The following is a 57,671-nucleotide window of genomic DNA, read 5'->3' on the forward strand; positions in this document are numbered from 1 at the left end:
ATGTTTTACTCTATTGTGAGACACCGAAAGTCGAAGGGTGCAGTAGCGGCTCATTTCCATGAAAGTACTAAAGTTGAAATTCTTTGGACGATCATCCCAATCATTATTCTCATCGCTATGGCCATCCCAGCCACCAAGACCTTGATAGCGATGGAAGACACCTCTCAATCAGAACTCACTGTCAAAATTACAGGCTCGCAATGGAAATGGCATTACAGCTATTTTGGCGAAGATGTTGAGTTTTTTAGTCTTTTGGCGACAAGTGATAAAGAGATTGAAGGAATCGAAGTTAAAGGGGCACATTACTTGTTAGAAGTGGATAATCCGCTCGTACTGCCTATCGATCGTAAAGTCCGTTTCTTGATGACTTCTGATGATGTTATTCACTCATGGTGGGTACCAGCTTTTGCGGTAAAAAAAGATACCATTCCCGGTTTCATCAACGAAGCGTGGACAAAGATCGATGAGCCCGGTGTTTATCGAGGGCAGTGTGCAGAGTTGTGTGGTCGTGCTCATGGTTTCATGCCGATAGTGGTGCATGCAATGGAGGAGGATGACTTTGATGGATGGCTTGTGGAACAGAAAGAATTGGCGATAGCCGCAAAGCAAGCGGCTCAAGATGCACTAGATGCGTCACTTTCCTTAGATGAATTGAACGTCATCGGTGAAGAAGTTTACAAAACCCGTTGCGCAGTTTGTCACCAAGCCAATGGGGAAGGTATTCCCGGCGCATTTCCTGCCATTAAAGGAAGTCCTATTGCACTTGGTGATGTGGGTGTTCATATCGATACCATTGTTTATGGTCGCGGAGGTACCGCAATGCAGGCGTTCGATAATCAGTTAACCGAAAAAGAGATTGCTGCGGTAGTGACTTATCAAAGAAATGCTTGGGGTAATGACACTGGCGATGTGGTTCAGGCTTCAGATGTGAACGCTTATAAGGCGAAGCAAGAAGGTGGATCTGACAACGAACAAAGTGAAACGAACAGTGAACAAGGCTCAACGGATGAGGCACAAAACGATGCTAAGGAGCAGTTATGAGTTCGCCAATCAATAAGCCGGTGAAATCGGCTCCCGCAGAAGGTCAAGCACTGAGTCATTCAGCTGAAGGTTCATTGGACAGCCATGATTTAACTCATGATGATCACGACTCACATGCTGCTCCCAAAGGTTGGACGCGTTGGCTTTACTCAACCAACCACAAAGACATCGGTACACTTTACCTTTGGTTTAGCTTTGCCATGTTCTTAACAGGCGGCGCCATGGCGATGGTGATCCGTGCGGAGTTATTCCAACCGGGGTTACAGCTCGTTGAGCCAGACTTCTTTAATCAGATGACTACCGTTCACGGTTTAATCATGGTGTTTGGTGCCGTGATGCCTGCATTCACAGGTTTGGCTAACTGGATGATCCCAATGATGATTGGCGCTCCAGACATGGCGCTGCCGAGAATGAATAATCTCAGTTTCTGGATTCTACCTTTTGCTTTCTTGATCTTAATTGGTTCTTTGTTTACTGAGGGAGGCGGCCCGAGCTTTGGTTGGACATTTTATGCGCCGCTCTCGACAACTTATGGTCCTGATAGTACGGCGTTGTTTGTATTTTCTGTCCATATTATGGGGATCAGTTCGATCATGGGGGCGATCAACGTCATCGTAACCATAGTGAACATGCGCGCACCGGGTATGACTTGGTTCAAGTTACCAATGTTCGTATGGACATGGTTAATTACCGCTTTCTTGCTGATAGCCGTGATGCCCGTTCTCGCGGGTGCGGTGACTATGGTACTGACTGACAAATACTTTGGAACAAGCTTCTTTGATGCCGCTGGTGGTGGGGACCCGGTGATGTTCCAGCACATATTCTGGTTCTTTGGGCACCCCGAAGTGTACATCATGATCTTGCCGTCGTTTGGTATCGTCTCGGCTATCATCCCAGCCTTTAGTGGCAAGCGCTTGTTTGGTTACCATTCGATGGTGTACGCGACCTGTAGTATCGCCATTTTGTCTTTTTTAGTGTGGGCACACCACATGTTCACAACGGGTATGCCAGTATTTGCCGAACTGTTCTTCATGTATTGCACCATGTTGATAGCGGTGCCGACCGGTGTGAAAGTCTTCAACTGGGTGGCGACTATGTGGCGGGGGGCTTTGACCTTTGAAACACCAATGTTGTTTGCGATTGCCTTTATTGTTCTGTTTACGATTGGTGGGTTATCTGGATTGATGTTGGCAATAGTGCCTGCTGATTTCCAATACCACGATACCTATTTTGTGGTGGCTCACTTTCATTATGTTCTGGTAACAGGTGCTGTGTTCTCGATTATGGCTGCCGCCTATTATTGGCTGCCTAAGTGGACAGGGCATATGTACGACCACAAGCTCAGTCTGTGGCATTTCTGGACGTCGGTAATCTCAGTGAATGTGCTGTTCTTCCCGATGCACTTTTTAGGGTTAGCGGGCATGCCACGTCGTATTCCAGATTACGCTATTCAATTTGCTGACGTTAACCAAGTGGTGTCGATTGGTGGTTTTGCCTTTGGGTTGTCTCAGCTGATCTTCTTATGGTTGGTTATTAAGTGCGTAAGAGGCGGAGAGCCCGCACCAAGCAAGCCTTGGGATAGAGCTGAAGGGCTAGAATGGACAGTTCCAAGCCCTGCGCCTCATCATACCTTTACTCATCCACCTAAAGTTGATTAGAGGGAAGATCCATGAACGACAAACAGAGCAACCGAAATCAAAATGATCAGTTGATTAAACTAGCAACCAAGAAGCGATCAACTAAAAAGCTGACGGGTTATTTGGTGTTGAGTGTGGTTGCGATGTTTGGTTTCGGTTTTGCTTTGGTGCCGCTCTACGATGTGATGTGTGACGCCCTAGGGATCAACGGCAAAACCAATACGGTTTCTGCCGTTCAACCTCAGGGAATGCAGCCCGACTATTCTCGTACGGTACGCGTTGAATTCATGTCCCACATCAAGCCAGATATGCCGTGGCAGTTCTCGCCCGAAGTTCAAGTGTTAGAGGTTCACCCTGGTGAGGTGATTCAGACTAACTACATCGCTAAAAACCTATCCGGTGCCTCATTGGTTGGCCAAGCCGTACCATCGGTTTCTCCAGGCATGGGAGCCACTTACTTTAACAAAATGGAATGTTTTTGTTTCAATCAGCAACCATTGGACGGGCACAAGAGTGCCGAAATGGGATTAATATTTTACATTGAGCCTGACATTCCTGAATCAATACATACGCTTACACTCTCTTATACGCTGTTTAACATCACGAGTCAGGTGAGTGGAGAGGCAAGTAAGCCTGAGCCTAACGTGCTCGCAAGTAACTAGGGATTTACAGAACCAGTATCAACATAAGGAGTTGAGCGATGAGTTCTAAAAAGGAAGTTTATTTCGTTCCACATCAAAGCCACTGGCCATTGGTGGGTGCTGTAGCACTGTTTTTGGTCGCGGTTGGTGCTGGCTTGACGGTGCAAAATATGGGCACCGACGCAGCCGGTGGTGTATTTGGAAAAGCGGTGTTGTTAGTCGGGTTTGCTGTGCTGCTTTACATGCTCGCAGGTTGGTTTAGCAATGTGATCACGGAATCATTGAGTGGTCTTTATTCTGAGCAGATTTCTCGATCTTTTCGACAAGGTATGAGCTGGTTCATTTTCTCTGAAATCATGTTTTTCGGTGCTTTCTTTGGCGCTCTTTTTTACGCTCGTATGATTTCAGTGCCGTGGATTGGTGGCGCAGGCAACAATGCGATGACCCATGAAGTGTTGTGGCCGATGTTTCAGTCGATATGGCCACTAACGACGACGCCTGATGGTGTGACGACACAAGCCATGCCTTGGCAAGGTATCCCGCTTAAAAACACTATTATACTGCTGCTTTCATCTGTGACGCTGCACATGGCACATATCAGTCTTGAACAGAATAAACGTATGGCTTTAATCGTGTGGTTGGAAATAACCATTGTTCTGGCTGGCTTCTTCCTGTTCTTCCAAGTTGAAGAGTACCTTCACGCTTATCAGGAGATGGGACTGACACTTCAGTCTGGTATCTACGGTAACACCTTCTTTTTGCTGACTGGATTTCACGGCTTGCATGTTTGTTTAGGAACGATTTTTTTGGTTGTATTACTGGCAAGAGTTGCGAAAGACCATTTTTCTCCAAAAGATCATTTTGCGTTTCAAGCGGGCAGTTGGTATTGGCACTTTGTTGATGTGGTTTGGTTAGGTTTGTTTGTGTTTGTGTATGTGCTCTAACGAAATATGCTGGTTTAGCTGCTGGATTTGTATGGGCTTAATAAGGGCGAGGGTTGGGCGTTATCATTCCTGAACCTAAAGCCAGTAATAACAGTAGTACGACAACGACTGACCACATCACTCGACGACCCAAAAAGTGACTGAGCCTTTTTCCATTGTGTTTGCCCGAGGCGATTTGGATTAGACCTTTCATCAAATTGAAAGCGATAAAAAACAGCAAAGCGACCAGTACAATTTTAAATAACAACACAAAGGTAGATAACGCCATAGTGATAACTCCAAACCGATTGATTGATGATGAACACAAGTTCCGCAGTAAAGGTTTTTGGATAGCGGTTGTTTTAACTGTGGTTTCAGTCGGCATTTTAATCAAGTTGGGTTTGTGGCAGTTAGATCGAGGTAACGAGAAATTGCGTTATGAACAGCAGCTATCAGAAAGAGCCCAGCAATCGTCTAGGTCATTGGATGCGGTTATCTCTGAATGGAAGGAGTCGCGTATACAAGCGCAAGGTGCCTCTGAACATCCGTCTTTAAATGGTTTGAAGGTTGATGTGGATCTGGAAATGCCAAGTGGTTTAGTGGTTTTGTTAGACAATCAGATTAACCAAGGAACGGTAGGGTATGTGATTTACATGTTGGGAAAGGTTCGTCTTGAAGATGAAAACAACTCATTAGTGGCTGAAAAACAGTTGTTGATCGATCTTGGGTTTGTTGCGGCAAGTAATGACAGAAGAGAACTACCGCAATTAGGAAGCATTACTGTACCAAGCAAAATGTCAGGGCGCTTGTATACACGCTCAGTGAATCCTTTAAGTCATGAATTGGGTTTAGAAAATACGACACCGAATAGAATCCAAAACCTAAACATAGCAGCGTTATCACAATACACCGGGCAAGAAGTGCTGCCCTTTGTCTTCCAACCTCAGAGCTTAGGTTCCTGGCCTTATGAGTTGTTATGGCGACCGACGGCAATGAAATCTGAGAAGCACTTCGGTTACTCATTTCAATGGTTTGTAATGGCAGCGGTACTTTTGTTTTTGATGTTGTTAATTGGCTATCGGTACCTAAAAGCGACACCTATCACGGAGAACAACGATGGATAAATCTCAAGCACAAGTGAACAGTGAAAGTACGGAGGCAAACATGGCTGAGCTTAGAAGCCGTCGTACTAAGGGACGTTTGGTATTAATCGGACTCGTTCTAATTTTCACTTTGCCTGCGATTATCGCCAAAACTGTGTTGGACCAGAATTGGTATACCTCAGGTGTCACTAACTCAGGCGAATTGGTAGAACCAAGGGTCACACTAGCGGATTTTGGCGTAACGGTACCCATGGCTGGAGAGGGTTGGTTAGTGGGTTATATCGCACCGATGGAGTGCGAAAGCTTGTGTGAACAACAGCTTCATTATTTGAATCAAAGCTACTTAGCGTTAGGAAAAAACAAAGAACGCGTGACCGCCGTTGTTTTCGTCTCAGAAGGTAATTCGTTATCGGGTTCTCTTGATAAGCCTGATCTATCTTTGTTAGCTGGTGGTGATCAGTTAAGTTCCGAGTTTGCGTCAGCTTCCATTGTGATAATTGACCCACTCGGGCAATTGGTTATGGAATACAAAAGCGTTTCTGATCCTTCGCAGTTAGTCAGCCAATCTAAAGGCATGATTCATGATTTACGAAAATTACTCAAGTTGTCGAGAGTGGGGTAAAGGCCAGTAATTAGTCGGCGTTGATGATTCTAGATAGGGAGATAAGCAATGCAAAAAGGAGCTCCAAAGTTACTCATGTTGATTATGAGAGTGACTATATTCCTAACTTTGACTGTGATTGTACTCGGTGCTTACACTCGTTTGTCTGATGCCGGTCTTGGCTGTCCCGACTGGCCTGGTTGTTATGGAAAGATCACGGTGCCTTCTGATGTATTGGCGGTGACTGAAGCGAATCTGCAATTTCCAGAACGAGCTCTCGAAGCAGACAAAGCTTGGATAGAGATGATCCATCGCTACTTTGCAGGAACATTAGGGCTGCTTATCTTTGTCGTTGTTGCTTGGTGTATTAAAAAGAATATAACAACTGCTGGTCTGCCGTTACTTATTTCTGCAACCGTGATATTTCAGGCTTTGCTTGGAATGTGGACGGTGACTCTCAAGTTGATGCCCGTTGTGGTTATGGCGCATTTGATGGGGGGCTTCACGTTGCTGTCACTGTTGTGTTTGCTCTACTGTCGTTTGTCTCAATTCCAAAGCCGTTTTGGAGAGGTTGCCTATTCTTCACCACTTAAAATTTCGGCACTATTCGGATTACTCATTGTAGTCGGGCAGATACTGCTAGGTGGCTGGACATCGTCAAACTATGCCGCTTTGGTGTGTACCCAATTGCCGATTTGTGAAGGTAACTGGATGAGCTACCTCGACTTCAAAAATGCGTTCGATTTTGCTCAACATGGACACGATAACTATGAGTTTGGTGTGTTGGAATATCCCGCGAGGCTTACCATTCATGTCATGCACAGGTTCGGGGCTATTGTGGCGACGTTAACGGTGCTGATGATCGTGTTCCAGCTATGGAAATTTGGCCAAGCGCCTCACCAAAAGCTGAGCGTGATTGTCGCAATAGTCTTGTTTACTCAAATCGGCCTTGGGATCAGTAATGTATGGTTTCATCTGCCAATTTTAGTTGCGGTTTTGCATAACCTAGTCGCAGCGATGTTGCTCATCAGCATGGTTGTAACCAATTTTGTCGTGTGGCAACGCAAACCGAGTGAGATCTTGGTGAAGAACAGTGTATTACAAGGAGGTAATCATGGTCAGTAGAACGTCAACACAGTATGAAGTGGTGGCTCAAGACGCAGCCTTAACTCATAAGATAGCAACCAACAATGACACAGCTTTAAGTAACAAAATTGCTACAAAAAACAAAGCCACTTGGAAAGTCTATTTAACGCTGACCAAACCAAAAGTGGTGGCTTTGATGTTGCTTACAGCACTGGTTGGGATGTGTTTAGCGGTACCCAATGGATTGCCCTTACAACAAACTCTGTTCGGAATGATTGGGATAGGGCTGATGGCAGGTTCGGCAGCTGCATTCAACCACTTGATCGATAAAAAGATTGATGGGCAAATGACTCGAACAAACCGACGTCCTTTGCCATCGGGTGAACTGAGCAGTGTGCACGTGTTCAGCTTTGCTGCTGGTATCGGCATACTTGGCTTTGTCACGTTAGTGGTGTGGGTCAATCAACTGACCGCTTGGTTAACCTTTGCAAGCTTATTGGGTTATGCCGTGATTTATACCATGTACTTGAAACGAGCAACGCCGCAAAATATCGTGATAGCAGGAATCGCTGGCGCTATGCCCCCTTTATTAGGTTGGACGGCAGTAACTAATGAATTGCATTCAAATGCTTGGTTGTTGGTGATGATCATCTTTATTTGGACGCCTCCGCACTTTTGGGCGTTGGCGATTCATCGTCGTGATGAGTATGCCAAAGTGAATATCCCCATGCTGCCTGTGACTCACGGAATCGAATACACCAAGACTTCTATTTTTCTCTATACCTTGTTGCTTAGCATCGTGTGTATATTGCCGGTATTGGTCGGCATGAGTAGTTGGATATATCTAAGCGCTTCATTGGTGCTCAACGGTGGGTTTGTTTATCATGCTTGGGTACTTAAATATCGTGATGAGCCCAATATGGCGATGAAGACCTTTAAGTTCTCCATTTATCACCTAATGATCTTATTTGTCGCTCTGTTGGCGGATCATTATTTGCTTTGACAGCTTTGCGCTGAACTACATAAGGTTTTCCTTATATCAGACCAAACCTTTGGCTTCCACTAACCTAACTCTGACATGTTATGTATGAAAAACCGGACAATTGATTGACATGAATTATATAAAGGAACCGGTAATGGAATTCACTGAGCAAGATAGAGATGCGTTATATCAAACGTGGATGTCACAAAAATCGCGCATGAGAATTACGCAAATGGAGTTTTCAAAGAAGCTAGGAATGAACCAACTTGATTTCTCAAGAGTGCTAAGAGGGGAAACGGCACTAACCATGTCCTTCATTAGCCATTTCTGCCGCTTACTTCATTTAGAACCTAGAAATGTGTTCCCTTCGTTGAAAGAAGCGAATAATTCAGGGCCTAAAGTAGTCTATCTGAAAAGTCGTATGAGTGTTGATGGTGAGATTCAAAATGCTTACATCGAAGGTAATCAAGTGATAGTAGAGTATGCCCACACTGTTCAGCGAGACTAATTTTAGATCTAGCTCTGAGTTTTAAATCCTTTTTCTACAATATTTTCTCTTAGGGTATGGCATACTTATGTCGAGTGTTAAATTTAACCTAAGTGCGCTATGAACCCTTCAAAACTTCTTGTGCTTGTCGCAACCAGCATTTTCTTGTTTGGTTGTGCAGGCGGTCCGATTATAACCGAAACCAAATTCACCACCTACGAAGACTTTCAGCCTGGTCCTGATAGCGGTGTCGATTTAGTTTGGGCAAGGATTGGACTACGTGACGCCCAACGATTGAAATCCAAATTAAACTCTTATGATTCTGTGGTGATCGACCAAATTTTTGTTCTTGCAGAAGAAGGGACACTAGATCCGGAAGAGATCGAAGAGCTCATTGATCATATGGTGAGCTGTTTGGAGGCGAAGATATCGCCTCATAAAGCGATTGTTGGTGAACCTACGGGTAAAACACTACGTTTAAGTATTGCCTTGAGTAACGTTGAAACCCCAAATCCTATCTTAGCTGTGACAAGTAGTGTTTTGCCATTCGGCCTCGCTATGTCTACGATATCCAAGGTGACAACGGGTGAGCACACCAATGTTGGAAGCGCGAGTGTTGAACTCCTGGTGAGCGATGCACAAGATGGCACACCATTGTTTGCAGCAATAGACCGTGAAGCAGGCAATAAAGATTTTTCGACGATGATTGACTCTTTGGACGATGCCAAAGATGCGATCAACTACTGGATTGAACGTTTAGGTGATACTCTACAGAATATCGACGACGCATAGAAAGAGCACGTAATGCTAGAGAAAGAGAACCTGATTAAGTTAGCTAGAATGCAAATGCCATTTGGCAAATACGCTGGCCGCGCATTGATTGACTTACCTGAAGAATATTTGCTCTGGTTTGATAAGAAAGGCTTCCCGTCTGGCGAGTTGGGCGACTTATTAAAACTGTGCCTTGCTTTGAAAATTGAAGGGCTTGATAGTGTCGTCAAGCCTCTAAAATACCACTTCCCTGAAGATCTATAATTATGGCTGCGTCTAAGCTCTTAAACAAAAGAAAGGTTTAAGGGGGAAGATGCATATTAATGGAAATGCCTTAATCGTTCTTTCAACGAATACAAACGACCTATAGCAAATGAAACTTATCAGGAGCTTGGCAGATATGCATTCAGGAGAGAACACATTAAAAATGAATTGGATCTGGTGTTGATCACCGTTTCTACTATGCACGTAACGCGGATGATTATATTATTCCCCCCCTTTGAACAAGCCCATACATTACCCTATCAACTCTCTACCTAACCATAATCTATTGCAAGTCAATTATTTGTTCAAAATCTAATATAGATCTTGAATCCATATCATGTAAGAAGGCAAACTACGCGTGTAATTATTATAAATACTAGAGTCAACGTCATAATTGGACTCCATAGAAATAAGTAGTAATAGGTATCTGATGCGTTTTTTAACTTGCTTTGCTTTAACTTGTTCTATTCTTTTTTCAGTTCAGAGTTTTGCTGAAGAGATCAAGATTTTCACTTGGGAAGACTATATCTCTGATACCGTGATAGAAAAGTTCGAAAAGCAATATGGACATACCGTATCTCAGGTCTATTTTGAAAGTGAAATGCTGCGAGATGTTGTGGTGTATTCTGGGAAAGCTCTAGCCTACGACTTGTTTATCATTGATGGGCTAACCATTGATGAGCTGGGCAGAGAAGGTATTTTAGGGGATTTGTCCAATGTTCTGGAGGGAGATAATTCATATTTCACCGATATATCTCGCGGAGTATGTGGGTCGTACGGTATTCCATATTCTAACGGTACAATGGGGGTCGCATTTCGCTCTTCAAAGGCTACCGAAGGGATAACCTCTTGGATGGATGTTTTCGATTACGCATTACAGAATCCCCAGACCGTCGTGATCCCCGATGATGATGTGGACACCATAGCAATCGCATTATTGGCGTTAGGGTTTGATCCTATGACCGAAAATGAAGTTGAACTAGCCCAAGCGTACAAACTATTGATGAAGGTCCGTGATCAGCTATTAGTAATGAGAGCCGGTACTGGCTATGCTCTAGATAAAAGATCTGCTTCTAAAATGGAAGTTACCGTTATCTACTCAGGAGAAAAAGAACAAATTGCGTCGTATACAGAGCAAGATGATTGGACCTACACGATTCCTCAAGAAGGAACTCTGATGTGGCATGAATGCTTCAGTGTTCATAAAGAAAAGCCTGTTAGTAAGGCGTCAATTGAGTTTCTCAACTTTATTAATTCACCAGAGATAGCAGCAGTAAATGCCGAGGAGATGTGGTTCGCAAGCTCGAATAGACACGTATTGGATTTCGCAACTGATGAGTATCTGCAAGATGAAGAGTTGTTCCCAATGGCATTAGATAACACTTCATCGTTTACCTATAAAACATTGAGTAAAGAAGCTTCAGATCTGAGAAGTCAAATACTCACTGTTATTCATAACCAAAAATAAAAGACAGAAAATGAAACTGTCGCTAAAGATCAATTATATTTTGCTTCCCGTTATGGTGGTTATCTTCTCCATCGCCGGTGTGTTTTCGTATACCAGTCAAAAAATGCATCTGAATTCGTCGCTATCTGAAAAATTACATAACGAGCTTGGTTATATCTCTCATGACCTTAATGAAGCGTTTAGAGAGTTAGATTTCGCAATTAGAATGAGTCTAGAGAGCTACTATATTCAAAAGTATCTTTTTGAAATATATGATGACACCACTCAGTATTACATGGAGAAAGAGTTAGCGAGGTATATTAATCAGTTGAAGCTCAACCACGGTGCGATCGAAAGCTTTGCTCTGGTGGATATTAATGGCGAAGAGCTTATATACTTTAATACGTCAGATCCATTTAAAAAATACTCTGCTGATACGGTTGTGACGGACCACCTTGCTACGATTAAACAAGCATTAGATTTGAAAGGTGTTGCTCGCGTTAACGCCTCTACTTACAAACTAGACGACGGGGTTGAAGGCCCTGAGTTTTTTATCATAAAGACATTTACACCCGAACAAAGTTTTACTATCCCAACTTTTTCTAAAGGCCAGACGTTACTAACAGCAGTGATTCGCGCTAAAGCGGGCCACTATGACGAATTTCAAGAGTCGGTAAAAAGTAAGGTTGGTCCATATGCCCAGCTAATACTTAAACCTAATTCTACCTCGCATTCGCTGACGAACGCAGAACAGATAAAAGAGATTACCCAGCCAGACTATGAATTTGGTTTTCAATTAGAGCATGACTTATGGTCTATTAAAATTTGTCTCCCCCAAGAACAACTCAATGAGTGGTATAAACCCTTTCAGCTTCTTTATGCCGTTATTGTATTGTTAGTCACTGTGGTTACTTTCTTAATACTAAAATGGCTTATCGTAAAACAGGTTATTAAGCCAGTAGAGAGGCTTAGTGAGCAAGTAGAGTCCGTAAATTATGATGATTTGGTCTACATAGAACGTTCTAAAAGTAACGACGAAGTCTCCATCCTTACTAATAAGTTTATTAACTTGATCACTGAGCTCGATGGATTAGCAAAAAAAGATTCTCTGACGGGCTTACCAAATAGAAAAAAATTCAATCTAGATATCACACGAATAATGAATAACTGCACTAAAACGGATAAAAAGGGCGCGGTTATTTACTTTGATATCGATAACTTTAAACACGTGAATGACAAATATGGGCATCATATAGGGGACCACTTACTCGTCGTGTTTGCAGAGCGCCTCGTCGAGAGCTTTGTTGATTTTGAGTGGGAAACACTAACTATATCTGATGTTGAGTTTGCGAGGTTATCAGGTGATGAGTTTTCCATCATCGTGGGAGGGTTGGACGACTTAAATATACTTACTGAGTTTGCTGATCGAATTCTATCTCTCTTTGAGAGCGGCTTCGAAGTGGATGGGATTCAATTTGATGTTGGTGTTAGTGTGGGTATTTCGGTATACCCTGATGATGCTAAAACGGTCACCAAATTGGTCAACAATGCAGATTCAGCGATGTATAGTTGCAAAAAGATTGCGGGAAAAAATCATTATCAATTCTATTCAAAGGAGATGGATAGGGAGATAAAGCGTCATGCTCAAATCAATGAAGATCTGAAAGAGGCGATTAGAACTAATCAGATGTATCTAACCTATATGCCTGTTTATGATATAGAAAAGGGCAAGATAAAAGGTGCTGAAGTTTTAATACGAACGAACTACGAGGCTTTACGGTCATATGGGCCAGCCGATTTTATACCAATAGCAGAATCGTCAGGCTTAATTAAACATATTGATTATTGGGTTTTAGAGAATGCTCTGCAGAGGCTATCAGTTTGGATACAAGACCTGGACTTCGATGGTACGTTAGCGATTAACTTCTCATCTTGGCAGCTTTCTAATTCCGACTTTGTCAATGTACTTTCTGGAATGCTAATGCGCTATGAAATTCCAGCCCACATGGTCGAAATGGAAATCACTGAAACCTGCTTTATACCTGGAGATAAACAGAACATCGAGAGGCTTAAGGAATTGAAAGAGCTAGGAGTAAAGGTTTCTCTCGACGATTTTGGTACTGGCTATACGGCCTTTAGTCAATTGATAAGTTACCCTATCGATACGCTTAAGATCGACCGTATGTTTGTTAACGCTATTGATTCTGAATCAACAGATAAACAGCTCATCGAAGTGATCATCGAAATGGCCAAAATTTATGATCTCAATATCATTGCAGAGGGCATAGAAACAGCAAGTCAGCTGGATTACGTTCGAAGCAAAGGGTGTCAGGCAGTACAAGGATTTTTACTATCCAAACCTTTAAGAGAAAATGATTTTATCGATGCGTGGAAAAGAGGGTCTTTGCCTGAGTACAGTTAGAGATCCGACACTATAAAATCATACTGGTTTTGAGTTTTGGAATGATACATCGCTTTTCCTGCTTTCTCGGTGACGTTAGGCTGCTCCTTATCAAGCGATGCAGGTCTATTACATACATGCAGAATAGATGCTCTTCCTTCCCTATAAATTACGCAATCGATAGCGTGTAAATAATGTTGTACAGGGTGTTTTAAATATAAAACACAAAAAAAATTGCGTTTATTTTCAATTAGTGATTGAAACTAGAGTTTTTACTAGTTAAGTTACAGGGAACAAGAAGATTAGTGCTGATAGAAAGTTACGTGAGACAACGTACATTCAGCTCAAGGATAGAAAAAAGGAAGAAGTAAGCAATGTTCCAGACTGATGATGTAAGAATTAACAAAGTAAAAGAGTTATTACCACCTGTTGCTGTTTTAGAAAAGTTTCCAGCGACAGAAATTGCTTCTTCTACAACCTTTGAAAGCCGTAAAGCGATTCACAATATTTTAGAAGACAGCGATGATCGCTTACTTGTTATCGTAGGCCCATGTTCTATTCATGACACAGAAGCGGCACTTGAATACGGTAAACGTTTGAAAGTACTGCGTGATGAACTAGGCGATAAGCTTGAAATCGTAATGCGTGTTTACTTTGAAAAACCACGTACAACTGTTGGTTGGAAAGGGCTAATTAATGACCCGTACATGGATGATACATTCAAACTAAACGATGGTCTTCGTTTAGGGCGTAAACTACTGCTTGATCTAACCGATCTTGGCATGCCAACGGCAAGTGAATTCCTAGATATGATTACGCCTCAATATGTGGCTGATCTAATTAGCTGGGGCGCAATTGGCGCACGTACGACTGAATCTCAAGTTCACCGTGAACTAGCTTCTGGTCTGTCTTGTCCAGTTGGTTTTAAGAATGGTACTGATGGCAACATCAAGATCGCAACAGATGCGATTCGTTCGGCAGGTGCTTCTCACCACTTTTTATCAGTGACTAAGTATGGTCATTCAGCTATCGTTGAAACGGCAGGTAACCCTGATTGTCATATCATTCTGCGTGGCGGTAAAGAGCCAAACTACAGTGCTGAGCATGTAGGTAAGATCAAAGCGGAACTGGCGGCGTCTGGTCTACCACAAAAAGTAATGATTGATTTTAGCCACGCAAACAGCTCTAAGCAGTTCAAACGTCAAATGAACGTATCTGACGATGTAAGTGCACAGGTTGCTGGCGGAGACAAAGCAATTTTCGGTGTGATGATTGAGTCTCACCTAGTTGAAGGTCGTCAAGATTTGGTTGATGGCAAGGCGGCAACATACGGTCAGTCTATTACCGATGCTTGTATTGGCTGGGAAGATACTGAAACAGTACTTCGTCAACTAGCAGACGCTGTTGAAGCGCGTCGTAATAAATAGAATAGCCACCGAAAGGTAGCTTAGACATAAAAAGCCCTCATTAGCGAAAACTAATGAGGGCTTTTTATGTGGGTTACACCGCTTAGGTTAGGCTCTAGGTTTGGGGGGTAAGCTCGTTTATACGAGAAAAGACAGTAGCTCTTTTACTTTGTCTGATAATAAAGTTGGATTTTGCTTGGTCTCTACATTGAGACGTATTAATGGCTCTGTATTCGATTGTCTTAAATTGAAGCGCCACGATCCCATATCCATACTAAGACCATCGACGTAATCGATCGAAACGGCGCAGTCTTGGTAGTATGCTAATACCGAAGCTATGACTAGATCTGGGTTGGATACTTTTCGATTTATCTCCCCAGATGACGGGAATTTACTAATACTGACACTAGTCAATTGATAAAGGGACTGTTGAGTTTTCGAGACCAGTTCGATAACTAATAGCCAAGGTATCATTCCTGAATCACAGTAACCAAAATCACGGAAATAATGGTGAGCACTCATTTCTCCGCCATAAATAGCGTTGGTTTGCCGCATTTTTTCTTTTATCAGTGCGTGTCCAGCTTTAACTGCAATAGCGTTTCCATCAAGTTGCTTGGCGACTTCAATCGTGTTCCATGTCATACGCATGTCGTGCAATACGGTTGCGTTACGCTCCTTCATTAAGAATGCTTCAGCTAACAAACCAACAATATAATAACCCTCAATGTAATTGCCTTTTTCGTCAAAGAAAAAACAACGGTCGAAATCGCCATCCCACGCAATTCCTAGATCTGCGGAATGTTCTAAGACTGCATTTCGAGTCGCTGTTTGATTTTCTTTAATCAATGGGTTGGGAATGCCATTTGGGAATTTTCCATCAGGTGTATGTTGAACCTTGATAAAAGTAATAGGGGTATCGAGTGCAGTAAAGCGGTCTTCTAAAGCATCTATTATATGCCCGGCAACGCCGTTTCCTGCGTTCACCACAATTTTCATTGGTAACAGTTTAGAAGGAGCTATATATGAAAGCAGGTGGTCGATATAAGGTTGTAAAGTAGATAGATGTTCAGCATCGGCGTGCTGAGCCACGGTTGGGTTATCGCAAAGGTTAACTAGCTTAGACTCGAGATTGAGAATTCGCTGCTTTATCTCATTCAAACCGCTATGTTTACTGAGCGGACTGGCACCTACGCCTACCAATTTCATTCCGTTGTAATTGATTGGGTTATGGCTGGCTGTGATTTGTATTCCGCCAATCGCTTTTAGGTGACGAGTCGCAAAGTAGACTTCTTCAGTGCCAGTCATACCTAGGTCTATGACGGCTATCCCAGACTCGATTAAGCCTTTGGTCATGGCTTCTTGTAATGAAGGGGACGTTTCTCGGTTATCACGACCAATCACCACTTGAGCTAAGCCATCGAATGATGTCTCAGGTGTCGTGGATAGGGTGTATTCGCCAAATGCCTTGCCGAGCAAATAGGCGAACGGCTCACTGATTTGAGATCCGATGATGCCACGAATATCGTTGTTCTTAAAGCAACTGAGATCTAATGTTGGTTTCATTATGCAGTCGTCACTTTATTCCGTGGTGCTTTTAGATTGATGGTCGTCTAAAACTTCTCGTCCATAGCTGTCTTGATATCGGATGATATCGTCTTCACTCAAGTGACTCCCTGTTTGTACTTCAATCATCTCGAGTGGGAGCCTCCCTGGATTCTCTAGGCTGTGAATATGACCTAAAGGGATGTAAGTGGAGTGATCTTCTTCGATTAAATACGTTTTGTCGTTATTGGTTACTTTTGCAGTACCTGCCACCACCACCCAATGCTCAGCTCTGTGATGATGCCTTTGTAGCGAAAGCTTATGGCCAGGCTTCACGGTAATACGCTTCACTTTGTCGCGCTTTCCTAAATCAACAACATCGTATTTCCCCCAAGGCCTAAATACCTCTCGGTGTTGAAGATGCTCTGTTCGACCAGCTTGGTGGAGTTGGTTTACTATCGATCTAACACCCTGGACTTTGTTCTTATCAGCAACCAGTATGGCGTCTTTGGTTTCTACAATGATAAGGTTATCAACCCCCACAGTCGCCACCAGTTTATTCTCAGAATGAATGTAGTTGTACTGAGAGTCGACGGTTAACACATCACCTTCAATGACGTTGTTATGTTCATCTTTATCGCTTACGTCCCAAATAGCAGACCATGAGCCGATATCATTCCAACCGACGTCCATTGGGATCACTGCAGCGTGTGAAGTTTTTTCCATCACCGCATAATCGATGGAATCGCTTGGGCTATGTTTGAATGCTTCGGCATCGATACGAATAAAGTCGAGGTCGGTATTTTGCTTTGCAAGAGCTCGCTTGCAGGCTGTTAAAATTCTTGGGTGATGTTCGGCTAGTTCTTCAAGATAGCGTGACGCCTTGAACATAAACATGCCGCTGTTCCACAAGTATTGCTCAGAGCTAACGTAACTTTCTGCTGTTGATTTATCTGGTTTTTCAATAAAGCACTCAATGGTATAAGCATGATGGACGGGTTGTTCTGTAGTTTTGTTGTCTGTCGCTGTAGTGCTGTTGTTTGCCTGGTTAATAGAGGAAATAGGCAGACCCTGCTTGATATAACCATAACCTGTCTCAGGGGAGCTAGGAGTAATGCCGAATGTGACCAGTTTGCCTTGTTCGGCATACTCGACACCACGACTCACGGCTTGTTGAAACTCCAATGTTTTAACGATGTGATGATCGGCAGCCAATACTAACAAGATCGGGTCAGAATCATTTGTTCTGTTATCTGTCGAATTACCTAAAGCTTGTAAGGCTGCTAATGCGATCGCGGGAGCCGTGTTTCTTCCAACGGGTTCCAACAGAATACCACTGTGTTGAAGCTCTGCCGATCGTACTTGTTCGGCAGCGATAAAACGATGTTCTTCATTGCAGATGATGAAAGGGGCATCACAATTAGTATCAACAACAAATTTTTCTAGACCACGTAAGCGTTGCAGTGTTTGTTGCAACATTGAATGCTCACCAGCAATACTTAGAAATTGCTTAGGGTAGAGTTCGCGAGATAATGGCCAGAGGCGACTACCAGAGCCGCCAGCTAAGATGACAGGTAAAATCATAAAGTGGTAATGAGTTATATAGGACTACTACCACCATGTTATCACGCCTTACACATCTTTTTTATCGACCTTGGCTATCTATTAGTCTCAGGGTGTTAATTACTAAGATCTTGAGAGCGACTAATGTCTTGACAGCGATCAATGTCTTGAGAGTCAATCTTAAGTGTCTGAGTTGGGAATGCAATATCGGCATCGTGCTTATGAATAATATCTAATACCTGTAACAGCACATCCTGTTTAACTTTGTGGTACCTCACCCAGTTGACGGTTTTTGTAAAAGTGTAAATAAAGAAGTTTAGCGTTGATGGCCCAAACTTATCAAAGTTGACGATGAGTGTTTGCTTGGCATCGATATCTTTGTGGTTTTCAAGCATGGTTTTTACGTCATCAACAATGAGGGCGAGTTTGTCTGCATCTTGATAACGAAGTCCAAAGGTCTCATTGATTCTGCGGTTTAGCATTCTCGATGGGTTCTCTACTACAATACTGCTGAATACTGAGTTTGGAACATAAAGAGGACGCTTATCAAAAGTGCGAATTATCGTCATACGCCAGCCAATGCGTTCTACGGTTCCTTCAATTTGACGGTCGGGAGAGCGTATCCAATCGCCGACTTTAAACGGTCGGTCGAAGTAAATCATCATGCCGCCAAAGAAGTTAGATAGTAGATCTTTCGCAGCCAGGCCGACAATTAAACCACCGACACCACCAAAGGTGAGTAAACCAGATAGGCTGAGCCCAAACGCCTGCATGATAGTTAGGCCACCCATCACCATGAAGAACAGCCGAGCGACCTTCGCGATAGCTTGAACTGTGGTTTCATCTCTGTTTTTTTGCTCTAAAACATACGCTTCAGAGTTGCTGATCATCCGTAATGTAAACCATACAAATGTACATATAATCAATATATGCTTAAGTGTTTTTAACCAGTTGATCTCATTACCAAATTGATCTTGAAGGACTAAGCCGATAGAGACAGTTGCAGGCCAACACCAAAGTAACGTGCTGACAGGTGCTTTTAGTGCTTCAAGTAATAGATCATCCCAATGAAATTGGGTCTTCTGAACCAGTAGTTCTAGACGGTTATGGATAAGTCGCCAAGCTACCCAAGCGAAAAAACTCGCAATGGTGATAAATAGAACACTATTTGCCCAATCACTATGGCTCTGGTTGATGTAGGTTTGAACTTGGGTTACGAATTCATTCATTGTGTGTACTGCCGCAGAAATTATGGGTTAGAAATTAGCAGAAATCACTTTTGTTCTCTACCTTTATAAATCAAGCGATTAGCTGACATTTTTATTTATCTATGCATATATAGTCGTTTTTCGGTATGAAGACAATTTAGTCATCGGTTTTCGACGTTAAGTAGCTTTTTAAATGGAGCGGTGAATGAGTGACAAACAATTTGCAGTTATTGGATTAGGGCGCTTTGGTCTGTCTGTGTGTAAGGAGCTTCAAGATTCAGGAGCTCAAGTTCTTGCTGTTGATATTGATGAAGAGAAAGTGAAAGAAGCGGCCGCTTTTGTGTCGCAGGGGATTGTTGCTAACTGTGCCAATGAAGAGACTGTGGTTGAGCTTAGATTGGACGACTATGACATGGTCATGGTCTCTATCGGGGCGGATGTTAACTCTAGTATTCTAGCGACACTTGTCGTCAAAGAAGCTGGGGCTAAAACGGTTTGGGTTAAGGCCAATGATAAGTTTCACGGCAAGATTCTCTCTAAGATTGGTGCCGATCATATCATTATGCCAGAGCGAGATATGGGAATACGTGTTGCCCGAAAAATGTTAGACAAACGCGTGCTTGAGTTTATCGACCTGGGCAGTGGACTAGCGATGACAGAAATCGTAATCGGTCATAAATTCTTAGGCAAACGACTTTGCGATTTAAGTCTGTGTAAAGAAACTGATGTACAAGTCTTGGGCTTTAAGCGTGGCCCGAACTTAACCAAAGCGCCATCGTTAGACATCAGTTTGGAAATTGGTGATGTGGTCATTATTGCGGGACCTAAGACGCTGTTGGCTCATAAACTCAAAAACTTATCGTAAGGTGAGTCTATGAATTCGTTAAATCGAAGAGGGCTGTTTTACGCTTTAGAGCAAGATGAAAAGCGCAAGAAAGGTTCTGAACCTAAGGTTATCCTGACGAGCTTTCTCGCGGTGCTTATTCCTTCGGCGATACTACTTACGTTACCTGTTTTCTCTGTGACAGGGCTCAGCTTTACAGATGCACTGTTTACAGCGACGTCAGCGATCAGTGTGACAGGTTTAGGTGTGGTTGATACTGGTGAGCATTTCACTCTATCTGGAAAGATCTTGTTGATGTTTTTGATGCAAGTTGGTGGGTTGGGGCAGATGACGCTGTCTGCGGTATTGCTCTACATGTTTGGTGTTCGGCTAAGTTTGAAACAACAAGCGTTAGCGAAAGAAGCGCTTGGGCAAGATCGTAAGATAAACCTTCGGAAATTGGTGAAGAAGATCATCATTTTTGCATTGGTTGCAGAGTTTATTGGTTTTGTGTTGCTCTGTTTTCGTTGGATTCCTGAAATGGGCTGGACAACGGGAAGTTTTTACGCACTTTTCCATGCGATATCCGCATTCAATAACGCTGGTTTTGCTCTGTTTTCAGACAGTATGATGAGCTTTGTTGACGATCCATTGGTGATCTTCACTCTGGCTGGTCTATTTATTTTTGGTGGTTTAGGTTTTACGGTCGTTGGTGACTTATCTAGTAACTGGCGCAAGGGTTTCAAGCATTTACATTTGCATACCAAGATAATGCTAACGGCGACTCCTACCCTATTGTTAGTTGGTACTGTGTTGTTTTGGTTACTGGAGAGAAGTAACCCTGCAACGATGGAAGGTTTGTCTATCCAAGGTCAGTGGTTAGCGGCGTTTTTCCAGTCTGCGAGTGCACGTACTGCTGGGTTCAATAGTGTCGATTTGTCTCAGTACACTCAGCCCGCATTGTTGGTGATGATAGTACTGATGTTGATAGGTGCAGGCTCTACTTCAACAGGGGGTGGGATTAAGGTCTCGACCTTTGCTGTGGCATTTGTCGCGACGTGGACGTTCCTGCGTCAGAAAAAGCATGTAGTGATGTTCAAACGCACGGTAACTTGGCAAGTGGTAACAAAGTCTTTGGCCATTATTGTGGTCAGCGGAGCGCTATTAACGACCGCGATGTTTTTGTTAATGCTGACTGAAAAGGCGGCGTTTGATCGAGTGATGTTCGAAGTGATCTCTGCTTTTGCTACGGTTGGGTTGACGGCAGGGTTAACGGCTAATCTTTCTGAACCGGGAAAATACATTATGATTGTAGTGATGGTGATTGGACGGATTGGACCTTTGACTTTGGCCTACATGTTAGCTCGCCCAGAGCCTTCTTTGTTGAAATACCCAGAAGATACGGTGTTAACAGGTTAAGTTTGTGGGTTTTACGGTAACTAAAACAAAGCCAGCGATATGCTGGCTTTGATGTTTAATATCTAGCTTTATTTATTAGCTATTAGCCCTCGAATAGTTCTACATATTCTTCGTAGCCTTCGTCTGCCAGTTTGTCCGCTGGGATAAAGCGCATGGCGGCTGAGTTCATACAGTATCGTAGACCCGTTGGCTTTGGACCATCTTTAAATACATGTCCTAGGTGAGAATCACCAAACTTACTGCGAACCTCTGTTCTTGGGTAAAGCAGTTTGTAGTCAGTGGTGGTTACGACATATGCTTCACTGATTGGTTGAGTAAAGCTCGGCCAACCTGTACCAGACTTGTATTTGTCTTTTGAAGAGAATAGCGGCTCACCCGTTACAATATCGACATAAATACCTTCCTGCTTGTTATCCCAGTATTTGTTATCAAACGGACGCTCTGTTGCATCATCCTGTGTCACATCGTACTGCAGTGAGGTTAGCGTTGCTTTAATCTCTGCATCAGACGGCTTAACGTAGGTCTTAGTATTGGTTGTCGTATTTTTGCTGTCTATGAGCTGACGGATAGTTTTCGGGTTTTCTTTTCTATCTTCACCGAAGATCTTATCTAGATACTGATCACGACCCGATGCATAGCGGTAGTAGTTGTAACGAACTTTGCTCTTCTTGTAATAATCTTGGTGATAATCTTCTGCTGGCCAAAATTTTTCAAATTTAATCAGTTCGGTTTTCAATGGCTCTCCAAAGATCTGAGCTTTGTCGATTTCCATCATGAAATTCTGAGCTACGTCTTTTTGCTCTTGGCTACGATAGAAAATAGCAGGTCGATATTGTGGACCTCTATCGACAAATGATCCTTTGTCATCAGTTGGGTCTATGTGTCTGAAGAATTGGTCAAGTACCTGCTCGTAGCTAACGACATCAGGATTATAAGTCACATTAATCACTTCGATGTGCCCTGACTTACCGGATGAGACTTGCTTGTAGGTTGGATTCTCTAATTCGCCACCAGAATATCCAGAGATAACGTCAGTTACGCCTGGTAGTTTTTCTAGATCAGATTCTGTACACCAAAAACAACCTCCGGCCAGTGTTGCTATTTCATTTTTTCCCGAATTGGCCGTTTTATCCATTGTATTGGCAGTGCCAGCTTGGCTCACAAATAGCGAAATCAGTGGCAGGGCAACCACGAGTGATACCAATATTTTAGATAATTTATTCATAAATACCTCATCTTGACGTTCTTTCATTCGATTTTGAATGTACGTATAGAGACAGGTTTTGGATGGAAAAAATTACATCATTTACAAAAAAATATGCCATAGAGAAAATCTTGCTCCTAAATGCCGCCAGTAGTAGGGTGTAGGCATTGATATAAAACACTAGATAATGATGACGTTTGTACATCTAAGGAACAACATGCAAGCAGAAGTTAAATGGGTCGAAGACTTTAAATTCTTGGGTAAGTCTCAATCAGGGCACTCTGTGGTGATGGATGGAAGTGGCGGTGCTACGGCGCCAAGCCCTATGGAAATGGTATTAATGGCCGCAGGTGGTTGTAGCTCTGTTGATGTGGTTGATGGTTTGAAATCTGCAGGTCAGAACATCACAGGTTGTAACGCAAAACTAACAACGACACGTCGTGAAACCGCACCAAAAATCTTTACCGTAATTAATATTCATTTTGAAGTGTCTGGTGATAATCTTACTCCTGAGCTTGTTGCTAAGGTATGTGCAGATTCGTTAGAAAAGTACTGTTCAGTGTGCCTAATGCTGGGTGAGGGCGTAGAAATGACCCACAGTTGGGAAATCGTCTAGTCTTCTGATTGTACCGTTTTGGCGTGAGGCTGATTTTTACGGCTTACAGCTTACGGTTAATGGGCAAAGGTAGATAAAGAAAAGGGCAGAGCACTTTCAAGTACTCTGCCCTTATTATTGCAATTAAGGTAGAGTGCTATTACTCAGCAGCTTCTACGATAACTTCTTCTACTTGTACTTCTTGCTGGTATTCAAAAGCAGGGATAGTTGCGTCAACACGGCGGTTTTGAGCGCGGCCTTCTGCAGTATCGTTTGATGCAATAGGATTCTCTTCACCTTGGCCAGACGCTGAAATGCGGTCTGATTCAATGCCTTGCTCTTCGATGTATGCAGCTACAGCAGCAGCACGTTTCTTAGAGATCATCATGTTGTATTCTGCTGAACCTGTTGAATCGGTGTGACCAACAACATCAACTGATGATTGTGGGTGAGCTTTAAGTACTTCAACGATTGGCATTAGAGCAATTTTTCCGTCTGTAGACAGTTCAGTGCTGTTTGTTTCAAACATACCTTGAGAGAAGCTTTCAGTTTGCGCTTTAGTAACAACTACCGTTGTTTTCTCTTCCACAACAACTGCAGGCTCTGTGATTGGCTCAGATGGTGCTTGTGTTACAGCAACGGCAGAAGCTGCTGCTGCAGATGCCGTTGTGTTGCCTGTACCGAAATTGTAGCTAACACCAACAGACAGTAGGTTTGAGTTCAGATCTTGAACATAGTTGTCGTCGAAATCATCGAAGTATTGGTATTCAGCACGCACCGCCCAATTAGAAGACAGCTGCTTCTCTAGGCCGATACCAGCAGCGAAAACAACATCATCTTCACCACCGTGAGAAATGTAAGCGGGACCCGCTTTGAAGAATACGTCAAACTCTTGCTGTACCGGTAGGCGGTACATTGGAGTTAAGGAAATTGCGATCAAAGGATCGCTAAACGATGATGTAGTGCCATTCTTCGAAAAGCTAGTTTTGTAATCACCTAAGAAATCAGAACTCAACTCAATGCCAAGTCTTTCTGTGAAATTATAACCAGAGTAGATACCAGCACCAATTGCATCATCATCACATTTAGTACCGCTTACACACGCGCTGTCTAACCAGCCTAGGCCGACTTTTGCACCAACATAAGTGGTTGCAGCAATTGAAGGAGCAGCAGCTAAGCCTGAAGCGGCAACAACAGCACACATGATTTTTGACAGTCTTTTCATAATCTTATCCTTGGATTAACTATTATTGTTATCTGAACTTGCCAGTAAAACGATCACTTATTAGTTGATGACACTGCTTATAATAAGTAAATCAAGGCGTTGGTCCAGCTGGATCTATTTTTTACTTAGTACTTATATTGTTAATCTGATTGCGTATCGTAGTCAATGAAATTGTTAAAAATTATATATTTAAAGTGCTATTTACTGTTTTATTTGTCAATAGTATGTTGTCTCAAATGTTGGAAATGAAGAAACCTCGTGCCATTGTTCGGTTCTCGAGGTTTAATTTTTACTTTTTGTGTGTATTTACTGCTCGTGTTTTATAAATTTTATGGGCGTTCGCCGGCGAGTAAACGCTTCTCTATATCGGCAATTGCACCAGGTAAGTCTGTAATAGTATCAATCAGGTAGTGAGGGTTTGATTTGTTTAGCTTCACGCTCGCTTTTTCACGTGCCAATGCAAGTGTTGCTTCGTCTGCGTCTAAGTATTCTTGGTACGTCAATCCAGCCTCGTTACCTGATAGTACAAGGCCTACTGTCCACATACCTGCATTGTGACCTTCATCGATCCCCGGTGCAGCGTCGTCTACTTTCACACATGCAGCAACGCTAGTTACACCTAGATCAATGACGTTTTTAAGCGCCATGAATGGAGCCGGACGGCCACCTTGCGGTAAGTCATCCGTTGCTACTACATTGTCTGGTTGGTAACCGTAATCTGCAGCAGCAGGAATTAAAACATCCATCACTTCGCGCGGATAACCTGAGCAAGAACCGATTTTTACGTTCTTCTCCTTTAGGTTATTCACAACCTCTATTGCATTCAAGATTGGTTCGGCATGGTCGGCTACTTTTGCTTTCTGAAGAGGCATGAATGCCGCGTAGATCGCATCAACGTCTTCACTGGTCATCGAGCGTCCGAACTGAGCATTCCAACGAGCGTCAACAGCTGGAATTCGACCGACCGCTTGGATATGATCCCATTTGCCGATCCCCATAGGTTCACGCGCTTCTGCTAGGTCTATATCAAAGTCAAAACCTTGTCTGAATGCTTCAACGAAGATGCTTGTTGGAGCAAACGATCCAAAATCAACGATAGTGCCAGCCCAGTCAAAGATAACCGCTTGGATAGGTGATGTAGTGTTCATAATAATGTCCTATTGTGTGTCACTTCCCGCCTGTTTAAAATTCAAAGGTTCAGTCGGGAGGTTACGGGTTGCTTTAGGTTATTGGTTGCTTGAAATTATTGCTTCAAGACGTGCTTTAAAAGGTGATTCAAAGGTATTCAAAGTCTTTGCAGACTTTTGCTATCGCTTTTTCGAATACAGACATCGCGACTTCTAGTTCGCTGCGGCTGATGATCAATGGTGGGCTCAATTGAATCACGTTACCTTGTGACACCTTGAAGCTCAGACCATCGTTTAGACATTGGTAAAGTACTGCTTCCGCTTCATCGAACGCTCGGGTTTTGGTGATATGATCTGTGACCAATTCCACCCCCCAGAGCAGGCCGATGCCGCGAACGTCACCAATGACTGGGTACTTCTCTTTCATTTGAAGCAGCTGTTCACGTACGAATTCGCTGTCCGCTTGTACTTTTTCAAGTAGGTTTTCTTGTTCAATTACTTCCATGGTTGCGAGTGCTGCCGCGCAGCCAATAGGGCTTTTCTCATGGGTGTAATGACCCAGTGAGACTTGCGCTGCCGTGTTGTATTTATCTTTGGTGACCATGGCTGCAATTGGAACCAAGCCGCCGCCAAAACCTTTACCGATACAAAGAATGTCAGGTTCGATATCAAAAGCTTGGTGTGTAAACCATTCGCCACTGCGACCCATGCCGTTTGGAATGTCGTCGATGATCAACATGACGTTATGCTTATCGCAGATCTCACGGATGCGCTTCCAGTAAGCTTTGCTTGGTACTTGAACATCGGTGTTACGCACTGCTTCGGCAATGAAGGCACCAATGCCACCTTCTTTTTCAATCACATACTCAAGGAAATCGGCGTAGTGCACATCACATGCGGTCTCGTTCGCATCGCCTGGGTTTTGCCCGCGAAGCGAAAAAGCACCACGATAAGAGACCGCTGGTGGGATACGTTCTACGCCAGCCATTAACGGGCCCATACCTTCACGAAAACAGGCTTCACCACCCACTGAAATTGCATCCAGTGACGCACCATGGAACGAGTCCCACAATGAAACGACTTTGAAGTTGTTGGTGACATGTCGAGCCAGTTTGAGTGCCATACCAATAACTGAAGTACCACCTGGAGCAAACAACACACGGTTCAATTCACCACCACAGATCTGCGTGAGTTTTTCAGCGCACTGAACGGCTGTTTCATTGGTGAAGCGACGCGGTGAAAACGGTAATGACGCCATTTGTTGAGTCACTTTATTAATGATGTGTGGGTGGCCGTAGCCCAATTGATGAACATTGTTACCGTGAAAGTCCATGTACTTCTTGCCAGTTGCATCTTGTATGTAGATGCCTTCTGCAGCTTCAAGTGTGTCTAGGCAAGGCGTTGACATCGCTTGATGAAGAAACACGTCAGAATCGCGCTTTAACATCGCTTGAGTCGCATCATCGTTTAGCGACTCATTCCACTTTTCACGCGCTGGCGTGGTGTTCACATCGCCTTCACTTCGAAAGTGTGTTGCCTTCAGAACAGGCTCTTGATTGGTCGTCGTCATTATTTGATGTCCCAGTAAATAGCGTTTTTCACTGCGCCAATGAGGGCTTCAATGTCTGACGGGTAAACTTCACCGATGTTACCGATGCGGAAGCAGTCTGCGTTTGAAACCTTGCCCGGATAAATCACAAAACCTTGTTCTTTCAAACGGTCATAGAATTCCTTGAATTGGTAATCGCTATGAGCTGGAGAGTAGAAAGAGGTGATGATTGGCGAATGAAGGTCATCATTTAGCAAAGGTTCAAAGCCAAGAGAACGCATGCCAGCAACCAATGTGGTTTGGTTGGTTTGGTAGCGATTGTGACGAGCTTCGATACCGCCTTCCTGTTCTAGTTCAAGCAGGGCTTGGTAGAAAGCACGTACCGTGTGAGTCGGAGAGGTGAAGCGCCATTTACCATGGTTGCTTTCCATGCAGTGCCATTGGTCAAACAAATCAAGGCTTAATGAGCGAGCTTGGCCTTTACACTTCTCCAGTTCTGACTGCTTGGCAATAACAAAGCCGAATCCAGGTACACCTTGAATACACTTGTTTGCTGAGCTGATCATGTAATCGATACCCAAGTCAGCAATATCCATAGGAATACCGCCAAAGCTCGACATCGCGTCAAGAATGACGGTTTTGTTGTGTTGTTTTGCCAATTTGGCAATCTCTTCAATTGGATTCAGCATGCCTGTGGTGGTCTCACAGTGCACAATCGCCACGTGAGTAATGTCTGAATCCATGGCCAATACCGTTTCCATTTTGTTCAAGTCAGGCTGTGATGTTTCACCTGGGGAAACGACATGGCATGGAATGTTTAAATATTCTGCGATTTGAGCAATACGAGCACCATACGCACCGTTATCAACAACTAGAAGTTTACCGCTGTTAGAGATAACACTACCAATCGTTGCTTCAACTGAAGCCGTGCCGCTACCTTGCATTAATACGCTTGTGTAGCCCGGTTGCTTGGTGGCTAAAGTCACTAGCTTGCTACGAATCACTTCAACAACGTCTTTGTTGTATTCATCATCCCAAGTACACCAATCTTTTAGCATCGCTTGGCGAACGGTTTCAGAAGTAGATAGAGGGCCCGGTGTCAGTAGTAAGTATTCGTTTCTCATGTTCAATTCTCGTGATTTTTATTTTGGACTATACCAATATTTAAAGCTACTTTAACAACCAATTTAAACGGTCGTAAATAGACAAAACATCATTTTCATAAAAGCTTCATATTCAAATGTGTCACTTGCCTTAAGAAATTTTTCGATCTTGAAACTGCCATTTCTTGTTCATTTAACCGTCACAAAAGTCGATTAGGTTAATACTCGTTATCTGGTACATACCAAGTTAAGTATGTGCTAACAACCTAAATGAATTTATGGATATAGGTGCCTTTTTTAAGGCCTCTAACTTCTAACCTTGGCATTGGGCCTGACTGGAGAAAATGATGAAAAACCGTTTTATGAAAGGATCACTTGCAGCATTAGTTACTCTATTAGCTGGTAATGCTTATGCAGCACAGGAAGTGACGGTTTACACCGCTTTTGAAACTGACATTTTAGCGAAGTACAAAAACGCATTTGAAAGTGAAAACCCAGACATCAACATCAAATGGGTGCGTGATTCTACCGGGATCATGACGGCGAAATTATTGGCTGAGAAAAACAACCCTCGTGCAGAAGTAGTATGGGGTCTTGCGGGTTCTTCTATGGCTTTGCTTAAAGAAGAGGGCATTCTCAAGCCTTACACACCTCAAGGTGTAGAAGCGTTGCGTGCAAACCTTAACGACCCACAATCGACTCAAGCTTGGTATGGTAATGATGCATTCTTCAATGCAGTTTGCTTTAACGAAATAGTTGCTAAGCAATTGAACCTACCGGCACCTAAGTCTTGGGATGACCTAACGAAACCTATCTACAAAGGCCACATTGCTATGCCAAATCCAGCCTCTTCTGGTACGGGTTACATGCAGGTTTCGGCTTGGCTACAAAACATGGGTGAAGACCAAGGTTGGAACTACATGCAGAAGCTAGATCAAAATATTGCTCACTACACGCACTCAGGTTCGAAGCCATGTGTTCAAGCGGGCATGGGTGAAGTGGCTATCGGTATTTCTATGGCGAGCCGTGGCGCTAAGCTGAAAACTCAAGGTGCGCCACTTTCTGTGATTACGCCTGAAGGTATCGGCTGGGAATCTGAAGCGGTAGGTCTTGTTAAGGCTTCTGATGCGGCGCAGCGCGTTGTTGATTGGTCTATCTCTAAAGCAGCGAATGAACTTTACATCGAAATGTACCCAGTTGTTGGTCACCAAGATGTGACAGCAACAATTGAAAACTTCCCTAACGTAGAAAAGAACATGGCAAAAATGGACTTTGCACGCATGGGCAGCGAGCGTGCAGACGTATTGAAAACATGGTCTGAGAAGTTTGACGCTAAATCAGAGCCTAAATCTTAATCTGATGACCTATTCAGTTAATTAACTATTGAGTTCATTAGAAGTTAGAAATCAGTAAAGGAAGGCTTCGGTCTTCCTTTTTTAGTTTTACGCCTTTAGATTTTAAGTAAGGTACAACAAATGACAAAGCACTACTCATATTGGTTCAAGCAAGCGTTGGAACAAGAGTTTGGCAATATTAACGCGGGGCTAGAATCCGCGAAGCCACTGAAAAAAGACGTCAACTGTGATATCGCTATTGTTGGCGGTGGCTATACGGGTTTATGGACGGCGATTTTAATCAAACAACAGCAACCCGAAAAGCATGTTGTGGTGATTGAAAAAGACCTATGTGGTAGCGGTGCTTCTGGAGCGAACGGCGGTTGCATGTTGACGTGGTCGACTAAGTATCCGACGCTGAAAAAGCTCTACGGAAAAGAACAAGCGAAATGGTTGGTTAAGGAATCGGAAAAGGTTATATACGAGATCGAAGCCTTCTGTAACGAACACAAGATTGACGCGCATCTATATCGCAGCGGAACTTACTACACGGCAACCAATGATGCGCAAAAAGGTGGAATGGAACCTGTCGTTAATGAGTTGATCAAGCAGGGTATCAATAGTTGGAAGAAGTGCGATAATTCTTTGGCTGATAAAGCGGGATCTGAACGCCACATTGAGGGTTATTACTCAGAAGCTGCAGGCAGTGTGCAACCCGCTTTATTGGCTCGAGGCTTACGCCGAGTGGCTATTGATCTAGGTGTCGAAATTCATGAAAACACAGAGATGACTTCGCTCGATTATGGCTCTCTGGCTCGGATCCAAACTAAGGGCGGATCTATCTTTGCCGATAAAGTTATTTTGGCGCTCAACGCGTGGATGCTCGATCATTTCAAAGAGTTCAAACGCAGTATTGTGGTTGTCTCGTCAGATATGGTTGTAACCAAGCCAATCCCGGAAAAACTCAAGCAGTTTGGCCCCGAAAAAGGAGCTGCAGTGGTGGATTCTCGAATCTTTGTTCATTACTACCGAGACACCCAAGATGGATGACTCATGTTGGGTAAAGGCGGCAATAAATTCTCATTTGCGAATAAAGTCGAAAGCATGTTCAACCAAACCACCAATTATCTGCCGATTCTCAATCAATCCTTCCAAAAATTGTTCCCTAAACTTGAGCAAAGTGAATTCGATTACAACTGGTCGGGTGGTTCAGATCGTTCCGTCACCGGATTGCCATTTTTCGGTAACCTAAAAGGCCAAAACAACATTTATTATGGGCTCGGTTACTCAGGTAATGGTGTTGCTCAAACTCGTATGGGAGGGAAAATTTTGTCTTCATTGGTGTTAGGAGATGATAACGAATGGACACGTAGTGGTTTAACTAGCGGTCCACGAGGCTACTTCCCTCCAGAGCCATTTCGTTGGGTTGGGGCTATGATGGTTAGAGATGCTGTTCGAAGAAAAGAGAACGTGGAAGATTCTGGTAACACGCCATTATGGCTAGATAAGCAATTGGCAAAGCTCGCGGGTGCGGCAGGTAAAGCCGACAAGGTTGAATCGTAAACTAATCTAGCGTTTACATTTAGGCTCTCAGTGATTTATGGGCAAGTCACTGAGGGCTTTTAACGTTGAACGAACTGTTAATTCTGAATAAATAGCAACCTTTAATGCTTATTATATCTGCAATATAACTGTCATTTAGCTACTATAAATTTGTCACTCAACTGCAATATTCTCAGTTTAAATTTGGTATATACCATATGGAGAGTGCTGTAGTATGAGCAACCAAACTTATTTGAATATTGAAAACGTTGTAAAGCAATTTGGCCAATTTACAGCGTTAAAAGACATTTCCTTATCAATAGATAAAGGCGAGTTCGTCTGCTTCCTTGGCCCATCTGGCTGTGGAAAAACCACCTTATTACGTGCGATTGCAGGTCTAGATTTACCGACCTCTGGTTCTATTGAGCAGAACGGTAATGATACGACCTTCTTGCCACCAGAAAAGCGCGACTTTGGTATCGTGTTTCAATCTTATGCTTTGTTTCCCAATCTCACAGTGGAAGAAAACATTGCGATTGGTCTGAAGAATCAAGGGATGTCGACCAAAGAAGCTCTGGAAACAGTAGAGTCTTGGTTAGAAACGATTGGTTTACCGACGTCTGGCCAAAAATATCCGAATCAACTGTCTGGTGGACAACAGCAGCGTGTTGCTCTGGCTCGCGCATTGGCGTTGTCTCCAGGTTTGTTATTACTTGATGAGCCGCTTTCTGCGTTGGATGCGAAGGTAAGAACACACCTGCGTGATGAGATCTGCCGACTGCAACGTAAGCTGGGTATCACCACTATTATGGTGACGCACGACCAAGATGAAGCCCTAACGATGGCCGACCGTATTGTCGTGATGAATCATGGCGTTATCGAGCAGGTCGGTGCTCCACAAGAGATCTACCAAAAACCTGTCAGTCGTTTTGTTGCTGAGTTTGTTGGCAGCATGAACTTCATTCAAGCTTCTGTTGCGGCTCAAGGCAAGATACGCATTGCAGAGTCAATGCTACCATTACCTCGCTTAGATAATCTCACGCCAAATCTAGGTGATGTTTTTGATATTGCCGTTCGTCCAGAGCAAATCCAATTTGTTGATCGTTTTAGTGAGTCATTACCCGTGAGAATCGTATCCAGCGAATTCTTAGGGGCGTTTTATCGTGTTGAGTGTCAATTGCAACATGACTCAACGGCGAAAGAGATCATCGTTGATGTATCAGTTAAAGAGTTTAATCGATTGAAACTGCGTCGCAGCGATATTCGTTACGTAGCGTTTGATGAAGAAGGCCTTAGAGCTTACCCATCTGAAAGCCTGCAAGTGATGAAAGACGAGGCGGCGTAACTATCATGGAATCGACTCAAATGATGCAATCTAAGCTGCTAATTCAACGACGAGTAACGCCTTTCCTTGCTCGGTTAAGTAAAGACAACGTAATCCTATTCGGGCTTCTAGCTTTTTTGTCTGTGGTCATGACGCTATTTATTCTGATGCCACTGTGGGCAATGTTGAAAAAGAGTGTTCAGAACGCAGACGGTGATTTTGTAGGATTACAAAATTTCGCAACGTATTTTGCTTCTCAAAGCCTTTGGCAATCTGTAGGGAACACTTTTACTTTGGGTCTGCTAGTAACGGTTGTTGTGGGTGTATTAGCGTTTGGTTATGCCTATGCATTGACTCGTTCATGTATGCCTTTTAAGGGGCTTTTTCAGGTGTTGGGATCAGCGCCGATTCTAGCTCCGTCGTTGCTTCCTGCGATCAGTTTGATCTTCTTATTTGGCAACCAAGGTATCGCTAAAGAAGTCTTAGGGGGGAACTCGGTGTACGGCTTGATTGGTATCTCGCTGGGCTTAATATTCTGGACGTTTCCACACGCCCTAATGATTTTAACTACTTCATTGAGAACCTCTGATGCTCGTCTGTATGAGGCGGCTCGAGCACTCAATACTTCATCATTAAAAACCTTTTTCATGGTGACGCTACCGGCGGCAAAGTATGGTTTGATCAGCACTCTGATTGTTGTATTTACGCTGGTGGTTTGTGACTTTGGTGTGCCAAAGGTGATTGGTGGCAGTTATAACGTTCTATCGACTGACATCTTTAAGCAGGTGGTTGGTCAACAGAACTTCTCTATGGGAGCGGTAACCAGTATCTTGCTGCTATTGCCTGCGTTGCTTGCGTTTTCCGTTGATCGCTGGGTTCAAAAGAAACAAAAGAGCTTGTTTGATACTCGTTCTGTTGCGTACCAACCTGAACCTAGCTCTCTACGTGATGGCTTATGTTTCCTCTATTGCACCATCATCTCTGCTGCCGTGGTTATCGTGTTGGGCATGGCGATATACGGATCTATGGTCACCTTCTGGCCTTGGAATAAAACGCTAACGCTAAATAATTATAACTTCGCAGAGATGAGTACTTATGGTTGGACGCCATTTTTCAATTCATTAACCCTCGGCGCTTGGACTGCTATTATCGGTACGGTTCTGATTTTCCTAGGGGCATACTGCATTGAGAAAGGCCGCGCATTCGGCCTTGTTCGTCAAGCAATGCAGATGCTCAGTGTGGTGCCGATGGCCGTTCCGGGTATGGTTCTGGGTTTGGGTTATATCTTCTACTTCAATGATTTGAGCAACCCACTCAACTTCTTGTATGGCACGATGGCGTTCTTGGTGATCAACACCGTGGTTCACTATTACACGGTGGGGCACATGACGGCATTAACCGCATTAAAACAGCTGCCTGAGGAGATTGAAGCAACCGCGGCCTCAGTTAACCTACCGCAATACAAGTTGTTCTTTAAGGTGACGGTGCCTGTTTGTCTGCCTGCGATTTTAGATATTGCGACATACCTGTTTATTAATGCACTTACCACAACATCTGCGGTAGTATTCTTGTATTCTACCGATACGATACCTGCGTCAGTTTCAGTTCTGAATATGGACGATGCGGGACAAACCGGTGCAGCAGCGGCTATGGCAGTCATGATCATGATATCGGCAGCGAGTGCGAAGTTGATTCATATGCTAATCAACAAGTTATTCGAGAAGCGCACCCAAGCTTGGCGTAAACGCTAGCAAACCATTTTATATTGCAGTTGGCCAAGGAGTGGCTGACGACAAGAACAAGAATAAAAGGAAATGAAGTGCAGTACGTAAAAATCAAAGATGTCATCGTAGAGCAGATAGAGTCGGGGATGTTAACGCCGCGACAGAAACTGCCTGCTGAGCGTAAACTGGCTGAATCGTTCGATACCACACGTGTTACGTTACGTGAAGCGCTGTCTTCACTTGAAGCTGAGGGGCGTATTTATCGAGAAGACCGCCGTGGTTGGTTTATATCGCCAGCTCCACTGCGTTACGACCCAACACAAACACTGAACTTCACTAATATGGCTTTGTCGCAGAATCGTAAGCCGAAAACAGAATTAGTGGCAGCGAAAGGCATGTTAGCAACCAAGGAAGCAACTAGGCTTCTTGAGCTGCAACCTTTTTCGGATGTTTATCGAGTAGACAGAGTTCGTTATCTTGAAGACAGGCCCGTTGTGTATGTGACCAACTACATTCGACCAGAGTTGTTCCCTAACTTGCTGGATTATGACTTGTCTAAATCGTTGACTGACATCTACCGTGAGCACTTTGGTGTGGTATATCAGAAGATCCGTTACCGAGTGAGCACAACGTCTTTGCTTGGCGAAACCGCGCAAGCTCTGCGTGCGACTTCTGGGTCTCCAGCGATGGTGGTTGAGCGTGTTAACTACAACCAAGACGGTGATTTGATTGACTGCGATATTGAATATTGGCGTCATGACGCGATCAGCATTGAGTCGATAGCACAGCTAGAGCGCTAGTTTATACGTTAGAATGCTGGCATATCTGCAATTATGCACGATCGCCTAATTGAAACGATCAAAGGTCTCTTACTCGGAGGCCTTTTTTATCATCCGTTGTCAGCCGTTGCGCTTATTCATCAATAATTTAGGAATGAAATGGAATTCTCTGCCATTGTCATCGTGATCATTTCGGCTTTGCTTCATGCGGGTTGGAACGTTCTAGGTAAATCTAATCAAGGATCGGGTTCGTCATTCTTCTTAGCCTCTGGCTTTGCCGCCGCAGCGATATTGACGCCATATTTGATTTGGTATGTTCACAGTGTAGGGCTATCAAATATCTCACTTCCATTCTGGCAACTGGTTTTCTTGAGTGGGATCTGTCAAATCATCTATTTGATTGGGTTAGGCGCGGCCTATAAACAGGCTGATATCGGTGTGATTTACCCAATGGCACGAGCACTGCCTGTGTTGATGGTAGGTTTAGGCACGGTGTTGATCGGCTATGAATTGTCGGCGAATCAATGGATTGGGTTCACTTTAATAACCTTAGGCTGCTTGTTTGTACCACTTAAGCAGTTTTCAGATCTTAGGTTAAAAGCGTATCTCAACCTCGGCGTGTTGTGGGCGTTAATTGCCGCTATTGGTACCACGGGCTATTCCATCATTGATAAAGAGGCGCTTCTATTATTAGAGCCTCTAAGCACACCCACCGTTACTAACAAACACACTGCGATTTTCTACCTAGGCATTCAGTTTTGGGCGATTGTGATTCCGCTGAGTGTTTGGTTATTCGTAACCAACCAAAGAATCGAGTTTACTAATGCTTGGATACTGCGAAAGAAAGCCACAGTGGCCGGCATCATGATGGCTTCGACTTATGGTTTGGTGTTGTTTGCGATGACCATGACTGAGAACGTCAGCTTGGTTGTGGCACTTAGGCAAGTAAGCATCATCTTCGGCGTAGTGATGGGGATCTACTTTTTAAAGGAAAAGTGGCACGTTACACGCGGTGTAGGCGTCGTTTTTATCATTGCAGGTTTAGTTATCTCACTGACTTAAAAAGAAATTAAATCCTACCTCCAACCTATAATGTGACTTTTCAGTCGCATTTTTCTTATTGATAGCAAACGTTTTACTAATGTTAAAGATGTGATCCTTCTCATAGACAAGGCTGTAAAGTTACCGGTAACATCCACCTCAACGTTACCGGTAACATATAATTACAAACCGGACTCTGTGAAACTCATAAGGATACCCAAATGAAAGCTCTGACTAAAACGCTGATTGCTGCCTCCCTCACTGGTCTATTTGCTACTTCAGCAATGGCTGCAGACTTTAAACTTAAAATTCAATCTTCAGATCCTTCTGGTGACTTGAACTTCAAAGTTCAGCAGAAGTGGGCTGAGCGCGTAGAGACGATGTCTAACGGACGTATTGATATCGATCTTCTGCCTGTAGGCGCTGTGGTTAAGCACACAGAAACGCTAGGCGCGATCAAAATGGGCATCCTAGATGGTCACATCACAGCAACAGGTTACTTCTCTGGTAAAGATCCAGCATTCGGCCTAATTGGTAACATGGTTGGTGCATGGTCGGACACAACGCAACTGCTTCAGTACATGAACTACGGCGGCGGTAACGAGCTAATGACTGAACTGTACAAGCCTTACGGGGTTCAGTTCGTCGGAGCATCTACAACGGGTGTTGAGTCTTTCATCTCCAAAAAACCAATTGATGGTGTCGCGGATCTTAAAGGTCTTAAATTACGTGCACCTGAAGGCCTAGTACAACAAGTGTTTGCAGCCGCGGGTGCGACTCCAGTAAACCTGCCGGGTTCTGAAGTATTTACTGGCCTGAGCAAAGGAGTAATTGATGCCGCGGACTACACGGTATTCTCTACCAACCAAAAAGCGGGTATGAACGACATTGCAACACACCCAGTTCAACCGGGCTTTCACTCACTGCCGCTTATCGATATCTCTGTTTCTCAGAAGAAATGGGACAAGATGCCTGCTGACCTACAAACGATTCTGCAAACATCCGTTCGTGACTTCTCTTACGACATGACAACTCAGCTGAAAATGGCTGACCAAGCTGCGCTGAAAGAAGCTCAAGCGAACCCAGAAATCACTATCCACGACTGGTCTCAAGAAGAGCGTAAAAAGTTCCGTGAAATCGCAAAAGGCCAATGGAAAGTATTTGCAGAGCGTTCTGACAACGCACAAAAAGTTTACACTTCAGTAACTACGTTCCTAGAAGAAAACGGCTTGCTGTAATTTAAACTTAGCTTATTGAAGGGGGAGGGCGTTGCTCTCCCGTTATTTCCCAGGAAATTTGCCCCATGACAGACAAAACTCCCCATTCCCCAGCTGAAAACGACGAGCAACCAAGAAATGCGCTCGATCGTTTTGTTATAAAGTTCAGTAATCTCGTGAGCTGGTTTTTTATCTTTACTGTATTGATTTCATTTTATGAAGTTGTGATGCGTTACGCATTCGATGCCCCGACCACATGGGTACATGAAACAGCTTCTTTCATCGGTGGTTCTTTATTCATTATTGGTGGTATCTACGCGTTTGCTGCGAATAAACACGTGCGTGTGGTTCTTATCTACGATTCAGTGTCTAACCAAGCACGTAAATATCTTAATCTTGTTCACCACATTGTTGGTTTGGCCTTTGCAGGCATGCTCGCTTACGCCGCTTACTTCACTGCGGAAGAAGCGTGGTTTGCACCTTGGGGTGAATTCCGTCTTGAGACATCTGGTTCAGTGTTAAACGCGCCTTATCCTGCATTGTTGAAAGGCCTGATCTTTGTCGTTTTGTGTGTTCTTGTTGTCCAGTTTGTATTGCACCTAATCCAAGAGTTGATGGGTCTAAGGAAGAATGACGATGTTTGATTTATCTTCTATTGGTATCGCATGGGGCAGTTTGCTCATGTTGGTTATGATGATTGGCTTGCTACTGACTGGTATGCAGCTGGCCTTCGTAACAGGCTTTGTCGCGATTTTCTTCACTCTATGTTGGTTCGGTCCTGATGCTTTACCTTTGATTGCGAGCCGTACCTACAGCTTTGCTTCTGGTTATGTTTTCCTCGCGGTTCCAATGTTCGTATTGATGGCCGCTTTGTTAGACCGCTCGGGCATCGCACGAGATCTGTTTGATGCAATGAAATCTGTCGGTCGTAAAGTTCGTGGTGGTGTGGCAGTACAAACCTTATTAGTCGCGGTTCTATTGGCTTCGATGTCGGGCGTTATAGGTGGTGAAACGGTACTACTGGGTATTCTCGCACTGCCACAAATGCTTCGTTTAGGTTACGACCGTAAGCTTGCTATCGGTACAACCTGTGCGGGTGGCGCACTTGGAACTATGCTTCCGCCAAGTATCGTATTGATCATCTACGGTATGACAGCCAGCGTATCGATTGGCGACCTGTTTAAAGCGTCTTTCTTACCAGCGTTTATCCTTGCGGGCTGTTACATCGGTTATGTATTGATTCGCTGTAAGCTGAATCCTTCTCTTGCGCCAATTCCAAGCGATGATGAGACAGAAGAAGACATCGCCAATCAGCCAAGCTACTTCAAAGCTCTGTTCTTCCCACTGCTTTCTGTCGCAACGGTTTTGGGCAGTATCTACACAGGCATCGCTTCAGTAACAGAAGCGTCTGCATTGGGTGTAGTCGGCATCATGATCAGTGCGCTGATCCGTGGTGAACTGAACTTCAGTATGTTGAAAGAGAGTGCCATCGCAACTATGCGTACCTGCGGCATGATTATGTGGATTGGTATCGGTGCAAGTGCATTGGTTGGTATCTACAACCTGATGGGTGGTATTGATTTTGTTGAAGAAACCATCCTTGCACTCAGTGGCGGCAACGCGACAGTAACATTGCTAATCATGATGGCTATCTTGCTGGTACTAGGTATGTTCCTTGACTGGGTAGGTGTGGCACTACTGACTATGCCAATCTTCGTTCCAATAATCACTGGCCTTGGTTTTGACCCAGTATGGTTCGGCGTTGTGTTCTGTCTAAACATGCAGGTGTCGTTCTTGTCACCGCCGTTTGGTCCTGCGGCATTCTACTTGAAATCAGTAGCACCAAAAGACATCAGCTTAGGTGAGATTTTCTCTTCACTACTGCCGTTCATTGCACTTCAAGTATTGGTTCTGGCACTGGTTATTATCTTCCCTCAGCTCGCGCTTTGGTGGCAATAACAGCGAAGGTTCCTGAGCGAGTTTAATGTTCAGGAACCTATCAACGGCAACACAAGTTTAACTATTAGATTCGATTGTCAGCCCCTGTTTTGGTTGGGGCCTAGGGAAGGCTTGCCTTATGAAAAGCAAAAAAATACTCGTGATGGGCGTATCTGGATGCGGAAAGAGCCTGATTGGTAGCCGTATCGCAGAAGCATTAACGCTTCAGTTTTTTGATGGGGATGACTTCCATCCCCAAAGCAATGTAGAAAAGATGCGTCAAGGTATTCCACTGACAGACGAAGATCGTCAAGGATGGCTAGAAACACTGAATAAGCAATATATCGAACAACCGAGTGCTGTGATTGCATGCTCTGCACTGAAACCTCAATACCGCGAAATTCTGCGAGAGAACAATGAAGATTTAGTGATTGTGTATCTTCAAGGCAGTTTCGATACGATTTGGAATCGCCATAAAGCTCGTGAAAACCATTACTTTAATGGTCAAGAAATGTTGAAAAGCCAATTCGCAACCTTGGTTGAACCTGAACTAGATGAAGCGTTATTTGTCGATATATCGCAAGATGTTGAGCAAGTCGTAGAAAGTGCACTCAAACAAATTAAGCAGATAGGCTAAACCATGACTCAGATAAAAAATGACATCGCGATGATTGGTTTAGGAGTGATGGGCAAAAGCCTTGCGCTCAACCTATTGGATAACGGCTTTAATGTTGCGGGCTTCGATCTAAACATCGACAACATTGATCGCGCTTGTGTGGAAGCTAAGCAACTCAATGAGACGTTTGAAGGTAAAGGGCGGTTCACAAAAGGCACTAGCCTTGAACATGTGCTGCAGGGCTTAGCAAAACCGCGTGTTATTGCGTTGTCGGTTCCTGCTGGAAACCCTGTCGATATCGTCTTGAATAGCTTGCTTGATGCTGGCCTAGAAAATGACGACATTGTTATCGATACGGGTAACAGCCTTTGGACAGATACCGAAGCACGCGAAGTGAACTACAAAGGCAAGCTTCGTTTCTTTAGCACCGCCGTTTCTGGTGGTGAAGAAGGCGCTCGTGTTGGCCCTGCGCTAATGGCGAGTGGCGACCAATCGGCTTGGCAATATGTGAAACCGATGTGGGAAGCGATTGCTGCAAAAGTGGATGCTAATGGGCTACCGGTTGCTCAGTTTAAAGCGGGTGAAGCGTGCGCGGCGTATGTTGGTCCTTCTGGCACTGGGCACTATGTAAAAATGGTACACAACGGTATTGAATATGCCGATATGCAGCTTATTTGCGAAGTGTACCAGTTCATGCGTGGTGTGCTTGATATGCCAGCTCAAGAGATTGGACAAGTCTTTGAGCAATGGAACAACGGTGTGCTGAACAGCTATCTGATGGAGATTAGTGCCGACATCCTTCAACAAGAAGATGTTGTAACGGGTAAGCCATTTGTTGATGTTGTGCTTGATAAAGCGGGACAGAAAGGCACGGGATTGTGGACAGCAGTTAACAGCCTTCAAGAAGGGTGTCCGACTCCAACGATTGCACAGGCGGTTTATGCGCGTGCAATGAGCGGTCAAAAGTCGCAACGAGTGCAGGGAAGCAAACTCTTGAAAGGTAATATTGCGGATGCGAGTCAGTTGGATAAAACAGAGGTTGTCTCTGAACTTCATGATGCTTTGTATTGCGCCAAACTGTCTGTTTATGCGCAAGGTTTTGATTTACTGAAAACAGCGTCAGACAAAGAGGGATGGAATCTCGATTTCACTCAAATTGCTAAGATTTGGCGAGCGGGTTGTATTATTCGTGCCGCTTTCCTGCAAAGCATCACATCGGCTTACCAACAAAATGCTGAGCTAGCGAATCTATTGTTTGATGAGGCTTTCATCAAACAAGTGGAAGAGCGCGAGCTTGCTTGGCGCATCGCGGTAGCGAACTCAGCTCTGTACGGTGTGCCGATGCCGGGGATCTGCTCTGCTCTGAGTTACTTCGATTCATTACGTTGTGAGGTGTTGCCTGCAAATCTTTTGCAAGCGCAACGTGACTATTTTGGCTCTCATACTTATTCGCGAGTCGATAGAGATGAAGCTGAAAAATTCCATGTCACTTGGAGTCAGTCTCCAAGAACTGAAGTCAAAGTGAACGTTTAAACAATCAATAACGCCCTCAACAAGAGGGCGTTTGTAATTATGAGGCTGTATCAATATTTTACTAAATTAGGCTTCAAATTCCACGTCAGTCGGATACACTGTTACCAGTAACATAACTCAAAAATAATAATTACTAATTATGTCGAATAAGAAAAAACGTCCTACATTACAAGATGTTGCCAACCTCGTTGGTGTCACTAAAATGACCGTCAGTCGCTGCCTGCGAGACTCTTCTCAAGTATCAGAAGCGCTGCGAGATAAGATCAGCTATGCAGTAGACGAGCTAGGTTATATCCCTAATCGTGCGCCAGATATTCTCTCCAACGCTAAAAGCAATGCGATTGGTGTGCTAGTTCCCTCGTTAACCAACCAAGTTTTTGCTGAGGTTATTCGTGGTATTGAGCAAGTTACCGCACCTGCAGGCTACCAAACCATGATTGCTCACTATGGCTATAGCGCTGAACTCGAAGAGCAGAGCATTGCTTCACTGCTTTCTTACAACGTTGATGCGATTATCCTTTCAGAAAACGTGCACACCGATAGAGCGCGTAAAATGCTGCAGACTGTTTCTATCCCTGTGATTGAAATTATGGATTCAGTGTCGCCAAGAATTGAACAAGCGGTTGGCTTTGATAACTTCGAAGCGGCTAGAGCGATGACCAAAACCATGCTCGAACGAGGGCGTACCAATATAGCTTATTTGGCTGCTCGAATGGATGAACGTACTCGATTGAAAATGGCAGGCTATGAGCATGCGATGCAAGAAGCCGATAAAACGCCAGTAACGCTGCAAACGGAAGACGCGTCCTCGTTTACTTTAGGCGCAAAGCTGATTGGTGAACTATTAGAAAAGCACCCAGAAGTGAATGGTATCTTTTGTACTAACGATGATTTAGCGATTGGCGCCTTTTACGAATGTGTACGTCGTGGTATTCAAGTACCTGATCAGATGGCGATTGCAGGTTTCCACGGACATGACATTACGGTGGCGATGACGCCTCGTTTAGCGACTGTCGTAACACCTAGGGAGCAGATTGGTAAAGTCGCTGCAGAGCAAGTAGTAGCGCGTCTACAAGGTAATAAAGAATGGATAGCGAAGTTGGACCTCGGTTATGAGATTGAAGTGGGGGAGAGTATTTAATTTTACACTTCGGCTTTGATCTTCATCTTCATCGGATTCAAACTAAAACGCCCTTAACGATATGAATTTCCTAAGGGCGTTTTCTATTTATCTAGCAAAAAGTGTATGTAGTAACAGGCTCAACCCGCTAAAGATTGAGCATCTTGTTGCTTCAATACTTTGTGACCATCTTCAGTGACGCCACGTTTCCAGTAACTGCTGATGTAGATGTTTTCTTTCGCGACTTCTTTTTCGTTGCGGAAGTACTGCCTTAGCTCGCGCATGCTTTCAAATTCACACGCTGTCCATACTGAAACCTGACCATCTAACCATTCTGTGTTACGCACGGTTTGTGAAAGTGACTCTGAGGTTTCATCTTCAATCAACCAGGTTACATTGATGCCTCGAGGGGTTTCAAGTACTTGCTTATCTGCTGCAGAATTGATTTGAATGACAGCGTGACCAGTTGCTGTTTCCGGAAGCGTTTTTACTTTTGCAGAGAGCGCAGGTAGCGACGTCATATCTGCTACCAAGAAGAACCAATCCGATTCTAGATTCAGCCCTTGAATTAATCCAGGGCCTGCCACTGAAACCGTGTCACCTACTTCTGCGTTCATTGCCCATCTTGCGGCAAAGCCACATTGCAGATCTGTGGTGATGTGGCGTACGAAATCAACCTCAATAAACTTCTCTGTAGGGTTGTATTGACGAATGGTGTAAGTGCGCATGGTTGGGCGCTCACCGTCATTCAGTTGGCTTAAGTCAGTCGTGCCTAGTGGCGAGAACAAAAGCTTGATGTAGCCACCGGCACACTCTGTTGGGTACTTACTTAATCCCTCACCACTAAGCGTTATACGCTGCATATTCGGTGTAATTGTTGAGGTTTGAGTAACGGTTAATGTGATGGGGCTAGGCTTGCTCATATAAGGCTCTCTTAGATTTTGATTTCTACATCATAATCCTGATTCAGAGTATACTCAATACTAATGGTTATCATTTACCTTTATTTACACAGATGTCACATGACTTGAATGCTCTCGTTTATATTAGTAACAATCTCAACAAAAAAGCCCTTTAGGAAAACTAAAGGGCTTGATGTATTAGAGAGGGTTGAAGCGAGCGGAACTAGCTGTTTGCTTGCTCTAGTTCAATCGTTTCTTCAGCCGTTTTCGCGGCTTCTAGCATCTTACGAATAATGAACGATGCAGCCATTGCGATGCCCACCATCACTACCGCTAAAACAGTTAGCATTTGGAAGTAATCGCCGTAAACCGTTTGTACGATCTCTTGCGTGATTTGTTGACCTTTCTCTAGAGCGATAGAGGTCGAGAATACCGCACCAACAATACCTGATAGTGCAATTGCAACAGAGAACAAGCTTACTGAGAAGTTCTCGATGTGCTTAGGTGCAACAGACAGGATGAAGGCTACAACCATAGAACCAACAATAACTTCACCAAATGCTAGGAAGAAATGGATAGCTAGGAATACTTCAGGGCGAATCAGAATATCGTCACCAACGGTCGTTACTGCCATTGTTAAGATACCAAAAGCGATTGCCGTCAGAATGAAAGAGAAACCTACTTTGGTTGCAGTAGAGAAGTGAATGTTTTTCTTTTCTAGTTTAGAGAAGATGCCCGTAATGATAGGGCCGGCAACCATACACCACAGTGGGTTCATTGCCATTGAAGCTTCTGGAGCAACAGGGATGAAGCCGAATAGATCGCCACGCATAGTGTTGATCGCTACCATTGTCATCGAAGTCATCATTTGTCCGTAGTATACGAAGAAACATGTCGTCAAGAATGTGATGATTAAAATGGTGCCCATTTTCAGCATATCTGACTTCTTCGATTTTATCATCAAAGAGACAAAGTAGATGATCGCTGCACCGCCAATTGCGTAGACGATGTTTTGGCCAATATCCATGTTAGAGAACATGAAGAATACCAAGCCAATCATAGCGGCAGAGAGACCAAGGAACGCAGCCCAGTTTTTAGTGCTTACAGGGGTTTGATCGATTTCAGCACTGGCTTCAACAAGGCCTTTGCGAACAAAGATCATCATCAGAAGCGCGGCACCCGCTAAAATAGCTGAAAGAAGGAAGCCACCGTTGAAACCAACAATAAGAACTAGCATTGGGAACAGATATTGACCTAACAGAGCACCTATATTGTTGACTGAGTAGTTGATTGGGTAGCAGTTTTCGAAATCTTCTTGAGTTTTGAACGTGCGTTTGTAAAGACTTGGGTAAGAAGGGGACATCAAACCACGCGCATAACTCGCTAAAGCAATACCACATAATGCCATCGGCACATTAGTCGCTGCAGCACCGAGTACCAGTAGAGCATAACCACTTGCGAATCCAAGAAAGGCAATGGTTAAAGATCGGTATGCGCCTAAAAACTTATCAGCAATAAAGCCACCTGCAATCGCAAATAGTGGACCAATTGCAGAGAAAGCACCTACAACCATCATGGTGTCGGCTTCATTGTAGTTAAGATCTTCAAGGAAGAAACGAGTCAAGATCACCATGACGCCATAGAACGAAAGTCCAAACATCATCTGGCAGAACATCATTGATTTGTTTAATCTATTCCACATTATTTTATTCTCACATTTGTGTTGATATGTAGTTTAATTACCCAATTATAATATCATTAGTAGCGATACATAAAATGAAACGTGCATCCCAAACAGAACTTTACTCGATATATCTTTTCTCATGAGACCATTGATATTTTTCATGAATGAAATGTGCAATATTAGATTTTGCTAGTGGATGCATGGTTGCGTGAAGTTTAGCCATTTGTGTTCGTGGTTAAATAACCAGCTATTAAAGGGAAAATTAACGTTGACTGTCTTGTAACGGTTGCTAGGTACTTATCCATTTCAATTCGCCGTTGGGCTCTAGCCATTAAAAAAGCCAGCTTGTCGGCTGGCTTTGTCGGGGTATTGATAACTAAGTTATATAATAATACGGCCTGGGTGAGAGGTTATCTAGACGAATCGTTGTAGTGTATTAAACAGTTTATTACATCCACTATTCACCCTATTCTATCGCTCACCGTAAATTAACTATTCACAAGGTGGCGCCATGTGGATCACCGCTAAGCCGCCTAAAGATGTCTCACGGTATTTCTTGTTCATGTCTTTACCTGTTTGGTACATGGTTGCGATGACCTTGTCTAACGAGATGAGACACTTGCTGGTGCGTTTCAATGCCATACGTGAAGCGTTGATGGCTTTCATTGCACCCATAGCATTACGTTCAATACACGGTACTTGAACAAGCCCGCCGATAGGGTCACATGTCATGCCCAGTGAGTGCTCCATCGCGATTTCTGCCGCAATACAGATCTGTTCGTTACTGCCGCCGCGTAAAGCTGTCAAACCTGCAGCCGCCATTGATGAAGATACGCCGACTTCGCCTTGACAACCGACTTCAGCTCCAGAAATTGAAGCATTGGTTTTGTACAAGATGCCAATTGCGCCAGATACTGCCAAGAAATCTTTGAGTTGTTTAGTGTCTAGCTCTTTAATGAAGCGGTGGTAATACATCAATACTGCTGGGATTACCCCAGCTGCGCCATTGGTAGGGGATGTCACAACTTGCCCACCCGCTGCATTCTCTTCACTCACAGCAAACGCAAAAAGGTTGATCCAATCCATGATCTCCATTGGATCGTTTTCAATCGAAGCATTCGCCTCAAGCTTTTTCAAAAGAGCAGGGGCTCGGCGCGTCACATCCAAACCGCCATCAAGTATCCCTTCTGTATCAAAACCACGTTGCATGCACAGTGACATCACCTTCCAAATTTGGTCCGCCTTCTGATCAATCACATCCATACCTTGGAAAGAAATTTCATTTCTCAGGACTAGGCCACCGAGGCTAAGTCCATTCTGGTCAGACAGTTCAAGAAGCTGATCGGCAGAAGAAAAAGGGAACTCTACTTGTGTTTTCGACTCTTGCTTTCCGTGTTGCAGTTCATCAGCGGTCGCAATGAAACCACCACCAATGGAGTAGTATGTTTCCATCTCCAGAAGACTGCCGCTTGCGTCAAACGCAGAGATAGTCATGCCATTTTCATGAAGTGGAAGATTGGTTTTGTGGAAGAGTAAATCGCTTTCTGCATCGAAATGAATTTCGTGGCTACCGCTAACCATCAAAGATTTATCTTCAATTGCTTTACGCATAGCTAAATTAGCGCTGGTTATTTTGATGGTGTCAGGGCGATTACCAAGTAAACCTAACAGGGTTGCACGATCGGTATGGTGACCGATGCCTGTTAGTGATAGTGAGCCGTATAGGTCAATTTGAATACGGGTAACTTGACCAAGTACAGGTTCAATCTTTTGGGTAAAATTGAACCCAGCGATCATTGGTCCATTGGTGTGGGAGCTGGAAGGCCCGACCCCGATTTTGTAAATGTCAAAAATAGACAGCATAGTAACTTCCTGTGAAGACGGTTCGATGAACGAACTCTGTGTAAAATTTGTATTTTGTTCGTTTCACTTTTTTCAGTGAACGTGTTCTCTGGGTGAAACAGTTCTTCGATTAAACTGGTTCTTTGCTTGAAACGTCTCTTTTATTGAAGCTCGTGTTAACAAGCGTAGAGCGATGAAACCCAAGATCGTGCTATTTTGTTTTATAGCTGCACGTTAACTCTTGCGCACTTATGATGATGCTTGCAATCGTGAGCATGATTGCGAACTACCCATAAGGATTTCAAAATACTTTTGTTAATAAGTATTGTATACATAATTCACTCCATCTAATCATAAAAACGAGACTTGAACATAAAATGAGCGTTAATTACCTCCTTATTGTGCTGGGTAAGCGACTTAATGAGAATAAATTGACTGATGAAGGAATCAGTCGAGTTGATGCTCTGGTTGAATATCTTGCTGAGCTTTTGGTAGAAGAGTCGAATCAGCAAACTGCGGTTGCATTTTGTGGTGGAGTGACAAAGGGCCAGACAATCTCCGAAGCTGATGCAATGCACGCGTATTTTCGAAATCTGGAAAGTCAATGTGAAGTTCCGTTTATGCTGAGTGCAGTTTTACTAGAACAGCTTTCGACAAATACAGTAGAGAATATTCAAAACCTAGCTTCAGAAATGATTGACAGTGGATTGTTTACTCGTGGGCAGAGTGTACGGGTAACATTCATTTCTAACGACTATCACTTGCAACGTATTTTTGACATCCAGATGTTGATGGACGAGCAAGGTTTGCTTAAGGTTCTAGTCGAGAAGTGTTCTGCACTTGGGGTAGAGCTGCAAATAGATCGTCAGCTAGAGGCTCATGTTGCGGTGCCATATCCTCATCAAAGTACTCAAGGGCAATTGTTTCTATTGATGGATGTACTGACGACCTACCGAGTCTATCTTGAAGGTGTCTCTGCGGGCGCATTTGAGAGAGACTTGGAGTCCGTAAGGCGTGAGCCTGAAAGGTTGTCCTTGGAAGCACTGATAGCCGCAAAGGAACTCGTTGGGCGTTCATCTCACTTTGAAATTGTGGACAGTTTACTCCCAATATTGGAGCGCTGTATCCAGCAAACTCCTGTCGATACTGACATAAAAAAAGTCAGGGAATATCTAGCACTGCTAGATACTAACCTGACTTTATTGAACCGTTATTTAGATCCGGAATCGGATCTCACACATCGCTGGTGGCGATAGGTGATTATTTCTTTCTCGTGATGCCAATAACGGCCTTTAAACTCGCAAAGGCAATCAGACAGTAAGCTCGAAGCTTTGTGCCTTCTTCTGCGATTTTTTAATCACGCGAACGTAATCACCGCCCGTCACATTGGCCAAAAGGCTCATGTGTTGTATTACAGTGATTAACTTTGGGTTTCTGAATCTTGCTCGTGGTGGTTGCGGTAGTATTCCCACTGCTCAATGCGTTCACCGTCTTCGAATACACAGTAAGTTGTACGTTGATCGTTTTCAGTGACAGTATCTAACTCACCATTCTGTTGAACACAGTAAACCGCAGCAGGGTTAGCCACTGATACACGTTGGCCTTCGCTATATTCTGCATAATCGTTCGCACAACCGCCCAATACAACGGCAAATACAGCCATCAAACCAATTTTCTTCATGTTCATCTCCTACGTGATAAATCTAAAAGTGAATACGTTAAGTTCTACAGAACCAGTTTAGAAGCTCTATGAAATGAGTATATTTTAGATTTCAGAAAAGGTTGTCCTAATTTGGTCAAGATATTGAAATAGGTTGATATTTCTTTATGTTTAATAACTTTTTGAGTGCTTGATCAAGCTAACTTGAGTGAAGTGACTATTGAGCTACTTTCGGCTGGTTAGTGGTGTGCGCTGGTTATTGCGAATCGAGAGCCATGAACTCACCAAGGCAACATGGAGAAAGCAGGTGTACTTGTGTGGGGATGTGAGCCTCGAATCTATTGATGATTATGATATGATGCCGCCAAATTCAGTAAAGCAGTCAGAATCATGAGACACCTAAAAACAACCATCCATCCTGATATCGATCATCTAGACAATAAAACGGTCTATAAGCGCAACGCTGCCCGTGCCATTGTGTTAGATGGCGAAGACATTCTGATGCTTTATACAGAGCGTTATCACGACTACACCATCCCTGGTGGTGGCTTGGACGAAGGTGAAGATGTCATTGCTGGTATGGTTCGTGAATTGGAAGAAGAGACTGGCGCTAAGAATATCCATAGCATCAAGCCGTTCGGCATTTTTGAAGAATTTCGTCCTTGGTACAAAGATGATGCGGACATAGTGCACATGATTTCTTACTGCTACTCATGCAAGATCGATAGTGAGCTTGGTGAAACGGCTTACGAAGATTATGAAGTGAAAAACGGGATGAAACCGGTTTGGATTAACATTCATGACGCAATTGCTCATAACGAGAAGACCATGGCTGAGAGCCCTAAAAAGGGCATGAGCATTGAGCGGGAAACGTTTCTGCTGCATTTGATTGCCAAAGAGATGCTTTAGCCTTTATCAATACAAGCCTGTTAAGCTTTTTACTTGCCGCCACTTTTGGCGGCAAACTTGTTTCTAGCGATGCTAAAATGTAATAGCGAAAACTAATTATTAAATATGGTTGATATTGTCAACTATGTGTTTTTGATGTACCTTTACCTCAGCGATGACCCTATTTAGCTAAACTGCTCGGTTAAATCGCTAAATCGCTAAATCTCGCTGTGAGCCTGCCCTAAACAAAGAATACTATGAATAAAAGACAGTTTATTGCCCATTACCTGCGCATGAATCGCACCTCTTACTTTTTGGCGATTGTGTTCATTTTTCTCGTCAACTGGTTGCAAGTTGAGATCCCTCGCTATATTCAACTCGCCATAGATTTGATTGATGATGCTTCTCCCAGTGGCCATCAACAACTTCAAAGTTATGTGTGGATGGTAGTTGGCATGTCGGTCGCTATGGTAGTAGTACGTATTCTGTCTCGTATTTACGCGCTTAATCCAGGGCGAATTACAGAGGCTGCACTTAAAAGTACATTGCTCAAAAAGTTAAATCGTTTACCGAATAGTTTTCATGAGCGTTTTGCTTCTGGTCGGCTAATATCCATTATCAATAATGATCTTGGTGGCATACGCTTGTTGTTTGGTGTGGGTTTCCTCCAGTTCTTTAATGCGCTGCTGGCGTTGTCGCTGACACCTCTTTACATGTGGCGCATATCGCCAGAATTAACGCTTTATTCGATTATTCCTATCTCAATCGCTTTTGTGATTTTCCGTGTGGGTTTTAAACGCATGAAAGCACTGCATTTAGAGCACATGAAACGTCTGCAAAACCTGTCTGCTCAGCTAATGAGTTACCTATCTGGGATTGACTTGATTAAGAGCCAGCAGATGTCACCTTGGGTGAAAGCTGAAACTGAAAAGCTTAATCAGTTATTACTTGAATGCCGCCTTAAAATTACACGTATCCAAGTCTTCTTTATGCCGGTACTCGACTACGCCAATGACCTGATGAAAATCATCATTCTTGGGCTTGGTGGCTACATGTTAATGAGACAAGAGCTAACCCTTGGTGAGATTACCGCCTTTCTGACTTACTCCGTTTTGTTGGCAATGCCATTGATGCAATTAGGCAGAATCGCGACCATTTATCAACGTGGCATGGTGGGCATTCAAAGTGCACAAACCATTCTTAATGCCAAAGTTCCAGAGCTTGATGAAGGTAAGCTTACTGAGTTAGACGTTGAATCGCTGAAGGGAAAAACGTTCTCTATTCGCAACCTCAACTTCAGCTATTCAGGTGAAGAACGTCTGATTCTCGATGACATCAGCTTTGACATTCCTGCAGGTAAGAAAGTAGGTGTGCTAGGCGGAATCGGAGCGGGTAAAACAACCTTAGTGAACTGCTTGAACCACCACTTGGATGTACCACAAGGTTCTATTTTCCTTGGCGAAAGAGATATCACTAGCTTCTCACGCAGTGACTTACGTCGTTACGTGAAAACTGTGACTCAAGACCCTTATTTGTTCTCCGCAACTGTTGAAGACAATATTCGTTTTGGTAGTTCAGATACTGAATTAGCGAAGAGTCAGGTTAATGAGGTTTTAGAGCTAAGTCAGTTAGCCAGTGATGTCACTCGCTTTGAGCATGGCGATCAAACCTTAGTCGGTGAAAAAGGGATCATGTTGTCTGGTGGCCAGAAGCAGCGATTAAGTATTGCTCGTGCTTTATTGCAGCCAACCGACCTGATTATTATGGATAACGTTTTATCGGCTGTCGACTATGAAACAGAACGTAGGATCTTAGAAGGCTTGTTTAAGCGTTTGGAAAATCAATCCGTTCTTGTGGTTTCACACCGCGTGAATGCCCTTGAATATATGGATGAAATCATCGTCTTGAATGAAGGCAAAGTGATCGCGAAGGGCGACCACGCCACGTTATTGAAAACGTGCGATTACTATTACGATACATGGCAACTACAGCAGAATGAAACGGAGGCAGCAGCATGTTAAAAGGTGTTGATCTCAAGTACCTCAAGCACTTTTTTAAGTTTGCTAAGAAATACAAAGGTTCTGCGATTCTGGGTATCGCAATGCTTCCTCTCTCTGTCATCACGAGTTTGTTGTTCCCGTGGCTGATCATTCAAGTGATCGATGTACAACTGAGTCATGGGGATATGGATGGATTGCTCGAGTATGTCTTCTATCTCGTTGTTGTGCTGGTGGCTAGCTATGTAGTGGATACCACTTATTCATATAACCTGCGTAAAACGGGGCAATACACGATAACTGACATGCGCTCAGTATTGTTTGCTCGCGTGCTTAAACTCCCACGCAGCTATTTTGATAACACTCCGATTGGTGTCACGCTTTCAAGGTTAACCAGTGACTTGGAAACCATCGGCGAGACTTTTGTTCAATCAGTTGTCGGTTTAGTGAAAGATAGTATCAACACCATTGCTTTGTTGGTGATGATGTTTTTCATTGATTGGCAGTTAACATTGATAGTTTTGGTTATCATGCCGCCAGTGATGTACTTAACGGTGTATGTGAGAAATCGACTTCGAGCATTGTATAAAGTTACCCGTTCTACATTGGCTCGCGGTATTGGCTTTCTACAAGAAGTTTTGTTTGGCATGAAAACCGTTCAGATGTACCGAGCGGAAGAGCAAGTCGAAAAGCGCTATCAAGGCTATACCGATGAATTCTTGAGAGCGCAGAAAAAGATTAATAAATACGATGCGATTTTGTTCTCGTTTATTTCTGGTATTACTTCAGTCACTATCGCAATCATGATCTGGTATGGCTCAGAGCAAGTTATTGAAGGGGCTCTGACTTTAGGTGTGCTGATTGCTTTCATCAACACCTTAGAGAAAGTGTTTGTACCTATTCGAGACTTTACCTCCCAAATAGCTTCGATTCAGAGTTCATTTGCCGCTTTTGACCATATTGAAGAGTTGTTTGTTGAGCCGACAGAAGAGGAAGGGCGCAACCTGCTGCCATCTAACAAGGTTGAAAAACAGCTCGAACAGTTTGTGAGTCTTGAGTTTAAGAACGTGAGTTTCCGTTACAAAGACGACTCTCCATACGTGTTAAAGAATGTCTCTTTTGTGTTGCAGAAAGGGCACCAAATCGCGCTGGTGGGTTCGACGGGCTCTGGGAAGTCAACGATTCTGCGTTTGATCTCTAAAACCTATCAAGACTATCAAGGCAGTATTTTGTTGAATGGCATTGAGCTGTCACAGATCTCAAGCGAAGACTCCGCTCATTTGTTCTCAATGATGATGCAAGATGTGCACCTGTTTGAAGAATCAATCCAATTCAATATTGCACTGGGAAAAGCGCACCTATCTAGAACTGATGTTGAACAGGCTGCGCGCTATGTTTATGCCGATAAGTTTATTGAACAACTCCCTCAAGGTTATGACTTCCATTTGGAAAAGAATGGCTCCAACCTTTCTGTTGGTCAAACGCAACTGATTTCGTTTGCTAGAGCAGTTGCCCAAGGTGGACAACTGATGATGCTTGATGAAGCAACCAGCTCGGTAGATTCTATTACTGAAGACTTTATCCAAAAAGCGATGCAGCGTCTTTTCAAGGAAAAAACCGTGATTGCGATTGCCCACCGCCTGAGCACCGTTCGTCACTCTGACACGATTCTAGTATTAGATAAGGGTCAAGTCGTTGAGCAAGGTAATCACCAGCAGCTGGTGATACAAAATGGTGTTTATGCCGGTTTATTGAAGGAATCAATCGTAGCAACGAACGACTCTTAAGCTACAGTCGCTTGAAAGCTCGACGTCTGATCACCACTTTAATAGGATAGATTTGCCTCACCTATACTTAACTAGTTTCTATAGTTTTCTAATATCCCCAATAGCTTAGGGGAAATAAAACATATTTTACGACTATTAATATGTTATGATTTCCCTACTACTAAAGGGGTGTCTTTGGGCATCGGGATGTATGCGAGCAAGACGAATGTTGCTTGTGTCAGTCACTTTCTGGCGAATATGGAATCGAAAATGTTGTTGGAAGAAGTTGTAGAAATTATTGAATTAACCGACTCAGACTATTTATCTCATGCAATGGAGTTGTTTAACGAGCATGGCTTTGTTGACGCGGAGTCTTTACCTTTTATGAACGTTGTGTTCGAAACTGCACCAGATCAGCTTGCGAAGAAATTGTCGCAAATTGGTTTTAAAGGTTTAGTACAAGTCGAAAAGAATGAAGACGCATCAGGCTTCACTATTATTGATGCTGATCGCGTTCTACTAAAAGATTCTGCTTAGTTGAAAGACTCTGCTTAGCTGCAAGATTCTTCTTAATGACAAGAATAAGATTCAGCTTAATTAAAAGACTCTATCCAGTTCAGTAACACCCGTTATGATTATTTGAGGTTAACACAGTGACAACAGCAACCGTTTCATCAACAGAGCAACACATTTCCAATGAACATGCGCTTTTAGGTGCATCGTTATTAGCGTCTCAAAAAGTTGAGTTGGCTCTGTTCAGTGTTATCTCTAAATTGGCTAAAGCGTTACCGAAAGAAGCACAGCAGTCACTGGATTTGGATACCTTTCTAAGAGAGAAACCAAGTGAGCAAGCTGCTACGTTGAGCTTGTACGAACAAACCTTTGGTGAACAGCTTCCGTTAAAAACAAACGAACTTAACGACTTTATTTACCACAGAAATCTCGTGACTCGTGGCTTTTGGCGAGTGACTGGCGCTGATGTGAAAGGCGGCGAGAAGCTTGCTAACCCAGAGCTTTACTTAAAAGAGTTCTTAGCCAAATGTGAATATTGGCAAGTGATGATAGATACTCACAGCAAGTAACCAAATTAAAAGAAGAAAGCCATAGCAACCATGCTATGGCTTTTTTTTGTGTGTAGGAAACTCGAGCGTTAAGAATTAAACTTTAAAGAGGGTTTAAAGCTAGAGCATCATCTTCAATACATAGTTCTTAGAGACAAAGTGGTGCTTCAGTGCTGCGCTAATATGAAGAACAATTAAACAGGCTAGGGCAATACAGCTGGCACGGTGTAAATAGAAAAAGAAGCCGTTGATTGCAGGATCGGTAATTAGATTATCGACGGTGGCCAGCCAAAATAACGAATAAGGTTCTTTTAGCATCAAATAACCGGTACTGAACACCATGAACATCACTAGGTACATCAAAGAGTGTGCAAGCTTAGCAATGCACTTCTGTCGCTTTGGGATTGAGAGTGGCATCTCCGGTGATGAGCGAAAATGGCTCCAAATATAAAGTGCAATGAGCAACGGTGTTGCAATGGTTGCCAATGACATATTAAGCACAGACAGAAAAGAAAACAGTTCTGGATGGCTAGTGACATAGTGCATCACATACCCTGCGGTTGTTGCATCGATGATGACGAAAGCCATGACTCAGTGCAGTACACGGCTCATTAAATCGTATCGCGTATTACTCAAATTAACCTCGGTTTAATTATTATAAATATAAGATTCCACGGGATGCTATAAATCAATCATCGGTATATTTGCATCACGAATTAATTATATAGAACAGTAATACTGGGCATTTTTATTAGTTAGAAATTAATGATTTTTCTTCAAATGTTTTATAATTATCAATGATGTTTTAGAGTGTTAATTCCAATGCCAAGACAGCAAATCATCTGACTCCCTAGCTTGTATTGCCATAACGAGATACAGTGACACAAAGATAAGACATATAAGGAAAGTATAAATGCTTCGAATTCTATTGATTGCAGTGTTCTCACTGGTAACAACCATGAGCCTTGCAAGCGAGGAAGTTAAATACTCAGACAAAGAGTATGTAGACCGACCACTGATGGAGCGCTACATCCTAGATGAGTTGAAGCAGTTGCGAATGGAACAACAAGATCTTGAGAGACGCCTAACTATACAGATGACCGATCGTGAACTGTCTGTTGCCGACAAGTCGCTCAACTATGCGAATGTCACCGTGACTTATTTCTTCTACATTATTGCAGGTGTTGCTTCACTCATTGCGTTGGTGGGGTGGCAATCACTTAAAGAGCTCAAACATACCACCAAAGAAATGGCCGACCAGCGGCTGAATTCGATTGCTCAAGATTATGAAAAGAAATTTAACCTTCTTGAAAGGGACCTTAAGCGTAAGACCAGAATCATATCGGAGAACAACCGAGAGATTGAGATCATCAATGAGATTCACAATTTATGGCTGAGAGCGCAAAATGCCCAGACTGCTGAACAGAAAATTGAAACTTATGATGAAATTTTGAAGGTTCGTCCGGGTGACTTGGAAGCGTTGACACACAAAGCGGATGCTGCAATGGACATGCGGGAATACCATTGGGCGATGAGTCTGTGCAACCGCGTACTTGAGGTAGATGATCAAAATGCTCATGCCCTGTACCAACGCGCTTGTGCTTACGCTAGATTAGGTGCAGAAGGTCAAGCTATCGATGATTTAGAGCGTTCGATTGAAACAAGTGGTTCTATGAGAGAGCTACTAGCTGAAGAGCCTGATTTTGAGATGCTAAGAGGTTTAGAACGATTTGAGGCTCTTTTCGAAGAGTAATATTTGAAAGGCGATGGGCTTTATTAGCCCATCATCTTTTTATTGGATTTACAGAACGGTTTCTTACATTTCACTTGTTCAATAAACTAAATTGTTATGTTATAACATTTGAATGAGTTCATCGTTATAAACCGTTAAATATTTTATGAAGTTTCTCCGCTCCGGCCTGATCATTATTGCGATCAGCGCATTTTCTCTTGCTACTTTGCTCTCTTTTCATTCAGAACCAGTACAAGAAGTCTCTATCAAAATAACACCTTATCAAGATTCTCAATCGAGTGATGTGGCCAAGGTGCATTCGCAATCGGGTTCCAACTCTCTCGTTAAAGTCCATTATTTTGTGAAAGTCGGCGACACGCTAAGCAACATATTTTCGTCATGGAAACTGCCTTATGGAACGGTTCAAAAGGTGATGGAAGCAGATCTTGAGTCTTTGAAATTGGACACAATAAAACCTGGTGATCATCTAGAGTTGCTTCTGGATGGTGACTCTAAACAGCTCGTTGAGTTAATTTTCCATGAAAGTCTCGTAGAACAGGCTGTCTTTACTAAAAATAATGATGGAAGCTTTGACTACCAATTCCATGAAGTGCCTGGAGAATGGAAGGAAAAGCTCTATGCAGGCACCGTTCATGGCAGTTTTTCGACGTCAGCATATAAAGCGGGGTTAACAACGGCCCAGATAGCTAATATAACCAGAACTTTGAGAGACAAAATCAACTTCGCAAGGGAGCTAAGAGCAGGTGATAGCTTTAATGTGTTGGTTAAAGAGCAGTACACCGATAATCACTTAACAGGCAAAACGGAAGTTCAAGGTATCTCTATTAACTTGAGAAACCGAGAAGTAGCGGCTTTTTTAGCTCCAGATGGTCGCTTTTACGACAGAGCGGGTAACAGCTTAGAGCAAGCCTTCGATAGATACCCGGTCGCTCGTCAGTTCCGTCGGATTACTTCATCATTTAACCCATACCGAAAGCATCCTGTGACAGGGCGTATATCGCCTCATAATGGCACTGACTTTGCGACACCAGTTGGTGCGCCAGTCTATTCAACGGGTGATGGTCGGGTTGTAGCGATTCGCAATCACCCATATGCAGGAAAATACTTGGTGATTGAGCACAACAGTGTTTACAAAACTCGTTACTTACACTTGAGCCGTTTCTTAGTTAAGAAAGGCCAACAAGTGAAACGAGGCCAGAAAATTGCGCTATCTGGCGCAACAGGTCGTATAACCGGTCCTCACTTGCATTTTGAAGTTTTGGTACGTGGTCGAGCGGTCAACGCGATGAAGGCGAACTTACCAATGACAAGCTCTATTCTTCCTCAAAATAAGAAAGAGTTCCTTGCCCGAATTGCTTCATTTGATGGTTTGATTACTGATCAAAAGAGCAGTGCAAGTTGATTTACGGTGGCCACGACTCATTTAACCTATAACTATTGGTTGTTGATTTCCCTTCCTGTTCGACAGGAAGGGAGAATTGTTGACTAGTTCATCAGCCAGATACTGTTTTCTTAGTAGCTTAGTAGCTTAGTAGCTTAGTAGCTTAGTAGCTTAGTAGCTCGTTTTCTTGGCTTATCAGTGGCATGGATTGACTATGCAACGACAACCGCTGTACCGCTCGCCGATACCATTAGCATGCCATTGCCTGTTCCCAACACTTCGTAATCGATATCTACGCCTACAACTGCGTTTGCACCCGCTTCAATGGCTTTTTGTTCTAGCTCTTTGAAGGCGTAGTTACGTGCTTTCTCTAGCTCTTTTTCATAAGTGCCAGAACGCCCACCAACAAAGTCACGGATGC

The 57,671-nt window shown here is 43.5% G+C and carries 51 protein-coding genes and 1 pseudogene (2 of these 52 running past the window's edge); 37 read left to right on the forward strand and 15 right to left on the reverse strand.

Going from position 1 to position 57,671, the window contains the following annotated elements:
- The 4 genes in view from coxB to IQO02_RS09100 are tightly spaced (at most 38 nt apart) and all read left to right on the forward strand, a layout consistent with a single transcriptional unit that may run on beyond the window.
- Positions 1-1,041 carry the 3' portion of a cytochrome c oxidase subunit II gene (gene coxB, locus IQO02_RS09085; RefSeq protein ID WP_102282570.1) on the forward strand. It extends 192 nt beyond the left edge of the window, so 1,041 of the gene's 1,233 nt are visible here — the last part of the coding sequence; its start codon lies beyond the left edge, outside the window; it ends in the stop codon at positions 1,039-1,041.
- Entirely contained in the window at positions 1,038-2,699 is a 1,662-nt protein-coding gene (ctaD, locus tag IQO02_RS09090) for a cytochrome c oxidase subunit I (RefSeq protein WP_065101351.1), read from the forward strand. Before coxB ends, ctaD begins: the two co-directional genes overlap by 4 nt.
- A gap of 11 nt (positions 2,700-2,710) precedes the next feature.
- Positions 2,711-3,340: a cytochrome c oxidase assembly protein gene (locus IQO02_RS09095; protein WP_016799646.1), complete on the forward strand. Its 630-nt coding sequence runs from the start codon at positions 2,711-2,713 to the stop codon at positions 3,338-3,340.
- Positions 3,341-3,378: 38 nt separating this feature from the next.
- Entirely contained in the window at positions 3,379-4,263 is an 885-nt protein-coding gene (locus tag IQO02_RS09100) for a cytochrome c oxidase subunit 3 (protein ID WP_010428687.1), read from the forward strand.
- A gap of 37 nt (positions 4,264-4,300) precedes the next feature.
- Here the strand turns inward: IQO02_RS09100 and IQO02_RS09105 are convergent, their stop codons facing one another.
- Positions 4,301-4,531 (reverse strand): DUF2909 family protein, encoded by a 231-nt coding sequence (locus tag IQO02_RS09105; RefSeq protein WP_010428690.1) that lies wholly within the window; start codon positions 4,529-4,531, stop codon positions 4,301-4,303.
- A gap of 1 nt (position 4,532) precedes the next feature.
- Here IQO02_RS09105 and IQO02_RS09110 point away from each other — a divergent pair, with 1 nt between their 5' ends.
- The 10 genes from IQO02_RS09110 (at position 4,533) to aroG (ending at position 14,811) form a co-directional block, all read left to right on the forward strand.
- Complete coding sequence (locus IQO02_RS09110) at positions 4,533-5,366, forward strand: SURF1 family protein (protein WP_016799647.1); 834 nt, start codon at positions 4,533-4,535, stop codon at positions 5,364-5,366.
- Positions 5,359-5,967 carry a hypothetical protein gene (locus tag IQO02_RS09115; protein ID WP_010428693.1) on the forward strand — a complete coding sequence of 203 codons (609 nt, stop codon included), beginning with the start codon at positions 5,359-5,361 and terminating at the stop codon, positions 5,965-5,967. The genes IQO02_RS09110 and IQO02_RS09115 overlap by 8 nt, the downstream gene beginning before the upstream one ends.
- Before the next feature lie 48 nt (positions 5,968-6,015).
- Complete coding sequence (locus IQO02_RS09120; RefSeq protein ID WP_010428695.1) at positions 6,016-7,071, forward strand: COX15/CtaA family protein; 1,056 nt, start codon at positions 6,016-6,018, stop codon at positions 7,069-7,071.
- Positions 7,061-8,035: a heme o synthase gene (cyoE, locus tag IQO02_RS09125; RefSeq protein WP_016799648.1), complete on the forward strand. Its 975-nt coding sequence runs from the start codon at positions 7,061-7,063 to the stop codon at positions 8,033-8,035. The genes IQO02_RS09120 and cyoE overlap by 11 nt, the downstream gene beginning before the upstream one ends.
- Before the next feature lie 133 nt (positions 8,036-8,168).
- Positions 8,169-8,522, forward strand: coding sequence for a hypothetical protein (locus IQO02_RS09130; protein WP_010428699.1), 354 nt, complete (start codon positions 8,169-8,171; stop codon positions 8,520-8,522).
- Positions 8,523-8,621: 99 nt separating this feature from the next.
- Complete coding sequence (locus IQO02_RS09135) at positions 8,622-9,293, forward strand: DUF3313 domain-containing protein (RefSeq protein WP_016788892.1); 672 nt, start codon at positions 8,622-8,624, stop codon at positions 9,291-9,293.
- Between the two features lie 12 nt (positions 9,294-9,305).
- Complete coding sequence (locus IQO02_RS09140) at positions 9,306-9,536, forward strand: DUF3820 family protein (protein WP_010428703.1); 231 nt, start codon at positions 9,306-9,308, stop codon at positions 9,534-9,536.
- Between the two features lie 430 nt (positions 9,537-9,966).
- Complete coding sequence (locus IQO02_RS09145; protein WP_010428706.1) at positions 9,967-11,004, forward strand: polyamine ABC transporter substrate-binding protein; 1,038 nt, start codon at positions 9,967-9,969, stop codon at positions 11,002-11,004.
- 10 nt (positions 11,005-11,014) lie between these two features.
- Positions 11,015-13,405, forward strand: coding sequence for a putative bifunctional diguanylate cyclase/phosphodiesterase (locus IQO02_RS09150; protein ID WP_016796953.1), 2,391 nt, complete (start codon positions 11,015-11,017; stop codon positions 13,403-13,405).
- Between the two features lie 353 nt (positions 13,406-13,758).
- On the forward strand, positions 13,759-14,811 hold the full coding sequence (aroG, locus tag IQO02_RS09155) for a 3-deoxy-7-phosphoheptulonate synthase AroG (protein WP_016767690.1): 1,053 nt from the start codon (positions 13,759-13,761) through the stop codon (positions 14,809-14,811).
- Positions 14,812-14,928: 117 nt separating this feature from the next.
- Here the strand turns inward: aroG and IQO02_RS09160 are convergent, their stop codons facing one another.
- From IQO02_RS09160 to IQO02_RS09170, 3 genes are all read right to left on the reverse strand, one after another.
- Positions 14,929-16,353 carry a phosphomannomutase/phosphoglucomutase gene (locus IQO02_RS09160; protein WP_016789428.1) on the reverse strand — a complete coding sequence of 475 codons (1,425 nt, stop codon included), beginning with the start codon at positions 16,351-16,353 and terminating at the stop codon, positions 14,929-14,931.
- A 15-nt stretch (positions 16,354-16,368) separates the two neighbouring features.
- Positions 16,369-17,916 carry a mannose-1-phosphate guanylyltransferase/mannose-6-phosphate isomerase gene (locus IQO02_RS09165; RefSeq protein ID WP_016796951.1) on the reverse strand — a complete coding sequence of 516 codons (1,548 nt, stop codon included), beginning with the start codon at positions 17,914-17,916 and terminating at the stop codon, positions 16,369-16,371.
- A 95-nt stretch (positions 17,917-18,011) separates the two neighbouring features.
- Positions 18,012-19,124 (reverse strand): mechanosensitive ion channel family protein, encoded by a 1,113-nt coding sequence (locus IQO02_RS09170; protein WP_016796950.1) that lies wholly within the window; start codon positions 19,122-19,124, stop codon positions 18,012-18,014.
- A gap of 184 nt (positions 19,125-19,308) precedes the next feature.
- On the opposite strand from IQO02_RS09170, the gene IQO02_RS09175 reads away from it, so the two are divergent.
- Positions 19,309-19,968 carry a potassium channel family protein gene (locus tag IQO02_RS09175; protein WP_010428726.1) on the forward strand — a complete coding sequence of 220 codons (660 nt, stop codon included), beginning with the start codon at positions 19,309-19,311 and terminating at the stop codon, positions 19,966-19,968.
- A 9-nt stretch (positions 19,969-19,977) separates the two neighbouring features.
- Positions 19,978-21,345 (forward strand): TrkH family potassium uptake protein, encoded by a 1,368-nt coding sequence (locus tag IQO02_RS09180; protein WP_010428729.1) that lies wholly within the window; start codon positions 19,978-19,980, stop codon positions 21,343-21,345.
- An 82-nt stretch (positions 21,346-21,427) separates the two neighbouring features.
- Here IQO02_RS09180 and msrB read toward each other — a convergent pair whose 3' ends face one another.
- Positions 21,428-22,570 (reverse strand): peptide-methionine (R)-S-oxide reductase MsrB, encoded by a 1,143-nt coding sequence (gene msrB, locus IQO02_RS09185; protein WP_022570982.1) that lies wholly within the window; start codon positions 22,568-22,570, stop codon positions 21,428-21,430.
- 196 nt (positions 22,571-22,766) lie between these two features.
- Here msrB and IQO02_RS09190 point away from each other — a divergent pair, with 196 nt between their 5' ends.
- On the forward strand, positions 22,767-23,165 hold the full coding sequence (locus IQO02_RS09190) for an OsmC family protein (RefSeq protein WP_010428733.1): 399 nt from the start codon (positions 22,767-22,769) through the stop codon (positions 23,163-23,165).
- 139 nt (positions 23,166-23,304) lie between these two features.
- Here IQO02_RS09190 and IQO02_RS09195 read toward each other — a convergent pair whose 3' ends face one another.
- The 4 genes from IQO02_RS09195 to phnW all read right to left on the reverse strand — a co-directional run bounded on the left by IQO02_RS09195 (position 23,305) and on the right by phnW (position 28,169).
- Positions 23,305-24,369: an OmpA family protein gene (locus IQO02_RS09195; protein WP_016788896.1), complete on the reverse strand. Its 1,065-nt coding sequence runs from the start codon at positions 24,367-24,369 to the stop codon at positions 23,305-23,307.
- Between the two features lie 329 nt (positions 24,370-24,698).
- Positions 24,699-25,517 carry a phosphonoacetaldehyde hydrolase gene (gene phnX, locus IQO02_RS09200; RefSeq protein ID WP_016769144.1) on the reverse strand — a complete coding sequence of 273 codons (819 nt, stop codon included), beginning with the start codon at positions 25,515-25,517 and terminating at the stop codon, positions 24,699-24,701.
- A 127-nt stretch (positions 25,518-25,644) separates the two neighbouring features.
- Positions 25,645-27,066 carry an aspartate aminotransferase family protein gene (locus IQO02_RS09205; protein ID WP_016788897.1) on the reverse strand — a complete coding sequence of 474 codons (1,422 nt, stop codon included), beginning with the start codon at positions 27,064-27,066 and terminating at the stop codon, positions 25,645-25,647.
- The gene (gene phnW, locus IQO02_RS09210) at positions 27,066-28,169 is read right to left on the reverse strand and encodes a 2-aminoethylphosphonate--pyruvate transaminase (protein ID WP_016796948.1); all 1,104 of its coding nucleotides are present in this window, start codon (positions 28,167-28,169) and stop codon (positions 27,066-27,068) included. Before phnW ends, IQO02_RS09205 begins: the two co-directional genes overlap by 1 nt.
- 323 nt (positions 28,170-28,492) lie before the next feature.
- On the opposite strand from phnW, the gene IQO02_RS09215 reads away from it, so the two are divergent.
- From IQO02_RS09215 to gntR, 12 genes and pseudogenes are all read left to right on the forward strand, one after another.
- The gene (locus IQO02_RS09215) at positions 28,493-29,503 is read left to right on the forward strand and encodes a putative 2-aminoethylphosphonate ABC transporter substrate-binding protein (RefSeq protein ID WP_032545450.1); all 1,011 of its coding nucleotides are present in this window, start codon (positions 28,493-28,495) and stop codon (positions 29,501-29,503) included.
- Positions 29,504-29,623: 120 nt separating this feature from the next.
- Positions 29,624-31,045 (forward strand): annotated as a pseudogene (locus tag IQO02_RS09220) (FAD-dependent oxidoreductase).
- A gap of 214 nt (positions 31,046-31,259) precedes the next feature.
- On the forward strand, positions 31,260-32,369 hold the full coding sequence (locus IQO02_RS09225) for a putative 2-aminoethylphosphonate ABC transporter ATP-binding protein (protein ID WP_016792330.1): 1,110 nt from the start codon (positions 31,260-31,262) through the stop codon (positions 32,367-32,369).
- 20 nt (positions 32,370-32,389) lie between these two features.
- On the forward strand, positions 32,390-34,099 hold the full coding sequence (locus tag IQO02_RS09230; protein ID WP_016792331.1) for a putative 2-aminoethylphosphonate ABC transporter permease subunit: 1,710 nt from the start codon (positions 32,390-32,392) through the stop codon (positions 34,097-34,099).
- A gap of 68 nt (positions 34,100-34,167) precedes the next feature.
- Entirely contained in the window at positions 34,168-34,872 is a 705-nt protein-coding gene (gene phnR, locus IQO02_RS09235) for a phosphonate utilization transcriptional regulator PhnR (RefSeq protein ID WP_010428770.1), read from the forward strand.
- Positions 34,873-35,010: 138 nt separating this feature from the next.
- A complete protein-coding gene (locus tag IQO02_RS09240) occupies positions 35,011-35,913 on the forward strand; it encodes a multidrug transporter (RefSeq protein WP_010428773.1) in 903 nt (300 codons plus the stop codon).
- Positions 35,914-36,113: 200 nt separating this feature from the next.
- Positions 36,114-37,130: a TRAP transporter substrate-binding protein gene (locus tag IQO02_RS09245; protein WP_016792332.1), complete on the forward strand. Its 1,017-nt coding sequence runs from the start codon at positions 36,114-36,116 to the stop codon at positions 37,128-37,130.
- Between the two features lie 65 nt (positions 37,131-37,195).
- On the forward strand, positions 37,196-37,753 hold the full coding sequence (locus IQO02_RS09250) for a TRAP transporter small permease subunit (RefSeq protein WP_016792333.1): 558 nt from the start codon (positions 37,196-37,198) through the stop codon (positions 37,751-37,753).
- Complete coding sequence (locus tag IQO02_RS09255; RefSeq protein WP_010428786.1) at positions 37,746-39,068, forward strand: TRAP transporter large permease; 1,323 nt, start codon at positions 37,746-37,748, stop codon at positions 39,066-39,068. Before IQO02_RS09250 ends, IQO02_RS09255 begins: the two co-directional genes overlap by 8 nt.
- A gap of 118 nt (positions 39,069-39,186) precedes the next feature.
- The gene (locus IQO02_RS09260) at positions 39,187-39,684 is read left to right on the forward strand and encodes a gluconokinase (protein WP_010428789.1); all 498 of its coding nucleotides are present in this window, start codon (positions 39,187-39,189) and stop codon (positions 39,682-39,684) included.
- Positions 39,685-39,687: 3 nt separating this feature from the next.
- Positions 39,688-41,196 (forward strand): NADP-dependent phosphogluconate dehydrogenase, encoded by a 1,509-nt coding sequence (gndA, locus tag IQO02_RS09265; RefSeq protein ID WP_010428792.1) that lies wholly within the window; start codon positions 39,688-39,690, stop codon positions 41,194-41,196.
- A gap of 139 nt (positions 41,197-41,335) precedes the next feature.
- Entirely contained in the window at positions 41,336-42,337 is a 1,002-nt protein-coding gene (gntR, locus tag IQO02_RS09270) for a gluconate operon transcriptional repressor GntR (RefSeq protein ID WP_080572703.1), read from the forward strand.
- A gap of 119 nt (positions 42,338-42,456) precedes the next feature.
- Here the strand turns inward: gntR and IQO02_RS09275 are convergent, their stop codons facing one another.
- The 3 genes from IQO02_RS09275 to IQO02_RS09285 form a co-directional block, all read right to left on the reverse strand.
- A complete protein-coding gene (locus IQO02_RS09275; protein ID WP_010428798.1) occupies positions 42,457-43,239 on the reverse strand; it encodes a siderophore-interacting protein in 783 nt (260 codons plus the stop codon).
- A gap of 202 nt (positions 43,240-43,441) precedes the next feature.
- Positions 43,442-44,920: a peptide MFS transporter gene (locus IQO02_RS09280; protein ID WP_010428801.1), complete on the reverse strand. Its 1,479-nt coding sequence runs from the start codon at positions 44,918-44,920 to the stop codon at positions 43,442-43,444.
- Between the two features lie 474 nt (positions 44,921-45,394).
- A complete protein-coding gene (locus IQO02_RS09285; protein WP_010428804.1) occupies positions 45,395-46,765 on the reverse strand; it encodes an L-serine ammonia-lyase in 1,371 nt (456 codons plus the stop codon).
- 356 nt (positions 46,766-47,121) lie between these two features.
- Between IQO02_RS09285 and IQO02_RS09290 the strand changes: the two genes are divergently transcribed.
- Positions 47,122-48,000, forward strand: coding sequence for a YdcF family protein (locus IQO02_RS09290; RefSeq protein ID WP_010428806.1), 879 nt, complete (start codon positions 47,122-47,124; stop codon positions 47,998-48,000).
- Positions 48,001-48,164: 164 nt separating this feature from the next.
- On the opposite strand, the gene IQO02_RS09295 is transcribed toward IQO02_RS09290, so the two are convergent.
- A complete protein-coding gene (locus tag IQO02_RS09295; RefSeq protein ID WP_016769158.1) occupies positions 48,165-48,425 on the reverse strand; it encodes a DUF333 domain-containing protein in 261 nt (86 codons plus the stop codon).
- A gap of 369 nt (positions 48,426-48,794) precedes the next feature.
- Between IQO02_RS09295 and IQO02_RS09300 the strand changes: the two genes are divergently transcribed.
- From IQO02_RS09300 to IQO02_RS09320, 5 genes are all read left to right on the forward strand, one after another.
- Positions 48,795-49,313, forward strand: a complete 519-nt coding sequence (locus IQO02_RS09300) for an NUDIX hydrolase (protein WP_102282569.1) — start codon at positions 48,795-48,797, stop codon at positions 49,311-49,313.
- Between the two features lie 236 nt (positions 49,314-49,549).
- The gene (locus tag IQO02_RS09305; protein ID WP_010428815.1) at positions 49,550-51,313 is read left to right on the forward strand and encodes an ABC transporter ATP-binding protein; all 1,764 of its coding nucleotides are present in this window, start codon (positions 49,550-49,552) and stop codon (positions 51,311-51,313) included.
- Positions 51,307-53,076, forward strand: a complete 1,770-nt coding sequence (locus IQO02_RS09310) for an ABC transporter ATP-binding protein (RefSeq protein WP_016795853.1) — start codon at positions 51,307-51,309, stop codon at positions 53,074-53,076. Before IQO02_RS09305 ends, IQO02_RS09310 begins: the two co-directional genes overlap by 7 nt.
- A 249-nt stretch (positions 53,077-53,325) precedes the next feature.
- The gene (locus IQO02_RS09315) at positions 53,326-53,592 is read left to right on the forward strand and encodes a hypothetical protein (protein WP_010428820.1); all 267 of its coding nucleotides are present in this window, start codon (positions 53,326-53,328) and stop codon (positions 53,590-53,592) included.
- A 116-nt stretch (positions 53,593-53,708) separates the two neighbouring features.
- A complete protein-coding gene (locus tag IQO02_RS09320) occupies positions 53,709-54,137 on the forward strand; it encodes a hypothetical protein (RefSeq protein WP_016795852.1) in 429 nt (142 codons plus the stop codon).
- 99 nt (positions 54,138-54,236) lie between these two features.
- On the opposite strand, the gene IQO02_RS09325 is transcribed toward IQO02_RS09320, so the two are convergent.
- Complete coding sequence (locus IQO02_RS09325; RefSeq protein WP_016795851.1) at positions 54,237-54,704, reverse strand: cytochrome b; 468 nt, start codon at positions 54,702-54,704, stop codon at positions 54,237-54,239.
- A 325-nt stretch (positions 54,705-55,029) separates the two neighbouring features.
- Here IQO02_RS09325 and IQO02_RS09330 point away from each other — a divergent pair, with 325 nt between their 5' ends.
- Positions 55,030-55,869 (forward strand): tetratricopeptide repeat protein, encoded by an 840-nt coding sequence (locus tag IQO02_RS09330; protein ID WP_010428829.1) that lies wholly within the window; start codon positions 55,030-55,032, stop codon positions 55,867-55,869.
- A gap of 145 nt (positions 55,870-56,014) precedes the next feature.
- Positions 56,015-57,271, forward strand: a complete 1,257-nt coding sequence (locus IQO02_RS09335) for a peptidoglycan DD-metalloendopeptidase family protein (protein WP_102282568.1) — start codon at positions 56,015-56,017, stop codon at positions 57,269-57,271.
- A gap of 191 nt (positions 57,272-57,462) precedes the next feature.
- Here the strand turns inward: IQO02_RS09335 and IQO02_RS09340 are convergent, their stop codons facing one another.
- Positions 57,463-57,671, reverse strand: partial view of a heavy metal-binding domain-containing protein gene (locus IQO02_RS09340; RefSeq protein ID WP_004730185.1) — the 3' portion only. Its footprint extends 112 nt past the window's final position; the window shows 209 of its 321 coding nt (coding positions 113-321); its start codon lies beyond the right edge, outside the window; the stop codon is at positions 57,463-57,465.

It is taken from the genome of Vibrio sp. OPT24 (assembly GCF_015163545.1).
Lineage (GTDB): Bacteria > Pseudomonadota > Gammaproteobacteria > Enterobacterales > Vibrionaceae > Vibrio > Vibrio cyclitrophicus.

Coding starts and splice junctions, on each gene's coding strand:
- ctaD (WP_065101351.1), top strand. CDS start 1,038: ATGAGTTCGCCAATCAATAAGCCGGTGAAATCGGCTCCCGCAGAAGGT.
- IQO02_RS09095 (WP_016799646.1), top strand. CDS start 2,711: ATGAACGACAAACAGAGCAACCGAAATCAAAATGATCAGTTGATTAAA.
- IQO02_RS09100 (WP_010428687.1), top strand. CDS start 3,379: ATGAGTTCTAAAAAGGAAGTTTATTTCGTTCCACATCAAAGCCACTGG.
- IQO02_RS09105 (WP_010428690.1), bottom strand. CDS start 4,531: ATGGCGTTATCTACCTTTGTGTTGTTATTTAAAATTGTACTGGTCGCT.
- IQO02_RS09115 (WP_010428693.1), top strand. CDS start 5,359: ATGGATAAATCTCAAGCACAAGTGAACAGTGAAAGTACGGAGGCAAAC.
- IQO02_RS09120 (WP_010428695.1), top strand. CDS start 6,016: ATGCAAAAAGGAGCTCCAAAGTTACTCATGTTGATTATGAGAGTGACT.
- cyoE (WP_016799648.1), top strand. CDS start 7,061: ATGGTCAGTAGAACGTCAACACAGTATGAAGTGGTGGCTCAAGACGCA.
- IQO02_RS09130 (WP_010428699.1), top strand. CDS start 8,169: ATGGAATTCACTGAGCAAGATAGAGATGCGTTATATCAAACGTGGATG.
- IQO02_RS09135 (WP_016788892.1), top strand. CDS start 8,622: ATGAACCCTTCAAAACTTCTTGTGCTTGTCGCAACCAGCATTTTCTTG.
- IQO02_RS09140 (WP_010428703.1), top strand. CDS start 9,306: ATGCTAGAGAAAGAGAACCTGATTAAGTTAGCTAGAATGCAAATGCCA.
- IQO02_RS09145 (WP_010428706.1), top strand. CDS start 9,967: ATGCGTTTTTTAACTTGCTTTGCTTTAACTTGTTCTATTCTTTTTTCA.
- IQO02_RS09150 (WP_016796953.1), top strand. CDS start 11,015: ATGAAACTGTCGCTAAAGATCAATTATATTTTGCTTCCCGTTATGGTG.
- aroG (WP_016767690.1), top strand. CDS start 13,759: ATGTTCCAGACTGATGATGTAAGAATTAACAAAGTAAAAGAGTTATTA.
- IQO02_RS09160 (WP_016789428.1), bottom strand. CDS start 16,353: ATGAAACCAACATTAGATCTCAGTTGCTTTAAGAACAACGATATTCGT.
- IQO02_RS09165 (WP_016796951.1), bottom strand. CDS start 17,916: ATGATTTTACCTGTCATCTTAGCTGGCGGCTCTGGTAGTCGCCTCTGG.
- IQO02_RS09170 (WP_016796950.1), bottom strand. CDS start 19,124: ATGAATGAATTCGTAACCCAAGTTCAAACCTACATCAACCAGAGCCAT.
- IQO02_RS09175 (WP_010428726.1), top strand. CDS start 19,309: ATGAGTGACAAACAATTTGCAGTTATTGGATTAGGGCGCTTTGGTCTG.
- IQO02_RS09180 (WP_010428729.1), top strand. CDS start 19,978: ATGAATTCGTTAAATCGAAGAGGGCTGTTTTACGCTTTAGAGCAAGAT.
- msrB (WP_022570982.1), bottom strand. CDS start 22,570: ATGAATAAATTATCTAAAATATTGGTATCACTCGTGGTTGCCCTGCCA.
- IQO02_RS09190 (WP_010428733.1), top strand. CDS start 22,767: ATGCAAGCAGAAGTTAAATGGGTCGAAGACTTTAAATTCTTGGGTAAG.
- IQO02_RS09195 (WP_016788896.1), bottom strand. CDS start 24,369: ATGAAAAGACTGTCAAAAATCATGTGTGCTGTTGTTGCCGCTTCAGGC.
- phnX (WP_016769144.1), bottom strand. CDS start 25,517: ATGAACACTACATCACCTATCCAAGCGGTTATCTTTGACTGGGCTGGC.
- IQO02_RS09205 (WP_016788897.1), bottom strand. CDS start 27,066: ATGACGACGACCAATCAAGAGCCTGTTCTGAAGGCAACACACTTTCGA.
- phnW (WP_016796948.1), bottom strand. CDS start 28,169: ATGAGAAACGAATACTTACTACTGACACCGGGCCCTCTATCTACTTCT.
- IQO02_RS09215 (WP_032545450.1), top strand. CDS start 28,493: ATGATGAAAAACCGTTTTATGAAAGGATCACTTGCAGCATTAGTTACT.
- IQO02_RS09225 (WP_016792330.1), top strand. CDS start 31,260: ATGAGCAACCAAACTTATTTGAATATTGAAAACGTTGTAAAGCAATTT.
- IQO02_RS09230 (WP_016792331.1), top strand. CDS start 32,390: ATGATGCAATCTAAGCTGCTAATTCAACGACGAGTAACGCCTTTCCTT.
- IQO02_RS09240 (WP_010428773.1), top strand. CDS start 35,011: ATGGAATTCTCTGCCATTGTCATCGTGATCATTTCGGCTTTGCTTCAT.
- IQO02_RS09245 (WP_016792332.1), top strand. CDS start 36,114: ATGAAAGCTCTGACTAAAACGCTGATTGCTGCCTCCCTCACTGGTCTA.
- IQO02_RS09250 (WP_016792333.1), top strand. CDS start 37,196: ATGACAGACAAAACTCCCCATTCCCCAGCTGAAAACGACGAGCAACCA.
- IQO02_RS09255 (WP_010428786.1), top strand. CDS start 37,746: ATGTTTGATTTATCTTCTATTGGTATCGCATGGGGCAGTTTGCTCATG.
- IQO02_RS09260 (WP_010428789.1), top strand. CDS start 39,187: ATGAAAAGCAAAAAAATACTCGTGATGGGCGTATCTGGATGCGGAAAG.
- gndA (WP_010428792.1), top strand. CDS start 39,688: ATGACTCAGATAAAAAATGACATCGCGATGATTGGTTTAGGAGTGATG.
- gntR (WP_080572703.1), top strand. CDS start 41,336: ATGTCGAATAAGAAAAAACGTCCTACATTACAAGATGTTGCCAACCTC.
- IQO02_RS09275 (WP_010428798.1), bottom strand. CDS start 43,239: ATGAGCAAGCCTAGCCCCATCACATTAACCGTTACTCAAACCTCAACA.
- IQO02_RS09280 (WP_010428801.1), bottom strand. CDS start 44,920: ATGTGGAATAGATTAAACAAATCAATGATGTTCTGCCAGATGATGTTT.
- IQO02_RS09285 (WP_010428804.1), bottom strand. CDS start 46,765: ATGCTGTCTATTTTTGACATTTACAAAATCGGGGTCGGGCCTTCCAGC.
- IQO02_RS09290 (WP_010428806.1), top strand. CDS start 47,122: ATGAGCGTTAATTACCTCCTTATTGTGCTGGGTAAGCGACTTAATGAG.
- IQO02_RS09295 (WP_016769158.1), bottom strand. CDS start 48,425: ATGAAGAAAATTGGTTTGATGGCTGTATTTGCCGTTGTATTGGGCGGT.
- IQO02_RS09300 (WP_102282569.1), top strand. CDS start 48,795: ATGAGACACCTAAAAACAACCATCCATCCTGATATCGATCATCTAGAC.
- IQO02_RS09305 (WP_010428815.1), top strand. CDS start 49,550: ATGAATAAAAGACAGTTTATTGCCCATTACCTGCGCATGAATCGCACC.
- IQO02_RS09310 (WP_016795853.1), top strand. CDS start 51,307: ATGTTAAAAGGTGTTGATCTCAAGTACCTCAAGCACTTTTTTAAGTTT.
- IQO02_RS09315 (WP_010428820.1), top strand. CDS start 53,326: ATGTTGTTGGAAGAAGTTGTAGAAATTATTGAATTAACCGACTCAGAC.
- IQO02_RS09325 (WP_016795851.1), bottom strand. CDS start 54,704: ATGGCTTTCGTCATCATCGATGCAACAACCGCAGGGTATGTGATGCAC.
- IQO02_RS09330 (WP_010428829.1), top strand. CDS start 55,030: ATGCTTCGAATTCTATTGATTGCAGTGTTCTCACTGGTAACAACCATG.
- IQO02_RS09335 (WP_102282568.1), top strand. CDS start 56,015: ATGAAGTTTCTCCGCTCCGGCCTGATCATTATTGCGATCAGCGCATTT.